General features: G+C 39.1%; 51 protein-coding genes and 1 pseudogene (1 of these 52 running past the window's edge). 9 read left to right on the plus strand and 43 right to left on the minus strand.

All coding sequences use genetic code 11. The features are described 5' to 3' along the window. Positions 1 to 169: 169 nt before the first annotated feature. The 7 genes and pseudogenes from trxB to HMPREF0851_RS08110 form a co-directional block, all read right to left on the minus strand. Positions 170 to 1,081 carry a thioredoxin-disulfide reductase gene (trxB, locus tag HMPREF0851_RS08080; RefSeq protein ID WP_000272295.1) on the minus strand — a complete coding sequence of 304 codons (912 nt, stop codon included), beginning with the start codon at positions 1,079 to 1,081 and terminating at the stop codon, positions 170 to 172. Between the two features lie 65 nt (positions 1,082 to 1,146). Further along, positions 1,147 to 1,371, minus strand: coding sequence for a DUF4059 family protein (locus HMPREF0851_RS08085; protein WP_000926599.1), 225 nt, complete (start codon positions 1,369 to 1,371; stop codon positions 1,147 to 1,149). A gap of 77 nt (positions 1,372 to 1,448) precedes the next feature. Continuing rightward, positions 1,449 to 2,192: an amino acid ABC transporter ATP-binding protein gene (locus HMPREF0851_RS08090; protein WP_000590982.1), complete on the minus strand. Its 744-nt coding sequence runs from the start codon at positions 2,190 to 2,192 to the stop codon at positions 1,449 to 1,451. Then, positions 2,192 to 2,992, minus strand: a complete 801-nt coding sequence (locus tag HMPREF0851_RS08095) for an amino acid ABC transporter permease (protein ID WP_001103451.1) — start codon at positions 2,990 to 2,992, stop codon at positions 2,192 to 2,194. The genes HMPREF0851_RS08090 and HMPREF0851_RS08095 overlap by 1 nt, the downstream gene beginning before the upstream one ends. A 157-nt stretch (positions 2,993 to 3,149) precedes the next feature. Then, positions 3,150 to 3,507: pseudogene (locus tag HMPREF0851_RS08100) on the minus strand (arsenate reductase family protein). 12 nt (positions 3,508 to 3,519) lie between these two features. Further along, the gene (locus tag HMPREF0851_RS08105) at positions 3,520 to 4,029 is read right to left on the minus strand and encodes a methylated-DNA--[protein]-cysteine S-methyltransferase (RefSeq protein WP_001170335.1); all 510 of its coding nucleotides are present in this window, start codon (positions 4,027 to 4,029) and stop codon (positions 3,520 to 3,522) included. Then, entirely contained in the window at positions 4,029 to 4,523 is a 495-nt protein-coding gene (locus HMPREF0851_RS08110; protein WP_000405837.1) for a GNAT family N-acetyltransferase, read from the minus strand. The genes HMPREF0851_RS08105 and HMPREF0851_RS08110 overlap by 1 nt, the downstream gene beginning before the upstream one ends. 134 nt (positions 4,524 to 4,657) lie before the next feature. On the opposite strand from HMPREF0851_RS08110, the gene HMPREF0851_RS08115 reads away from it, so the two are divergent. Further along, positions 4,658 to 5,104 carry a DUF1836 domain-containing protein gene (locus HMPREF0851_RS08115; protein WP_000858724.1) on the plus strand — a complete coding sequence of 149 codons (447 nt, stop codon included), beginning with the start codon at positions 4,658 to 4,660 and terminating at the stop codon, positions 5,102 to 5,104. After that, on the plus strand, positions 5,101 to 5,748 hold the full coding sequence (gene trhA / locus HMPREF0851_RS08120; protein ID WP_001097979.1) for a PAQR family membrane homeostasis protein TrhA: 648 nt from the start codon (positions 5,101 to 5,103) through the stop codon (positions 5,746 to 5,748). Before HMPREF0851_RS08115 ends, trhA begins: the two co-directional genes overlap by 4 nt. Before the next feature lie 352 nt (positions 5,749 to 6,100). On the opposite strand, the gene HMPREF0851_RS08125 is transcribed toward trhA, so the two are convergent. The 5 genes from HMPREF0851_RS08125 to nox all read right to left on the minus strand — a co-directional run bounded on the left by HMPREF0851_RS08125 (position 6,101) and on the right by nox (position 11,854). Next, positions 6,101 to 7,417 (minus strand): hypothetical protein, encoded by a 1,317-nt coding sequence (locus HMPREF0851_RS08125; protein WP_000915991.1) that lies wholly within the window; start codon positions 7,415 to 7,417, stop codon positions 6,101 to 6,103. A 17-nt stretch (positions 7,418 to 7,434) separates the two neighbouring features. Beyond that, positions 7,435 to 8,166 (minus strand): ABC transporter ATP-binding protein, encoded by a 732-nt coding sequence (locus HMPREF0851_RS08130; RefSeq protein ID WP_000247940.1) that lies wholly within the window; start codon positions 8,164 to 8,166, stop codon positions 7,435 to 7,437. A 547-nt stretch (positions 8,167 to 8,713) separates the two neighbouring features. Continuing rightward, positions 8,714 to 9,295 carry a pyridoxal 5'-phosphate synthase glutaminase subunit PdxT gene (pdxT, locus tag HMPREF0851_RS08135; protein WP_000689967.1) on the minus strand — a complete coding sequence of 194 codons (582 nt, stop codon included), beginning with the start codon at positions 9,293 to 9,295 and terminating at the stop codon, positions 8,714 to 8,716. Next, a complete protein-coding gene (gene pdxS, locus HMPREF0851_RS08140) occupies positions 9,296 to 10,171 on the minus strand; it encodes a pyridoxal 5'-phosphate synthase lyase subunit PdxS (protein ID WP_000138517.1) in 876 nt (291 codons plus the stop codon). 303 nt (positions 10,172 to 10,474) lie between these two features. After that, the gene (gene nox, locus HMPREF0851_RS08145; RefSeq protein ID WP_000036781.1) at positions 10,475 to 11,854 is read right to left on the minus strand and encodes a H2O-forming NADH oxidase; all 1,380 of its coding nucleotides are present in this window, start codon (positions 11,852 to 11,854) and stop codon (positions 10,475 to 10,477) included. A 307-nt stretch (positions 11,855 to 12,161) separates the two neighbouring features. Here nox and HMPREF0851_RS08150 point away from each other — a divergent pair, with 307 nt between their 5' ends. From HMPREF0851_RS08150 to HMPREF0851_RS08160, 3 genes are all read left to right on the plus strand, one after another. Then, positions 12,162 to 13,085, plus strand: a complete 924-nt coding sequence (locus HMPREF0851_RS08150) for an FAD:protein FMN transferase (RefSeq protein ID WP_001131401.1) — start codon at positions 12,162 to 12,164, stop codon at positions 13,083 to 13,085. 61 nt (positions 13,086 to 13,146) lie between these two features. Beyond that, positions 13,147 to 13,752, plus strand: coding sequence for an NADPH-dependent FMN reductase (locus HMPREF0851_RS08155; protein WP_000915949.1), 606 nt, complete (start codon positions 13,147 to 13,149; stop codon positions 13,750 to 13,752). An 18-nt stretch (positions 13,753 to 13,770) separates the two neighbouring features. Next, positions 13,771 to 15,015 carry an NAD(P)H-dependent oxidoreductase gene (locus HMPREF0851_RS08160; protein WP_000673660.1) on the plus strand — a complete coding sequence of 415 codons (1,245 nt, stop codon included), beginning with the start codon at positions 13,771 to 13,773 and terminating at the stop codon, positions 15,013 to 15,015. A 218-nt stretch (positions 15,016 to 15,233) separates the two neighbouring features. Here HMPREF0851_RS08160 and HMPREF0851_RS08165 read toward each other — a convergent pair whose 3' ends face one another. The 24 genes from HMPREF0851_RS08165 to HMPREF0851_RS08285 all read right to left on the minus strand — a co-directional run bounded on the left by HMPREF0851_RS08165 (position 15,234) and on the right by HMPREF0851_RS08285 (position 44,211). Continuing rightward, positions 15,234 to 15,491: a DUF896 family protein gene (locus HMPREF0851_RS08165; protein WP_000372163.1), complete on the minus strand. Its 258-nt coding sequence runs from the start codon at positions 15,489 to 15,491 to the stop codon at positions 15,234 to 15,236. Between the two features lie 41 nt (positions 15,492 to 15,532). Next, entirely contained in the window at positions 15,533 to 17,569 is a 2,037-nt protein-coding gene (gene glyS / locus HMPREF0851_RS08170) for a glycine--tRNA ligase subunit beta (protein ID WP_000164796.1), read from the minus strand. Between the two features lie 211 nt (positions 17,570 to 17,780). Beyond that, positions 17,781 to 18,698, minus strand: coding sequence for a glycine--tRNA ligase subunit alpha (glyQ, locus tag HMPREF0851_RS08175; protein WP_000038736.1), 918 nt, complete (start codon positions 18,696 to 18,698; stop codon positions 17,781 to 17,783). A 557-nt stretch (positions 18,699 to 19,255) separates the two neighbouring features. Next, positions 19,256 to 19,627, minus strand: a complete 372-nt coding sequence (locus HMPREF0851_RS08180; RefSeq protein WP_000912011.1) for a GFA family protein — start codon at positions 19,625 to 19,627, stop codon at positions 19,256 to 19,258. Positions 19,628 to 19,910: 283 nt separating this feature from the next. Beyond that, positions 19,911 to 24,650 (minus strand): S8 family serine peptidase, encoded by a 4,740-nt coding sequence (locus tag HMPREF0851_RS08185; protein WP_000502034.1) that lies wholly within the window; start codon positions 24,648 to 24,650, stop codon positions 19,911 to 19,913. 201 nt (positions 24,651 to 24,851) lie between these two features. After that, positions 24,852 to 26,243 (minus strand): peptidoglycan-N-acetylglucosamine deacetylase PgdA, encoded by a 1,392-nt coding sequence (gene pgdA, locus HMPREF0851_RS08190; RefSeq protein WP_009014238.1) that lies wholly within the window; start codon positions 26,241 to 26,243, stop codon positions 24,852 to 24,854. Between the two features lie 95 nt (positions 26,244 to 26,338). Then, a complete protein-coding gene (gene metK / locus HMPREF0851_RS08195; protein ID WP_000003942.1) occupies positions 26,339 to 27,529 on the minus strand; it encodes a methionine adenosyltransferase in 1,191 nt (396 codons plus the stop codon). A gap of 370 nt (positions 27,530 to 27,899) precedes the next feature. Then, positions 27,900 to 29,243: a DEAD/DEAH box helicase gene (locus tag HMPREF0851_RS08200; protein WP_009014239.1), complete on the minus strand. Its 1,344-nt coding sequence runs from the start codon at positions 29,241 to 29,243 to the stop codon at positions 27,900 to 27,902. 291 nt (positions 29,244 to 29,534) lie between these two features. Then, the gene (locus tag HMPREF0851_RS08210; protein ID WP_000670858.1) at positions 29,535 to 30,350 is read right to left on the minus strand and encodes an endonuclease/exonuclease/phosphatase family protein; all 816 of its coding nucleotides are present in this window, start codon (positions 30,348 to 30,350) and stop codon (positions 29,535 to 29,537) included. A gap of 51 nt (positions 30,351 to 30,401) precedes the next feature. Next, a complete protein-coding gene (locus HMPREF0851_RS08215) occupies positions 30,402 to 32,585 on the minus strand; it encodes a PTS transporter subunit IIBC (RefSeq protein WP_000974088.1) in 2,184 nt (727 codons plus the stop codon). A 185-nt stretch (positions 32,586 to 32,770) separates the two neighbouring features. After that, positions 32,771 to 33,697, minus strand: coding sequence for a permease-like cell division protein FtsX (gene ftsX, locus HMPREF0851_RS08220; protein ID WP_000625548.1), 927 nt, complete (start codon positions 33,695 to 33,697; stop codon positions 32,771 to 32,773). Further along, complete coding sequence (ftsE, locus tag HMPREF0851_RS08225) at positions 33,690 to 34,382, minus strand: cell division ATP-binding protein FtsE (protein WP_000022266.1); 693 nt, start codon at positions 34,380 to 34,382, stop codon at positions 33,690 to 33,692. The genes ftsX and ftsE overlap by 8 nt, the downstream gene beginning before the upstream one ends. A 17-nt stretch (positions 34,383 to 34,399) precedes the next feature. Continuing rightward, positions 34,400 to 35,495, minus strand: a protein-coding gene (gene prfB, locus HMPREF0851_RS08230; RefSeq protein ID WP_100198772.1) for a peptide chain release factor 2 whose coding sequence is annotated in 2 segments (ribosomal slippage) — positions 34,400 to 35,422 and positions 35,424 to 35,495 — 1,095 coding nt in all. Because the reading frame shifts where the segments join, the coding sequence is not laid out codon by codon here. A gap of 107 nt (positions 35,496 to 35,602) precedes the next feature. Beyond that, positions 35,603 to 36,259 carry a CBS domain-containing protein gene (locus tag HMPREF0851_RS08235; protein ID WP_000268670.1) on the minus strand — a complete coding sequence of 219 codons (657 nt, stop codon included), beginning with the start codon at positions 36,257 to 36,259 and terminating at the stop codon, positions 35,603 to 35,605. A gap of 413 nt (positions 36,260 to 36,672) precedes the next feature. Further along, positions 36,673 to 37,383, minus strand: a complete 711-nt coding sequence (locus HMPREF0851_RS08240) for an ABC transporter ATP-binding protein (RefSeq protein WP_000062200.1) — start codon at positions 37,381 to 37,383, stop codon at positions 36,673 to 36,675. Then, on the minus strand, positions 37,383 to 38,147 hold the full coding sequence (locus HMPREF0851_RS08245; RefSeq protein ID WP_001185995.1) for an ABC transporter ATP-binding protein: 765 nt from the start codon (positions 38,145 to 38,147) through the stop codon (positions 37,383 to 37,385). Before HMPREF0851_RS08245 ends, HMPREF0851_RS08240 begins: the two co-directional genes overlap by 1 nt. Next, complete coding sequence (locus HMPREF0851_RS08250; protein WP_000662290.1) at positions 38,147 to 39,103, minus strand: branched-chain amino acid ABC transporter permease; 957 nt, start codon at positions 39,101 to 39,103, stop codon at positions 38,147 to 38,149. Before HMPREF0851_RS08250 ends, HMPREF0851_RS08245 begins: the two co-directional genes overlap by 1 nt. Positions 39,104 to 39,106: 3 nt before the next feature. Continuing rightward, positions 39,107 to 39,976: a branched-chain amino acid ABC transporter permease gene (locus HMPREF0851_RS08255; protein ID WP_000941421.1), complete on the minus strand. Its 870-nt coding sequence runs from the start codon at positions 39,974 to 39,976 to the stop codon at positions 39,107 to 39,109. Positions 39,977 to 40,092: 116 nt separating this feature from the next. After that, entirely contained in the window at positions 40,093 to 41,253 is a 1,161-nt protein-coding gene (locus HMPREF0851_RS08260) for an ABC transporter substrate-binding protein (RefSeq protein ID WP_000726112.1), read from the minus strand. Between the two features lie 66 nt (positions 41,254 to 41,319). After that, on the minus strand, positions 41,320 to 41,607 hold the full coding sequence (locus HMPREF0851_RS08265; protein WP_000462123.1) for a YlbG family protein: 288 nt from the start codon (positions 41,605 to 41,607) through the stop codon (positions 41,320 to 41,322). A 78-nt stretch (positions 41,608 to 41,685) separates the two neighbouring features. After that, positions 41,686 to 42,276, minus strand: coding sequence for an ATP-dependent Clp protease proteolytic subunit ClpP (clpP, locus tag HMPREF0851_RS08270; protein ID WP_000613475.1), 591 nt, complete (start codon positions 42,274 to 42,276; stop codon positions 41,686 to 41,688). A gap of 173 nt (positions 42,277 to 42,449) precedes the next feature. After that, positions 42,450 to 43,079 carry a uracil phosphoribosyltransferase gene (gene upp, locus HMPREF0851_RS08275; protein WP_000515974.1) on the minus strand — a complete coding sequence of 210 codons (630 nt, stop codon included), beginning with the start codon at positions 43,077 to 43,079 and terminating at the stop codon, positions 42,450 to 42,452. A gap of 88 nt (positions 43,080 to 43,167) precedes the next feature. Continuing rightward, positions 43,168 to 43,635, minus strand: coding sequence for a deoxycytidylate deaminase (locus HMPREF0851_RS08280; RefSeq protein ID WP_000136977.1), 468 nt, complete (start codon positions 43,633 to 43,635; stop codon positions 43,168 to 43,170). 18 nt (positions 43,636 to 43,653) lie between these two features. Beyond that, positions 43,654 to 44,211, minus strand: a complete 558-nt coding sequence (locus HMPREF0851_RS08285; protein WP_000004129.1) for a TetR/AcrR family transcriptional regulator — start codon at positions 44,209 to 44,211, stop codon at positions 43,654 to 43,656. A 124-nt stretch (positions 44,212 to 44,335) separates the two neighbouring features. Between HMPREF0851_RS08285 and HMPREF0851_RS08290 the strand changes: the two genes are divergently transcribed. Genes HMPREF0851_RS08290 through HMPREF0851_RS08300 form a run of 3 tightly spaced genes read left to right on the plus strand, consistent with a single transcriptional unit; the run spans position 44,336 to position 46,987 of the window. Beyond that, positions 44,336 to 45,181, plus strand: a complete 846-nt coding sequence (locus HMPREF0851_RS08290; RefSeq protein ID WP_000219925.1) for a DegV family protein — start codon at positions 44,336 to 44,338, stop codon at positions 45,179 to 45,181. Positions 45,182 to 45,238: 57 nt separating this feature from the next. After that, the gene (locus HMPREF0851_RS08295) at positions 45,239 to 46,411 is read left to right on the plus strand and encodes an NAD(P)/FAD-dependent oxidoreductase (protein WP_025169855.1); all 1,173 of its coding nucleotides are present in this window, start codon (positions 45,239 to 45,241) and stop codon (positions 46,409 to 46,411) included. Positions 46,412 to 46,465: 54 nt separating this feature from the next. After that, complete coding sequence (locus tag HMPREF0851_RS08300) at positions 46,466 to 46,987, plus strand: DUF1697 domain-containing protein (protein ID WP_009014243.1); 522 nt, start codon at positions 46,466 to 46,468, stop codon at positions 46,985 to 46,987. A gap of 41 nt (positions 46,988 to 47,028) precedes the next feature. Here HMPREF0851_RS08300 and HMPREF0851_RS08305 read toward each other — a convergent pair whose 3' ends face one another. Then, the gene (locus HMPREF0851_RS08305) at positions 47,029 to 47,769 is read right to left on the minus strand and encodes a MerR family transcriptional regulator (protein ID WP_000274761.1); all 741 of its coding nucleotides are present in this window, start codon (positions 47,767 to 47,769) and stop codon (positions 47,029 to 47,031) included. Positions 47,770 to 47,870: 101 nt separating this feature from the next. Between HMPREF0851_RS08305 and HMPREF0851_RS08310 the strand changes: the two genes are divergently transcribed. Next, complete coding sequence (locus HMPREF0851_RS08310; protein ID WP_009014244.1) at positions 47,871 to 49,355, plus strand: sodium-dependent transporter; 1,485 nt, start codon at positions 47,871 to 47,873, stop codon at positions 49,353 to 49,355. Between the two features lie 40 nt (positions 49,356 to 49,395). Here HMPREF0851_RS08310 and manA read toward each other — a convergent pair whose 3' ends face one another. The 6 genes from manA to HMPREF0851_RS08345 all read right to left on the minus strand — a co-directional run. After that, entirely contained in the window at positions 49,396 to 50,340 is a 945-nt protein-coding gene (manA, locus tag HMPREF0851_RS08315; protein ID WP_001294289.1) for a mannose-6-phosphate isomerase, class I, read from the minus strand. A 258-nt stretch (positions 50,341 to 50,598) separates the two neighbouring features. After that, positions 50,599 to 50,859: a SemiSWEET family transporter gene (locus tag HMPREF0851_RS08320; protein ID WP_001291477.1), complete on the minus strand. Its 261-nt coding sequence runs from the start codon at positions 50,857 to 50,859 to the stop codon at positions 50,599 to 50,601. A 251-nt stretch (positions 50,860 to 51,110) separates the two neighbouring features. After that, positions 51,111 to 52,685 carry an ATP-binding cassette domain-containing protein gene (locus HMPREF0851_RS08325; protein WP_001033166.1) on the minus strand — a complete coding sequence of 525 codons (1,575 nt, stop codon included), beginning with the start codon at positions 52,683 to 52,685 and terminating at the stop codon, positions 51,111 to 51,113. Positions 52,686 to 53,211: 526 nt separating this feature from the next. Continuing rightward, positions 53,212 to 53,559: a VOC family protein gene (locus HMPREF0851_RS08335; RefSeq protein WP_001052643.1), complete on the minus strand. Its 348-nt coding sequence runs from the start codon at positions 53,557 to 53,559 to the stop codon at positions 53,212 to 53,214. 254 nt (positions 53,560 to 53,813) lie between these two features. Continuing rightward, the gene (gene spxB / locus HMPREF0851_RS08340) at positions 53,814 to 55,589 is read right to left on the minus strand and encodes a pyruvate oxidase (RefSeq protein WP_000191822.1); all 1,776 of its coding nucleotides are present in this window, start codon (positions 55,587 to 55,589) and stop codon (positions 53,814 to 53,816) included. Between the two features lie 212 nt (positions 55,590 to 55,801). Continuing rightward, on the minus strand, positions 55,802 to 57,671 hold the 3' portion of the coding sequence (locus HMPREF0851_RS08345; RefSeq protein ID WP_000136348.1) for a heavy metal translocating P-type ATPase. The gene runs 374 nt beyond the window's last position; 1,870 of the gene's 2,244 nt are visible here — the last part of the coding sequence; the start codon falls outside the window, past its right edge; its stop codon occupies positions 55,802 to 55,804.

A 57,671-nucleotide genomic window follows, 5' to 3' on the forward strand; every position in this document is an offset into this window, starting at 1 on the left:
TTTTTATGATTATACTCAATGAAAATCAAAGAGCAAACTAGGAAGCTAGCCGTAGACAACTCAAAGCACTGCTTTGAGGTTGTAGATAAGACTGACGAAGTCAGCTCAAAACACTGTTTTGAGGTTGCAGATGGAAGCTGACGTGGTTTGAAGAGATTTTCGAAGTGTATTAACTATGTTCGGTGATAAACTTGTAAGCTTCTTGACCAGCGATAGCGCCATCTCCAACTGCTGTTGTAACTTGGCGAAGGTCTTTCAAGCGAACATCTCCAACCGCAAAGATACCATCAACTGCAGTTTTCATGTGGTTATCTGTCACAATCCAACCAGCCTGATCTTGGATATTCAATTCTTTAACAAAATCGCTAAGAGGATCCAAACCAACATAGATAAAGACACCACCGAAGGCTTGCTCTGTCACTTGACCTGTTTTCACATTTTCAAAGACGACAGATTCTACTCGGTTTTCACCCTTGATTTCCTTGACTACAGAATCCCAGATAAAGCTGATTTTCTCATTCGCAAAGGCGCGGTCTTGTAAAAGCTTTTGAGCACGAAGTTGGTCACGACGGTGAACAATGGTAACAGTCTTGGCAAAGCGAGTCAAGAAGATAGCTTCTTCGACAGCTGAATCTCCACCACCAACTACCAACAAATCTTGGTCACGGAAGAAAGCACCATCACAAACGGCACAATAAGAAACACCTCGACTGTTCAGTTCTTCTTCTCCAGGTACTCCCAAAGGACGATGTTTAGAGCCAGTCGCTACGATAACTGTACGTGTTTCATATGTTTGGTCGTCAGTCATCACTTTCTTAAAATCACCATGGTCTTCGACATTTTCAACATAACCATAAATGTGCTCAACACCAAGATTTTCAAGCGGTTCAAACATCTTTTCTGCCAATTCTGGCCCACTGATATTAGCGTACCCTGGGTAATTTTCGATATCAGATGTATTATTCATCTGACCACCTGGCAGACCACCTTCAATCAAGGCTACTTTCAAATTGCTTCGAGCAGCATACAAGGCCGCAGTCATCCCTGCAGGTCCAGCACCGATAATAATAGTATCGTACATATAGATTCCTTCTTTCTTGTTGTAACTATCTTTATTCTAACTCTTTCTTGTCAATCATGCAAGGATTATGCCTTGAAAACAAGAATTAAACTCATAACCGCAAAGGATAATACTGGAACAACCAAGACACCAATCATAATCATATCATAGAGATGGGCTTGGCGAGCCTTGGCTGTCTTATCAACTCCCGACATGGCTCTTAGTCCAATCCAAATCCCTAAAAAAATCAGGACGAGGATGGTGGTCAAGATCAAACTCTCGAAATATAAAGAAAATAGTTGCAGTAGCATGATTTCTCTCATTTCTATCTTTTTTAAAGAGTAAACTCAGCTAGTCCAGCTAACTGAGTTTTTCTTTATCTATTATATCAAATATAAGTCCGTTTGTAACTAGCGAAGAATTCTTTTGTCCGCTCTTCTTTAGGATGGTGGATAATCTCATCCGGTGTTCCAGACTCAATGATTTTCCCCTTATCTAAGAAGAGAATCTTATCCGCAACTTGAGCTACAAAGGACATGTCATGACTGACCAAAATCATGGTTTGACCTGACTTAGCAGCATCTGCGATAGACTTTTCTACTTCTCCGACCAATTCTGGGTCAAGAGCTGAAGTTGGTTCGTCTAAGAGCAAGACATCTGGTTTCATAGCAAGCGCACGCGCTAGGGCAACCCGTTGCTTCTGTCCACCTGATAAATGTCTAGGATAATGGTTTTCACGATCAGAAAGCCCAACCTTAGCCAACTCTTCCTTGGCAATCTTAGTCGCTTCTTGGTCAGATAATTTCTTGACAACAACCAAGCCTTCTTTCACATTATCAAGTGCTGTGCGGCGTTCAAACAAATTAAACTGTTGGAAAACCATAGACAGCTTACGACGTAGAGCAAGGATTTCTTCTTGAGTGATTTTCGAAAAATCAACTGAGAAATCATCAATCTGAATAGAGCCACTGTCAGGTGTTTCAAGATAATTGAGACTACGAAGGAAGGTTGATTTTCCAGCTCCTGAAGAACCAATCAAGGCTACAACTTCCCCTTTTTGAATATCCAAGTTCAGATGATCCAAGACAGTCTGTCCTGAAAAGGATTTACTTAAATTCGAAATCTTAATCATTAACGAAGGTCTCCTTTCACATCTGTTTGCACTGTATCAGGTGCAGAAATAGCCATTTTTCTCTCGATGAAACGACCGAGGCTTTCAATTCCAATATTGACTACCCAATAAACAAGGGCAACGGAGATAAAGCGTTCAAAATAGCGGTAATCAGCCCCACCTAAAATCTGAGCTTGGGCAAAAACTTCCACAACACCCGCACTAAAGGCTAGAGATGTTCCCTTAGTCAAGCCAATGAGGGAATTGATTAAGGTTGGAGTAGCCACCACCGCTGCATTTGGAATAATCACGCGACGATAAACTTGCGCTCGGGTCATACCCAGACTGCGTGCCGCCTCAATCTCACCAGGATTGACTGAGAGAATGGCTGCACGAATGGTTTCACTAGCATAAGCTGCCTCATTAAAGGCAAAGGCTACAATCGCAAAAACAGCCGCTGGAATAGCATTGATATTGAGACCAGTACCCCATTGCTGATTGAGGGCTTTCAAAGCCAAAGGGATTCCGTAGTAGGTCAACATGAGTTGCACTAAAATCGGTGTCCCTTTTAAGAAACTAACAAAGAAGGCCTGCAAGGGGTATAAAATCTTGACACGATTGATTTTCACAATGGCAAAAAGAAGCGCCAAAACCAAGCCAAAAAGGGCACCACCAATGGTCAACATAATCGTTGTTGGAAGTTGTTGGACAATTCTTGGGATTCCATCAAAGACCGAACGCAGGCTAAACAGCTTGCCATCCGGAATCAATTGCATCAAGTTTTGGTACCAATCTGATGCTAAAATCGTTGTAACATTCATAAAAACATCCTCTCCTGATAATGATTCATTCTACCATACTTCTGCCGTCAATGAAATTATTTGCTACGGTCAGATACAGACTTTGTCTACCTACTAGTTTATCATACTTTGAAACAGGGAGGTTATATATTTTATCTATCAAAGAGATAGATAAAAACTATTTCAATCCCAATTCTTCATAAGCTTTTCGATAACCGATTTGCTTAACAGTTCCATTTTCTACTAAAATGGGTCGTTTTAACAACATACCGTCACTTGCTAGCAACTCAGCTGCTTCTTGGTTTGACAGACTTCCTACCTTATCTTTCAGTCCTAATTCACGGTATTTGATTCCACTGGTGTTGAAAAATTGCTTCAACTCGAAACCTGAGGTCTCTAGCCAGTTTAAAATGACTTCTTGACTAGGTGTTTCTTCCACGATGTGAACAGCTTTGTAGTCCACACCGAGTTGGTTTAATTCTTGTTTTGCTTTTTTTACAAGTTGAACATTTTGGGTATTCGATAAATTCTAACATATATTTTACTTTCTATTTTATATCTTTAAAATCTGCACCTTCATGCTCCAAGAGCCAAGCTTTCTTTTCCACTCCTGCAGCATACCCTGTCAGACGCTTGCCAGCTCCCAGCACACGGTGACAAGGTACTAGGATAGACCAAGGATTGCGTCCCACTGCTCCACCAATTGCTTGAGCAGAAGCCACTTGCAGGTCTTGAGCAATTTGTCCATAGGTCACTGTCTGACCATAAGGAATTCCCTGTAAATAGGACCAAACTTGCTTTTCAAAATCCGTTCCGATTGGCGCCAAGGGCAAGTTGGATAAATCCTGAGGCTTGCCTTTAAAGTAAGCATCTAAGCAAGCAATAACGGGGTCTAAAATAGGATGACTAACAACTTCTTCTATTGTTTCATCTCCTATCCCCCTCTCAAAATGCTTCTGCTCCTGCACCCAAATGCCATACAAATAATGGTCATCAGCTACGAGAGAAAGGGAGCCAATCGGCGAAGAATAGAGCATTTTTGCGTACTTCTTTTGCATTATTTCTTCAATTTTTGATAGGCCAAGCGTTCGCCATCAACTGGAACCTTACCAACATGTTTAAAACCGAGTTTTTCAAAAATATGTTGCATAGCTTTGTTTTCAGCATGCGTATCTGAGCGAAAATCTAGATAATCAAATCCTTCAATCAAGCCCTCTAAGAAGGTTTGAGCAACTCCTTGTCCCTGCACATCTGCTGCCACAGCAATACGGTGAAAGACTATGTATTCTGACTCTCCAGCTTGCCAGTTTCCCTCATAAATGGCTTCATAGGCTGCCTCTGGACTCTTGGTCACAGCTGCATAAGCTAGTAGTTCTCCTTCTTCCAAGGCTACGTAGGCTTGACCCGAGATAATATCTTCAATAACAATATCAGCATTTGGATAGCCATTTTGCCACTGGTCACTACCTGCTTCTGCTAAACATTTCTTAGCATCTTCCATCACCTGCATGATGGCATCTACTTCATTTGGAAAAGCTAAACGAATCTCCATCTTTTCTCCTCATTTCTGACTAGTTTCTCCCATCATAGCATAATTTAAGTCTTTCTACAAGCAGTTAAAACTTGACTTTCTGTTTTTATTATTTTATAATCTAGTTATTAAAACCAGATAAAAAGGAGTTGAAAATGAAAACTACCTTTTCCTACCCAAAATGGGCAGAAATTCCAAACATTGACCTCTATCTGGACCAGGTTTTACTCTATGTCAATCAGGTCTGCGCCCCTATTTCTCCTGATAAAGACAAGGGCCTGACAGCATCTATGGTCAACAATTATGTCAAACATGGTTACCTGACAAAGCCTGACAAGAAAAAATACCAACGCCAACAAATTGCCCGTTTGATTGCTATCACAACCCTCAAGTCTGTATTTTCGATTCAAGAAATAGCACAGACACTTAATACTCTCCAAACTCAAGCAAGTTCAGACCAACTCTACGATGCTTTTGTGGACTACATGAACCAAGGAATTGATCCAGCTAACCCCATTATCCAAACCAGCTGCCAAACCGTTAAACTCTATCATCAAACTCTAGACTTAATCCATCATACTCAAGAGGAGGTAATCCAATGAACACCAGTCTTAAACTCAGCAAACAACTCAGTTTTGGAGAGGAGATTGCTAATAGTGTGACCCATGCTGTGGGTGCAATCATCATGCTCATCTTACTGCCTATTTCATCCACCTATAGTTATGAGGCACACGGATTTTTATCCTCTATCGGCGTTTCCATTTTCGTTATTAGTCTCTTTCTCATGTTTCTATCATCCACCATTTATCACTCTATGGCCTATGGTTCGACCCATAAATATGTCTTGAGAATCATCGACCATTCGATGATTTATGTGGCTATCGCAGGGTCTTATACACCAGTCGTCTTAACCTTAATGAATAACTGGTTTGGCTATCTGATTATTGCCATCCAATGGGGAACGACCATCTTTGGTATTCTCTATAAAATCTTTGCTAAAAAAGTCAATGAGAAATTTAGCCTTGCTCTTTACCTGATTATGGGCTGGTTGGTTCTGACTATCATTCCTGCCATTATCAGTCAAACAACACCCATTTTCTGGAGTCTCATGGTAACTGGCGGACTCTGTTATACAGTTGGAGCTGGATTTTATGCCAAGAAAAAACCTTATTTCCACATGATTTGGCATCTCTTTATCCTAGCAGCATCTGCCCTCCAATACATTGCTATTGTTTATTACATGTAAAACTCTCAGTAGGCAGAGCCTGCTTAGAGTTTTACAAACGAATTTCCCAAAGAGGAAGCAATATGAAAGCAGTCATTGCTTGTGTTCATAAAATTCTCAGAATCATTTACAAACTACTCTCCACCAAGTAGACTTATCAAAAAGAAAAGGCGCTAGGACTGAAGAAACAGTTCTAACGCCCAAATTAAAAAAATTTCAACTACAGTATAGCACAGGAAATGATTTTTTGCGCTTTTTTACTGTTTTTTCAAATAAAAAAAGACAAAGTTTTTATCCTTGCCTTTTAGTTTTAGTATGGCTTTGGTTTCAATGTCAATAAGTGTGTTCTTTTTGGTTCAGTAACTATTCCAATTTATCTATCTTGAAATAAATAAAATCCCTTTGTAATACTATAAAAAATAACTAACAAAGAAATAACTATAAGACTCGGTTGCCAGAAACCTGATATATCTACTAAACTACGGCCTAAAAATTGGCCAATAACGCTAACTAAAATTAAAATAATTAAATTGAAAATTACTGACACTAATAAAATTAACACCGAATGTATTATTGCCTCACCTATACGTATTTTAAAAAGTTGTAATCTTGACACTCCCAGTGTCTTTAACTGTTTAATGTCCTCAATATCTTTATTAGAAGATAAAATTGTAAGAGAAATAGAACTAGTAATAATCAGAATAATTGGTGCAGACATATAAGCAATAAAGGAAGCTCTTGCTTCGTTTACTCCGTTTGCTGTATTCATGAATGAATACATATTTTGGGTGTAAAGAATAAACCCAGAAATGAGAGTTACTCCCATGCTCATTGAAGTTTGTATACTTTTCAAATAGCTAGGATTGGATAGTAGATTCCAAAAGCCTGTATTAATTACATAATTTTCAGTTGGAAATATCCTCATTAAAAATTTTATTAGAAACATTTGAATTGATGGAGACAGTGATTGAATAATAAGAATGTGAATAATTAATAAAAATAATATTATGCTTGACTGTTTTTCAATTATTTCTTTGTTTCTGATAAAACCTGCTGAAACAATAGCACCTATACATAGTAACCATAGGAATAAACGAACAGAGATGTTAACAAATCTAGTTACTGTAACTTTTCTTTTTTTCTTTTTTGGTTTTAATATTGATGATATTTTAAGTATTCGACTTGAATAAAAGTAAGCCCCTATCCCGACAATTGTTGGGACTATAAAAACACTCAATAAAATTGATTGAATGTTAGCTGTAATAACTAAATCAGGTAACTCATCTCTTCCTAATAAATTTTGTAAAAATTTGTAGTAACTATCTGCCATGATAAATGAAAGTATTGTACCAATACTACTAACAATCACTGCCATTAAATAAAACTGTCCAGATACTAATAAAGATAGCTGAGTTCTGCTTGCGCCTAAGATAGCCCATAATTGGTAATCCTTTTTAAAGATATCTATTAGCAGTCTTATATTATTTGAAATAAGGAAAAATAGAGTAGTCCCGCCAAAAATTATTAGCATTTGAAAAAGTTGTGAAGCGTTAATATTAGCAGTCTTTATTGAACTAGCAATACCAAATAAGGATGTTCCAACAATCAGGCTAGATACAAATAGTAATGGTATTGTTCCTAACCATTGTCTTTTTGAGTACTGAAATTGGTAAATGATTAATTTTAGCATAATAAATCCTCCTCAAATTAATCTTTACTACTTTCAAGTGCTTGGTAGAGCTCATCAGCTGAAGGTTTAATAATTTGTCGAGATATTTTTCCGTCTTTTAAAATGAGTGCTCTGTCAGTTTTTGAAGCCAACTCAATATCATGAGTGACCATAAAAACACATTTTCCTTGACTCGCTAAATTACGAAGTGTTTCAAAAATAAGTTTTCTTGAGACGCTGTCCAGAGCTCCTGTTGGCTCATCAGCAAAAATAATTTTACTATCAGCTATTATTGCACGAGTAATAGCCACTTTTTGCTGTTCTCCACCTGATAAGGTAACAACTAATGATGATAGTTCTGCTTTAAAATTCAAACTATCCAACATTTTTTTTACTTTATTGCTATCAACACTCTTTCCTGATAGTCTCAGAGGAAGTGTAACATTTTCTAGTACAGGTAGAGCGGGGACCAGATTATAGTTTTGAAAAATAATTGCAATATCTTGCCTTCTAAATTCAGCAAGCTTCCCTTCTTTTAAGGTATATGGATTTACACCATTGATAACAACTTCGCCACTTGTTGGTTCAGATAAACTTGATAAGCAACTTAGCAAAGTAGACTTTCCAGAACCACTGACACCAAGTATTGATACAAATTCCCCATAATTGACAGATAAAGAAACATCTTTCAAAATAGAAACAGTTTTGTCTTGCCCTAACAAAAATTCTTTTGAAAGGTTTGAGACTTTAACAGCTACATTATTAACCATAATAAATCCTCCTGATTCCAGTGTCATCTTTGATTTAATTATACAATATTGGAATTCTATTAATATTAAGTAAGTAACTTATGAAACGTATTTTTAATGGATAAAATTTCTATTTCCTCTGGATTTCGAATAAAGTTCTTTAGTGAACTAAGAATTTTTTCTATTACCATAATAGTATCATAAACGAGGCTTGATTGAAAGCGTAAACATAGCTTTGTTAAGAGGTACAGCTACTCTATACAAAATTTAAACATAAAACTTAGGTATACTTAATAAATGAGAATTAAAGTTAGCTATAACGAAAATAGTAGCATATGTAAAACTCTAAGCAAGCAGAGCCTGCTTAGAGTTTTACAATTGAATTTCCCAAAGAGGAAACAAGATGAAAGCAGTCATTGCTTGTGCTCATAAGATTCTCAGAATCGTTTACAAACTACTCTCCACCAAGCAGACTTATCAAAAAGAAAAGGCGCTAGGACTGAGGAAACAGTTCTAACGCAAAAACTAAAAAAATTTCAATTACTATAGCACAGGAAGTGATTTTTTACTATCTTTTTTCTTTACACATTTCGATAAAGTACTGGTGCAAGCGCACATCATCAGTCAACTCTGGATGAAAAGATGTCACCAACATATTTTTTTCTTGGGCTGCAACGATTTGATTGTCCACTGTTGCTAGAATTTCTACATTTTCTCCAACACTACTGATAATTGGACCACGGATAAAGGTCATTGGAATCTGACCTACTCCCTTACATTCTGCCTCAGTATAGAAACTTCCTAATTGACGCCCATAGGCATTGCGCTCGACCACCATATCCATAGTTCCTAGATGACTCTCTTCTTGAGAAGCGATTTCCTTAGCCAGCAAAATTAAACCCGCACAGGTTCCAAAGGCTGGTAAGCCAGATAGAATGGCTTCTTGAATGGGAATCAGCATGTTCTGATCTCGTAAGAGCTTGCCCATGGTTGTAGACTCTCCTCCAGGTAAAATCAAACCCGACAAGTCACTCTGTTCTTGCTGAAAATCCTCTAGATTTCTGATTTCAACACTAGCGACTCCTAATTGATCTAGCACTTTTGCATGTTCTACAAAGGCACCTTGCAAGGCCAATATTCCGATTTTCATCTATTTTCCTCGCTCAGCCATGAGAATTTGGATTTCATTTTCATTAATACCAACCATGGCTTCTCCTAAATCTTCAGAGATTTGAGCTAGTATTTGAGGATTACGGAAGTTAGTCACAGCCTTAACAATGGCGCTCGCTCGTTTAACAGGATCTCCTGACTTGAAAATACCTGAACCGACAAAGACACCCTCTGCCCCTAATTGCATCATAAGCGCAGCATCTGCTGGCGTTGCAACGCCTCCGGCCGCAAAGTTTACAACTGGCAATTTTCCATGTTCATGGACATATTGAACCAATTCTACAGGGACTTGCAAATCCTTGGCAGCAACATAAAGTTCGTCCTCACGTAGGTTTTGAATGCGACGAATTTCCTGATTCATCATACGCATATGACGAACAGCTTGGACGATATCTCCTGTACCTGGTTCTCCTTTTGTACGAATCATAGAAGCACCTTCAGCGATACGGCGCAAGGCTTCACCCAAATCCTTAGCTCCACAGACAAAAGGTACTTGAAATTCTTTCTTGTCCACATGGAAACGATCGTCAGCCGGAGATAAAACTTCACTCTCATCGATATAGTCAATTTCAATAGCCTCTAAAATCTGAGCTTCAACAAAATGCCCGATTCTAACCTTGGCCATCACTGGAATACTAACCGCTTCTTGAATTTCCTTAATCATCTTTGGATCACTCATACGGGAAACACCACCAGCTGCACGAATATCAGCTGGAATCCGCTCCAAGGCCATAACAGCTGCCGCACCAGCAGCCTCTGCAATACGGGCCTGTTCAGGATTTTGAACATCCATGATAACACCGCCCTTGAGCATCTGCGCCAAGTTTTTATTTAATTCATAACGATTTTCAGTCATTTCTTTATCCTCATTATTTGTATTGGTAGCTACCATTTCATTTTAAGTCAGATTAGAAGGAATCACAAGATAAAAAAAGGATAATTGTGTGGGTACAGATTGATACTCAATGAAAATCAAACAGCAAACTAGGAAGCTAGCCGCAGGTTGCTCATAGCACTGCTTTGAGGTTGCAGATAGAACTGACGAAGTCAGTACCCATACCTACGGTAAGGCGAAGCTGACGTGGTTTGAAGAGATTTTAGAAGAGTATAACTAAAAAACTATCTGACCTTAACCTAAGGCCAGATAGTTCATCAAATTTTATTTTTCAGCTGTAAGGGCAGCCATTGTGATGTAGTTGTATGGTTTGTTGAAGTGTGGCAAGAAGAAGAGGTCTGTCAATGCCAATTTATCAATTGTCACATGCTCTTGGATAGCAAGTGAGAACATGTGGATTCCCATGCTAATTGCAATATCATGTGAAACCATTTGGGCACCAAGAATTTCACGACTATCTTTGTCAAAGACAATCTTGATGGCTACTTCATGGTTATCATGTTTCATGAATTCTGGTTTTTGAAGATCGTTAAAGCCTGTTTCAGTCGCATTGTAACCTGCAGCTTTTGCTTTTTCAAGAGTCAAACCAGTTGAAACCATGTGAAGACCATAGATTGAGATACCGTTTGAACCTTGAACACCGATTCCTTCCAATTCATGGCCACAAGCATTGTAGGCACCAACGATACCAGTACGAACAGCATTGGAAGCAAGGGCGATGTAGCTTGTATCTTTACGAGCGTTGTCATAGACAGTTGCACAGTCACCAACAGCAAATACACCTGGGAGTGATGTTTCTTGTTTCTTGTCTACAAGGAAGGCACCGTTGCGGAAGAGTTCAATCTTACCATCAGCAAGGGCTGTGTTTGGACGGAAACCAACCGCAAGGATAACCATGTCCACATCGAAAGTTTCTTTATCAGTAATCAAGCGTTCAACTTTACCGTCACCTTCGATTGCTTTAACAGTTTGACCAAGAGCCAAGCGGATGTTGTGGTCTTCCAAGTTCTTCGCCATCATTTGTGTGAAGTCTTTGTCATAGTAACCGTTCAAGACAGTATCAACGATATCAACAAGAACAACTTCTTTTCCAAGACGTTCAAAGGCTTCAGCAAGTTCAACACCGATGTAACCACCACCTACAACGGCGATACGGTCAAGGTGCTGACTCTTATCAGCAAGCTTATTGATAACTTCTTCAGCATTTTGGTACAATTTCACGAATTGTACGTTTTCAAGAGTTGCCTTAAATTCGCGGTTTCCTTTAACAATTTCAACACCTTCGATTGGTGGCAAGATTGGTGTAGAGCCTGTAGCGAAAATCAATTTTTCGTATGATTCTTTGTGCTCTTTTCCTTCAACTTCTGCTGTAACAACTTTGTTGTCGTAGTCGATTGAAAGAACTGGTGAGTTCATGTAGACCTTAGCACCTTTAGCTTCCAATTTTTCTTTATCAGAATAGAACAAGCCCTCAGCACCGTCGATTTGTTCACCAATCCACAGGGCCATTCCACATCCTAGGAAAGAGATGTTAGAGTTTTGGTCAAATACAACGATTTCGTTCTCATTGCCAAAATTATCCAACATAGTATTAATACATGCTGTACCAGCGTGGTTAGCACCAACTACAACGATTTTACTCATAGAAAAATTCCTACCTTCAATTTTAAATTTACTCTTCTAGTATAACATTTACTGTTAGCGTTTACAAGAGTTTTGCTGACTTTCCCGATTTTTTTGTAAAAAAATGTAAATAATCTGTATTTTATCAGCCTTTCTTACAATTACTCTTTATTTCTGAGCATATTTCTTGACAAGTTTACAAATTTTATTTGTGAAAACGCTGACTTTATGGTATGCTAGTATTATGGAAAGAAAATGTAAGGGATTAAATTTAGTATAAATTTACAATATTTCAATCTTCTTTTCATAAGAGAAAGGAGTTGATAGATTGCCTCTTAGTTCACATTCCGAACGGCTAATGGGGACTACTATCACTATTTCATTAGTGGATGAGCGAGCCGATAGCTTGCTTCAAAAATCCTTTGATTTACTCAAAGAGCTCGAATACCGCTTCAATGCCAATAGTACGGAATCTGAGTTGATGGAAATCAATCATCAAGCTGGAATAGCTCCAGTCAAGGTTCATCCCGACCTGTTTGAACTAATTTCACTTGGCTTAGAGCATAGCCTAGCTCCCTCTAGCCATCTCAATATCAGCATTGGCCCCTTAATTCAAACCTGGCGCATCGGTTTTTCAGATGCTAAAGTTGCCCAACCTCAAGAAATTGAATCAGTGCTACCTTTAATCAATCCTCATTCTATCGAGTTAGATTCTTCTGTTTCCACTGTGTTCTTGAAACATAAAGGAATGAAGATCGATCTTGGTTGTTTAGCCAAGGGTTATAGTGCGGATAAGGTTGCCCAATTTCTTAGAGAAGAGGGAGTGACATCTGCCTTGATCAATCTAGGAGGGAATATCCTGACCATTGGAAAAAATCAGTCAAGAGATAATCAACCTTGGCAAATCGGAATCCAAGATCCAGCTAATCCTCGGGGAAATCACTTAATGACAATCCCCGTTGTCAATCAATCTGTCGTGACTTCAGGCATTTATGAACGTCACCTGACAGTTGATGGAAAAGACTACCATCATATTTTTGACAGCCAAACAGGATATCCTGTTGAAACGGAACTAGCTAGTTTGACAATCATCTCTGATAAATCAGTCGATGGTGAAATCTGGACAACTCGTCTATTTGGAGAAAGACCTGCTTCTATCCTCTGGCAAGTCGAAAGTTTGGAGGGCATCGAAGCTATCCTCATCGATAAGGAAGGTCACCTAAGCTGTTCTTCAGGAATTCCTACTCTATAGAAACACAACTGTTTCAATGGAGTTTTAAAATCGTATTATGTAAAAAGAGAAAGGAAATCTCATGTTAAAACTTATTGCTATTGTTGGAACAAATTCAAAACGTTCTACAAACCGCCAATTGCTTCAATACATGCAAAAACACTTTGCTGAAAAAGCTGAAATTGAACTTGTTGAAATTAAAGACATTCCTGTCTTCAACAAACCAGCAGACAAGAACGTACCTGCTGAAATTCTAGAAATAGCTGCTAAAATTGAAGAGGCAGATGGCGTTATTATCGGTACTCCTGAGTATGACCACTCTATCCCAGCTGTTTTGATGAGCGCTCTTGCTTGGTTGTCTTATGGTATCTACCCACTTTTGAATAAACCAATCATGATTACAGGTGCTTCATATGGTACGCTTGGTTCATCACGTGCCCAATTACAACTTCGCCAAATCTTGAATGCTCCAGAAATTAAAGCAAGTGTCCTTCCAGATGAATTCTTGCTTTCACATTCTCTTCAAGCCTTCACCCCAAGTGGAGACCTAGTAGATCTTGATGTTATCAAAAAACTGGATGCTACTTTTGACGACTTCCGTATCTTTGTAAAAATCACAGAAAAATTGCGTAACGCACAAGAACTACTTCGCAAAGATGCTGAAGACTTTGACTGGGAAAATTTGTAAGATAGGAGACCAAAAAGAATGAAATTTGTTGGACTTGTAGGATCAAACTACGATCAATCATATAACCGTAAACTCTTGGAATTCATCCGCCGTCACTTCAAACTCAAATTTGAATTAGAAGTTCTTGAAATTGACGAAGTTCCAATGTTTAACCAAGACGAAAAATGGGACGAAAGTTTCCAATTACGTTATTTATATAACAAAATTACTCGTGCTGATGGTGTTATCATCGCTACTCCTGAGCACAACCACACAATCTCAGCTTCCCTAAAATCTGTTCTTGAATGGCTTTCATACGAAGTTCATCCATTTGAAAATAAACCAGTCATGATTGTGGGTGCTTCTTACTACGACCAAGGTACTTCTCGTGCCCAAGTTCACCTTCGTAAGATTCTTGACGCTCCAGGTGTCAATGCCTATACTCTTCCAGGAAATGAATTCCTTCTCGGTAAAGCTAAAGAAGCCTTTGATGTTAATGGGAATATCACAAATGAAGGAACTATTAATTTCCTTGAAACATGTTTAGACAACTTTGTGAAATATGTGGGAGTCGTTTCAAAATTGAAAAAACCAAAACCAATCGCACCAGAAGATTTATATTGTACAAATCCAATCGCAACTACCATTCAAGGAGTTGACCCTGATGATCCTGAATGGGTAGAAAAAGCTGCTGAGCTTGTTGGAGCTGTTTCTGGAGATACTTACGTTAAATTAGACCACGGTATCTTGACAGTTAACCAAATTGATATGTTCTTGAAAGCAATGCCATTTGAATTGACATTTGCAGATGATAACAATCAATTCTTGTACTTTAATAATGCACACCAAGACCCAGATACAATGTTTGGTAAACGTGTACGTGCTCAATCAGGAAATAGATTAGGAACAGTACACGGTACATTGCCAGATTCTAGAATGAAAAACGTTGAATGGGTTGTCGGCGTATTGCGTAACGGAGATCAAGAATATGTCCGTACAATTGTGCCGGGAACACCTGAAGGTGTTATTAATACCCATAATTACCAAGCAATGTACTACCCAGATGGTTCATATGCTGGAATTAATGAGATTATCTTTAATTTCCAACCATGGCTTGACTGGTACCTCAATACAACTGGTCAACGTCTAGTCGGTGGAAATGCTGCAGCTCCTGCTGGTGGACACGGTCACGGCGATGCAGATGCTACATCTGGAGCTTCTGATGCAGGTGATGCTGGAGGCCACGGTGGTGGCGCAGACGCTACATCTGGTGCAAGTAACTAATAACTTTAGGAACCATCTTGGTTCCTTTTTTCGTGACAAAAGACTAGCAGACACAAACTGCTAGTCTTTTGATTATTATTTCACCTATCTTTGTTAAAAGAAAGAATACTTATACTCAATGAAAATCAAAGAGCAAACTAGGAAGCTAGCCGCAGGCTGTACTTAAGTACGGCAAGGTGAAGCTGATGTGGTTTGAATTTGATTTTCGAAGAGTATTATTATGAATTTGGGTCATCGAGACTACGACCATGTAAACCTTTTTCACGTTGGACTTGGCGTAGTTTTTCTGGTGTAACATCGTTTCCTTCTTCATCCACAATTTTGATTCCCTCAATGTGGTGACGAACAGAGCGACGATAACCTTCGATGTACTCCTCACGTAGTTTAGCTTGTTCCACTTTTTCTTCTGGTGTCAAGCCTTCTGCTTTTTTCTTTTTAGCAAGCTCGTTGATACGATCAATTTTTTTCTGATCCATTTCTTCTCCTTTGTGATAAGATAAAGTCCGTTTAACAGATTTTATTTGGTATTGATTTGGTTAAAACGTGCAAGTTTAGCTGCTTTTTGAGTTAAATGAGACAAGATAGCCAAACGATTTTGACGGACAGCCTGATCTTCTGCCATTACCATGGTATTCTCAAAGAATGCATCAATGACTGGGCTAAGAGCAAAGAGTTGTTTCAATTGCTGACTGGCAGTACCTGATAAAACAAGTGTATCTACTGCTTCAGCCAAGGATTTTTCATGGTCATTTTCAAAGAGAGCTGAATCAACTGTAGCCACTCCTTCTGCCTTCTCAGCCAAATTAAAGGCACGAGAAAGTGATTCAACTGATGGTTTGAAGTTTTCTTCCTTGCTTGCTTCTACGAGGGCACTTGCTGCTTCCAACATATCTGCCACAACAAAGTTTGATCCTACAAGAACGGCTTCCTTAATATCTTTTGGAGTTGAACCCATCATTTTATCAACACGAGCCTTGATAAAGTCCATCACTTCTGCCTTATTTTCATAAGTCAAGCTGTTGAATTTCAAAGCATAAAGACTATCAATCAGCTCATCCATAGCAATGTGCCAACCAAAGGCATCCAAGATACGAACCACACCTTGAGTCGCGCGACGAAGGGCATAAGGGTCATTTGAACCTGATGGAATCAAACCTACTGAGAAGAAACTCAAAATCGTATCCAATTTGTCTGCAATAGCAAGAATGGCTCCAACCTTGCTCTCTGGAAGTTCCCCTTCAGCTGATGTCGGCATGTAGTGTTCACGAATAGCAGCTGCCACCGCTGGAGTTTCCCCAGCAAGAAGGGCATATTTCTCACCCATAATTCCTTGGAGCTCGTCAAATTCACCAACCATACCTGTCAACAAGTCAAACTTGTAAATGGCTGCTGCACGGGCTAGGTCAATCGTTTCATCCGCTGACAAGCCTGCTTTTTCTGCCAAGAGAATAGCAATCTGACCAGTACGAATCATGTGTTCACGAAGGGAACCAATTTTCTCATGGAAGGTGACATTGTTTAATTTTTCAACAAGATCTGAAATCACCAATTTTTGGTCTTCACGCCAGAAGAATTCACCGTCTTCCAAACGAGCTACCAAAACTTTTTCATTTCCTTTGATGACATTTTTCAAATGCTCTGCATTTCCGTTACGGACAGAAATAAAGTTTGGCAAGAGTTTGCCATCTTGATCACGGACGACAAAGTAACGTTGGTGTTCCTTCATTGAAGTCACCAAGACTTCTTCTGGAACTTCAAGATATTTGGCATCAAAACTTCCCATAAAGGCAGTTGGGTATTCAACCAAGTTCAAGACTTCATTCAGCAAATCCGCATCAATTTCGATACGTACACCATGTTTTGCCTCAATTTCCTTGATTTGGTCAACAATCATTTGCTCACGTTCACGTGGATCTGCTATTACAAATTGTGCACGAAGATCTTCTTCATAGCTCAATGCTGACTGAATTTTGGTTTCTTTCCCCAAGAAACGATGACCACGGCTCACACGACCTCCCTTGATATCAAGGAAATCCAAGTCAAACTCTTCTTCATCTAAAAGAACAGTCAAAGTGTGAACAGGGCGAATGTACTCAAAGCTATTTCCAGCCCAGTGCATGCTGACAGGGAAAGTCAGTGACTTCAAGACATCCACAACACCAGGAACAATGGCTTCAACTGCTTGACCAACTTCTTCCTTAGTGACATAGACATATTCTTCACCCTTGATTTCACGGAATTCGATATCTTCAACCGTCAAGCCTTTTCCACGGACAAATCCTTGAGCTGCTTTGGTGAAGTTTCCATCACTATCCAAGGCAATTTTCTTTGCTGGACCCTTGAAATCTTCTGTCAAATCAGACTGTTTGTCTGCTAAATCAGTCACACGAACAGCCAAACGACGTGGTGTTGAGAAGGTTTGAATAGCTTCAAAAGACAGGCGGTTTTCCTTGAGGAAGGCTGTCATTTTTTCGCCTAGTTGTTTTTCACTTGGTGTGACAACATAGGCTGGTAATTCTTCAAGACCGAGTTCTACTAATAAGTTTTTTGTCATGTTTTTTCTCCGAAAAGTATCTTTTTATTTTCCAGTTTGCCTTATGTGATTGGCACGCAAGCAACCAACTTCGTTGTTTCATTGCTAAAATTGGAGCCAAAAGTCTCCAATTTTGCCTAGTATCCTTAGCTTCACTAAGGATACCTTCATCACTGCGGCAACTGGCTCAGGGCTCACTCTGTTCGCCCATTTTCGTAATTTGTCACTCTCTTTATTCTGCGTCTTCTGCTAAGAGTTTAGCTCTTGTTTCTTCATCTAAAAGTGGGTAGCCTAGTCGTTTGCGTTCTGCGACAAAGGTTTTGGCTACGACACGGGCTAGGTTACGAATACGAGCGATATAGCCTGCGCGCTCTGTTACAGATACGGCACCACGCGCATCAAGCAGGTTAAAGGTATGTGAACATTTGAGAACATAGTCATAGGCAGGGTGCACCAATCCTTCTTCCAAGGCACGACCAGCTTCTTTTTCAAACTTATCAAAGTTTTCAAGCAACATTTCTTGATCAGAAATTTCAAATGAATATTTTGAATGCTCGTACTCAGGCTGGATGAAGATTTCTCCGTATTTTACACCATCAGCCCACTCAATATCGTAAACAGAGTCAACCTCTTGGATGTAAGAAGCCAAGCGTTCCAAACCATAGGTAACTTCCGCAGTCACAGGGCCAGTTGCCAATCCACCTACTTGTTGGAAATATGTGAACTGAGTAATTTCCATACCATCAAGCCAAACTTCCCAACCAAGACCAGCTGAACCAGTTGATGGGTTTTCCCAGTTGTCCTCAACGAAACGAATATCGTGTTCCAAAGGATTGATTCCCAATTTTTCCAAAGACTCAAGGTAAAGTTCTTGGATATTTGATGGAGATGGCTTCATGACAACCTGGAATTGGTGGTGTTGGTAAAGACGGTTAGGATTTTCTCCGTAACGACCGTCAGCAGGACGACGTGATGGCTCTACATAAGCTGCATTCCATGGCTCAGGTCCGATAGCACGAAGGAAAGTGTAAGGACTCATGGTTCCCGCACCTTTTTCATTGTCATAAGCCTGCATAAGCATACAACCTTGGTCATTCCAAAATTGTTGCAAAGTCAAAATAATTTCTTGAAATGTTAATTTCTTAGACATTGTTTACTCCTTTTTCTATAAATTACTTGCGACACGAGTCTGCCTCGTCGATCATACGAGGCAAGACGAGTTAGTACTGCGTCTAGCTCAGGCACTCTAGTGCTGAGAGTGGGGCAGCCCGACTGTAAGGAGGTCTCTGCCACTGACGCAGTGAAATGTTAATTTCTTAGACATTGAATACTCCTTAATAAAAAATGATTTTTTGCGACACGAGTCTGCCTCGTCGATTATACGAGGCAAGACGAGTTAGTACTGCTTCTAGTTCAGCACCATGGTACTGAGCGTGGGGCAGTCCGACTGTAAGGAGGTTTCTGCCACTGACGCAGTGGAAAGTCAATTTTTTAGACATTATTTTCTCCTTTTTTATAAATTACTTGCGACACGAGTCTGCCTCGTCGATCATACGAGGCAAGACGAGTTAGTACTGCGTCTAGCTCAGGCACTCTAGTGCTGAGCGTAGGGCAGCCCGACTGTAAGGAGGTTTCTGCCACTGACGCAGTGGAAAGTCAATTTTTTAGACATTATTTTCTCCTTTAATTTATATTATCTTTTTAGCTTTATTTATCAAGCAACCAAGAAAAAGCTGAGTCCTGAAAAATATGACGTTTGGGAACAGTTTGTAAATTCTGATCGCATTCATCTATTGTACCTAATTTCAAAGCACAGACTTCTGGTATATTTTCTTGAGTAGTGAAAATTTGACTATGACAGTTCTGGCAGTAATAACGCTGTTTTCCTGGAGAAGAACTATAGGAAACAAGTTTTTCTTTCCCATGCAATACTAGCTTTTCACTGCTAACTTTAGCATTAACTGTATAGGCAGACGCAGTTGCTTTCCGACAAAATGAGCAATGACAAAAAACTAATTCCGATAATTCCTCATCTAGAGTGTAAGTCACTGCTTTACATAAACAAGATCCTTTAAGCATTATGCTCCTTTCTACTTAGGCATTAGACGAATTCAAAAAGAACCGAATTTCAACACCCGAGCCTTGCGACTAGGGGCGTCAGAAACGCGGTTCCACCCTAATTTATTACTTCATTGTTTTTGAAAATACGACAGAAAGCGCCAGCACTTTATTTTGCCCTACTTGGCTCCCACTATCCCAAGCTCGCTTGAAGAACGCTATAAGACTTTCTTTCCTGCTGACTATTATATCAGAATTGTAACATACTGTAAATCAAAAACTATTGAAAGATGTATAGTATTCTCTACTCACTTTTTGAAAAAGCTGCAAGTCCAATAACTGACAATAAAAGAGAAATTCCAGAAATACTTAGAATAATAGAAATCATGTTATTCTCACCAGTGGCTGGTAATTGTTTTCCTTCTTTGTTGACTGTAGCTAAAAGCACTTGTTGACCACTTCCAGCTAGTGTTTTATTCTCATGATTAGCTTCTATAATTGATGGAGTTTTCTCAATTTTATCATTGCTAATTGAAGGCTTAATAGTTGAGACTTGTCTATTGTGACTTACTAATTTAACAGGTTGCACTTGAGAAACTGGCTTAATCGATGCAACTTGTTTAGCTGGATTAACTGCCTTAACTGGTACAACTGGTTTAGTTGGAATCTCTACTTTATTAGCCTTCAGTTTTACAGCCGTCTCTTTTAGAGCATTAATTACAGCATTAATTTCTTCTTGACTAGCTTCTGTATTTTCCAAAAGTAACTTAGCTTTGTTGAAAATAAGATTATATGCATCCTTCTCCTCTTTGCTAGCTGTCAAAAATCTTGGATCTTTGTCTTGGAACTTCACTTCATCCACGATAACATTTTTTAGGCTCATGAAATCTGTTTCTTTCCCATTCAGCTGGTCTTGTGCTTTCAAGAAAGCGGTCAATAGACGGTCGATTTCATCTTGAGTTATCAAATCTTTTGTAATTAATAATGCCAAGAGTTTGAATTCACGATCATATTGACCTTTGCGTTCTTGATCAGAATTTATATATTTACCTTTTTTAACTGTCTCAGCATATGCTTTAATGGCATTCTTCAATGATGTGATATCAGATTCCTTACCATCCAATGTTTGCATAGCAGACTCTAAAGCCTTAACAATTTGGTCAATTTTATCTTGGTTAAGTTTACTTCCCAATGCTAGTTGCGCATCTTTGACACTTTGATCAAAAATCTCTTTTAACTTCTGTTTTGTATTATAATATCTCGGAGTTTTAACTACTTCCATTTGTTTATTTAAAGCTGCAATCAGAGCTAACTTAGAAACAACTGAAAGTGACAAAACATTATTTTTACCAAACAGAACTTTAAATGGTTGAAGATTATCAAGTAATTCATAACCGTTTGATAGATTTACAAGAACTTTATACTCACCAGTAACTACTTTCTTACCATAAGAATGTTTACCATATGTTTCAGCTGGCAAGACTTGACTCTGACCATCTTCACCTACTAAAGTAATCGTTGTAGTTCCAGGAACAGCTTGATTAAATCCAACCGTTACTGGGGCATATTTCATTTTGTTAGCCAAGAAGGTAATAGTTTGAAAACTATTTTCTTTCGTTAAATCAAATTCCTTAGATAGGGCACTCACAAATTTCAACTCTGTACGGTCATAGCTAAAAATTTCTGCAACATAATGCCCAAATTTCAAGAAATTAATATCTTTTGACTTATCAACAGTTACATATTGACCTTCGCTATTTTTAATGCGATAAACATAAGTTGTATCAATCTCATCATTGGTTTTATTGTTTAGTATAGCAATTTTTACACGACCACTATTTTCTTCACCTACAAGATCTTTGAGAGATATAAAATCTACATTTCCCGCAAAGTCTTCTACATAATAGAAGATTTTCGATTTATCAACGTTCTTAGGAAGTGTATAACTACCATCTTCATTTTGTTTGATAATTTGATACTGTTCGATTTCTGAATCTGTCGCCTCTCTATTTTCAGAAGGACGAATATAAAAGACTTTTTCTAGAAGAATTCCGCCATTTCCTACATCCTGAGGTTTGCGAGCTATAAATTGTTCTTGATCTTTTTGAGAACGAATATATCCCGAAGTAATCAGAGGTTTTTGTGTATCGATTTGAATTTTAAATGTTGTGTATTGTTCTTCAGATCCAGGGACATCTGGCTTATAACTAATAACATAGTCATAAATTCCATCAGAGACTCGATTTCCATTAGAATCCTGTCCTCCCCAAGCTGTTTTATCTACAATGTAACTTCTTGGATTTCTAGTATCGCCATCAAAATAATTTTTTACAAGGTCTGTTGGACGACTTTGCCAAATAGGCTGACTGTGTGTTGTATCCGAAGAATCATAAACAGTCGCACGAAGATTTACCAAGTTTCTATAGACAAGAGTTTTAAATTGAACAGAATCTTTATTACCATCATCGTTCGGCGAGATAGCAAGGCGAACATTACCCTTTTCATCTAACTGAAGATGGTATTTCCCTTCGGCATCTTGTTTCATTCCAAGTACAGTCACTCGATTTCCTTGACGCTCTGCTTTTAAAACATTTACATCATTTTCAGAACTTGTTAAATAAGTTGCATCGTCTGAAGGTGAAATTCCTGGATTATCTTTATCAATTTCAGAGTAAAATCCACTGTTTCCTTCCTTAATCAATTGATAAATTGGTTTTTCAATTGCAGGTAGATTTTGGAATTCTCCCTTAAATCCCATAAATGGCAACCCAATAACAGGGCTATCATCTGCAGGATTGACAAATCTAACAAATCCTTCTAGAAAATAACCATTTGGCATTATTTTGCTAAGTTCTTCAGTAAACTTACTTGTATCTACACTAACTGTTACTGTCTTCGTACTATGAGCTTTCACAGTTACTTCAGGCCAAACTGTTTCAGTTAGTTTTCGTGGACGGAGAGTGAATTTCCCTTCTTCAACTTCGTCCGTATTTGTATTTACAATCATCTTCAATGTTTGGTCTTTATCCGAAATATTATGAATTGTAACTTCAAAGGTAAATTTATCACCAACATTGCCAAGAGTAACACTTGGATAGTTATTTGCACCTGTTACAAATAAATCTGTGCTTGTTGCCGCCATCGTGTCAACTACACCAGCACCTTGCTGACGTGGAGAAGTATAGGCTCCAGTTTGTTTATTAAAATGTGGTTTTGCAGTAGACATAATTAAAGCTTTTACAATCTCTGAAATTTGACTAGCTGATAATTCAGGATGTTTCTTTGCTAAATATTCTTTGACTAATACTGCGACACCAGCTACATGAGGGGCCGCCATACTTGTTCCACTGATACTTCCATAGCTATTGTCGTTAAATGATGAATAGATATTTCCACCAGGTGCAGTAACATCTGGTTTCAATTGTCCATCTGTTGTAACTCCCCAACTTGAAAAATCTGACAATTGGTCTGCAACGTCTGATTTACGATTATCCATCTTGTGATTAAAGACAATTTTATACTGACCAGACTTAAGAATTTCACCATAATGTTTTGAAATAAAGACAGATGGGATTTTCTTAGCATCACCTGTAACAGACATACTAACATTTGCACCTTCAACATTGTTATAAATTAAAACTCCAGCTGCACCGTGTTGAAGAGCATTTTTAATCTTATCAGAGAAATGGATTTTACCACGTTGAATCAGTGCTAACTTGCCTCTTACATCAATATTAGCAAAATCTTCTTCACGACCAATACCCGCTGCTACATATTCGTATTCTTTCCCTTTTTCAAAATCTTTTTCTGTTTCAGGTCTATTAAAATCAAACTTACCATAATCAAGGGTAGCGTCATTTTCTAAACCTTTTACTTCAAAGACTTCAGTAGTTAGAATTTTATTATTAATCGAAGCAACAGAAATTGAATCTTCCACTGTAGAGGGATTTCCGACGAGACCATAATCAGGATTTGCTGCCAATGGTTGTGAAAAACCTCTACCGAAAGTATTACTATTACCAGCAGCAATAACAACAGATACTCCTTTAGCGCGTGCTCTTTTTACTGCAGCAATGATATCTGAACCTGCATCTATCGTTGAACCCGCACCTGCACCCAAACTCATATTGATCACATCTGCACCTAACGCAACTGCATCATCAATAGCTTTTACATAGAGGGCAGAGGCTGTAGTTTTATCTCTGTCTGAAAAAACTCTCATAAACATTATTTGAGCTTCTGGTGCAACTCCATATACCTTCTCAGAATTTGGAGCTTTATTAACTGGATTTCCAGCTACAATACCAGTAACGTGCATTCCATGAGACTCTTTTTCAGCCTCTTTTATATTATCTGTTCCATCAAAGTAATCATAAGCATATACTACCTTATCACTATACCATTTCCCATAGTCAATACCAGCAGCCTTTTTAGCTTTTTCGATATCATTCTGATTTTTAAATTTCGCCTTTGACGGATCAGAAATACGCAGAACTTCATGATTCAAATCAAGGCCTGAATCTATAACAGCGACTACAGTTCCTTGCCCTTTGTGTCCTGCTTCCCAGGTTTTAGGGACAGTAATCATTTCATTACTAGAGATACTATTTGGCTTTTCTTTATGCCCACTTTGAGATAAGGACTGTGATTGTGAACTTTCGGAAGAAGAACTGCTTTTTACTGCTGATTCTTCCTTCTTCTCTTCACTTTTTATAGCAGTCTTTTCTTTCTGTGTGATTACATTCTTGTCTGACTTATTATCTCTATATTCTATAGAATCATCTTGTTTTAATGACTCTGTCACTTCTGTTTTTTCCTTTGAAGAAGAATCTAGAGCATTCTTGTCAGCCGTGACTGACGGTGCGAGCTTATTTGAATCATCTAATTTATTTGTTATTACCGCATGTGTAACTTGATTGGATGCTTCAAATTTTCCCTCATCGGCACTAACCTGTGCGAAAGCAAATCCGAATGCAAAGACCGTTAGCAGAAAAATCGTTGCTACTTGGTACTTTTTATGACAAAAATCTTTGCAATCTCCCATAAAATCACTCCTTTTTATTTAAATTAAAAGTATTATATCCTAAATTATCAGAAAATTCTATCAAAAACATATTTTGTAACAAGATTGTAATATTAATCATATCATACGATTTAAACATAAAAAATTAGCCTTGAGTGATACAAGACTAAATTTCTTTATTGAAAAATTACTTACTATTGAATTGGTCTTTCAGCAACCTTCTTACTGATTACGGTCATAGAATAATTCGTGTGATTTTAATCGTGAATTAAGCATTTCTGGAACTGTGACAAAGTCATAACCTTGCTCTTTCAAATAGTCAATAACCTTCGGTAAAGCATGTACCGTTTCAGCATGGATATCATGCATTAAGATAATCGAACCATTCTTAACTTGACGCTGAACCTCTGTCAGGATAGCTGTTTCATTTTTACTCTTCCAGTCCAGACTATCCACATCCCACATAATAAAGCTCAAATTGAGACTATTGCGAATGTCGTCTGTAATGGCCCCATAAGGTGGACGCATAAGTTTAGAACTAGAGCCCAACACTTTAGCTAGTGCATCCTCAGTATCAGTAATTTGTTTTTTAGCTTCATCAAGAGAAAGTTTTGAAAGAACTGGATGGCTCCAACTATGGTTTCCAATGACATGGCCATCTGCTTTCATGCGTTTCAAAATCTCTTCATTGCCAGAAACATTCTTACCTAAAACAAAGAAAGTAGCCTTAATTCCATACTTAGAAAGAGTATCTAATGCTTGATTTGTTGTTGCAGGATTTGGTCCATCATCAAAAGTCAAGGCTACTACTTTACGATTTTTCTTCTCCAAATAAGCTTTATAAAGTTCCGCATCCTTATCTAGCAAATATGAGGACTGAATAAGCTCAAAGAAACTAGATACTGGCAAGGCAATCTCATTTAGATTTTCAACTGCCTGACTTGGATAAAGGATAATCTGACTATCCTTGTAATCAAAGTTCCATGCAGACAAGTCTTGGTCAGAGAAACCTTTAACAATCTGATCAAACTTTTCTTGCTCCAATTTCTTATCCTGTAAGAAAGTGGTGATTTCTTTTAACAACTGCTCTTTGGCTTTACTAGCATCTGAAAATAATTGATCAAGTGTAAAAGGTTTACCATCTTCTGTCAAATGTACTTTTGCCAGACTAGTTTTTTCAGTCTCTTCAACTTTTGACCAAGTTAAATCATAGACTTGTTTCATCACACTTCGGTTGACAATTCCTTTTAAAGTCGAATCCTGTTTCTCCGTATAATAAAAAACCAGATTTTCCTTGTCTTCCAGATTTTCCTTAATATCCTGTGTCATGATTTCCTTTACGGATGAAATCACTTGCTCCCCTTGGAGAGGATAGTAGGCAATCACTTCAGCTTGTCCCTTACGAAAATGATCCTTCTGATTTCCCTCACTCAATTGATCATCTTTCTCTTTTTTGAGCGATTCAATCTTTTGTTCAAAACTTTGTTTTGTATAGACTTTGTAACCAATCATCGATCCAAGAACACAAATACTTACTGAAAAGATAGCTACTAGGGCTATTAAACTCATTCTTATCTTATCGTGCTCAACACGATTTGCTCTACTTTTATCCATAAGACCATCATATCAAATTCAAGCTATAATTTCAATGATTAACGGAGATTATAATATATCGAAAAAAGAGGGACTTCCCTCTTTCTTCAATTCATTTATTTGACTGCTTCTTTCAAAGCATCTACCTTATCCAAACGTTCCCATGGAAGGTCAATATCTGTACGTCCCATGTGTCCATAAGCCGCTGTTTGACGGTAGATTGGACGTTTAAGGTCAAGCATTTGGATAATTCCTGCAGGACGAAGATCAAAGATTTGACGAGCTGCTTTTTCAAGCTTGCTTTCAGCTACTGTTCCTGTACCAAAGGTATCAATACGGACAGAAACAGGCTGGGCAACACCGATAGCATAGGCCAACTGTACTTCTGCTTTCTTAGCAAGACCTGCTGCAACGATATTCTTTGCAATGTAACGAGCCGCATAAGAAGCGGAACGGTCAACCTTTGTCGCATCTTTACCAGAGAAGGCACCGCCACCATGACGAGAGTAGCCACCATAGGTATCCACGATAATCTTACGACCAGTCAAACCTGAGTCCCCTTGAGGTCCACCGATTACAAATCGACCAGTTGGATTGATGAAGAATTTTGTTTGCTCATCCAAGTAAGAAGCTGGAATAACCTCTTTGATAACCTTGTTAATGACATCATTGTGAATTTGTTCGTTGCTGACTTCTGGATCGTGCTGAGTAGAAATAACAACTGTGTCCACACGTACTGGACGATCATTTTCGTCATACTCAACAGTAACTTGTGATTTAGCATCTGGGCGAAGATAGCTAATTTCCCCAGACTTACGAAGTTCTGCCAGACGACGAACCAACTTATGACTGAGTGAAATTGGCAACGGCATGAGCTCTTCTGTTTCATCCACTGCAAATCCAAACATGAGTCCTTGGTCTCCAGCCCCAATCAAGTCCAATGGATCTTGGTCTGCATTTCCACGAACCTCCAAGGCTTCATTAACACCTTGGGCAATATCTGGTGACTGCTCAACAAGTGACGGATGGACTCCCACCGTCTCAGCAGAAAAACCATACTCTGTATTGGTGTAGCCAATTTCTGCAATGGTATCACGAACCACACGGTTAATATCCACATAGGCATTTGTAGAAATTTCACCAAAAACGTGGACGGAACCAGTATAGACAGCTGTCTCAGCAGCAACGTGCGCCTCTGGATCCTTAGCTAAAATAGCATCCAAAATCGCATCTGAAATTTGGTCTGCAATCTTATCTGGATGCCCCTCAGATACAGACTCAGACGTGAATAATTTACGTTCTGACATAAAAATGTCCCCCCTTAAAAATAGTGTTATAGAGTTACAAAGTACTGATAGAAATCCTTATAATCTGCGAGTTGCGACTCGAAAGAAATAAAAACGATACTTTTTTATTTCTGAAGCTAGTAAGGCGCATAGGGTGGTCGCCCTATAGCGGCAACCGTAGAATGACGAGCGACTACTTTAGAGCCGTCATTCTTTGCGAGTTACGACTCGAAACAAAAAAATAGAAATTTCTACCACCTTATCGGGACTATATAACTTTATCATTATACCATTTTTAAGCGCAATTTGCAGTCTTTAATGTAGTGTTTAACTTTATATATTTCGTTCTCATAAATAAAAAAGTTGGAGTTCACTACTCCAACGATTACTATTAAAATGTTTGGCGTTTTGCTTTGCGCTCTGCACGACCACGGGCACGATTTTCAGCGCGCTTGGTCTTGCGGCGTTTTTCATCCACTGCCCATTGAATTTTTTTCTTATAACCTGGTTTGACTTTTTTCTTTTTCTTTTTAACCAAACCAATCATTTCAATATCAAGTTTATCTTGTTTTTTCTCACGGTTGGCACGACGGTCACGGTCATAAGTATCTTGAAATTCCCCGTCTTTGACCATCTTAGGAGTAAACTTGATTCCCAATTTCTCCAACTCACGGATATCCGAGTCATCACTTGGCTGATAAAGAGTAATAGCTGTACCTGGTAGGCCATTTCTTCCAGTTCGACCAACACGATGAACAAAGAAGGACAAATCTTGCGGAATGGCATCATTGATGACATGGCTGACACCTTCAATATCAATTCCACGCGCTGCCAAATCTGTTGCGACAATGTACTCAAAATCCAGATTTTTCACCTGATTCATGATACGCTTGCGCTCACGAGGGGCAATATCTCCATGAATCTTGGCAACTTTCAAACCTTGAGCAGTCAAGTATGAATGCAATTCATCAGCACGCGTTTTAGTGTTAACAAAAATCATTGCCAAATAAGGTTGCATCAACTGAGTCAACTGATAAATTTGAGCATTCTTGTCACGTCCCTTAGTAGAAATCAACCAATTATCAATAGTGTCAGAAATGACTGTTTTGGTCTTGATTTTCTCCATAACAGGATTTGACAAGTATTTTTTCAAGAATGGTTGCAACTTTTGTGGGATAGTCGCTGAGAAGACCATGAATTGCAGGTCTTTTGGAAGGCTTCCAGCAATCTTATCAACAGTTTCTAAGAATCCCATATCCAAGGTCATGTCTGCCTCATCGACCACAAAGGTCTTAGCCTTGTGAATAGCTAGGTCACCAGACTTAACTAAGTCATAAATACGACCTGGCGTTCCGATAACAATATGAGGCTGGTTACTTGCCAATTTGTCAATCTGGCGAGCCTTATCTGTCCCTCCCACATAATTAACCACACGAACTTCCACTTCTGAGTGGGCTGCAATCTGACGCGCTGCTTGGTAAATCTGAGTAGCCAACTCACGGCTCGGTGCAGTAATCACTGCCTGTACACTATCACTAGTTTCATCTAATTGCTGGAAAATCGGCAACAAGAAAGTATGAGTCTTACCTGAACCTGTTTTTGATTCACCGACTAGGTCACGACCTGCCAAAACAATCGGAATCAACTTGTCTTGCACCTCTGTTGGAGTTGTAAATTTCAACTCCTCCAAGGCTTCACTAATATATTTTTTAAATTGAAATTTCGTAAATGACATAATATCCTCGATTCTATCTATCTTATCAATTATACCATATTTTATTCCATTTCAGTAGTCTCTCTCATAGAGCTTCCTTTCAGTAGTTCATCTAATCAGAAAAAGGCTGGAACTTCGTGATTCCAACCTCTTTTCATACTCAATGAAAATCAAAGAGCAAACTAGGAAACTAGCCGCAGGCTGCTCAAAACACTGTTTTGAGGTTGCAGATAGAACTGACGAAGTCAGTAACATCTATACGGCAAGGCGACGTTGACGTGGTTTGAAGAAATTTTCGAAGAGTATCAGTTATTATTTCCAGTTTAAAATAGCATTCAAGCCATAGTGATCACTGACTTGCGGACTCTTGTTACCATCAAATACGACATGTAATTTTTCCACAGCTAACTCTTTGGTAGTAAAAATATAGTCGATTCGAAGGGGTTCAGTGTTCCCTTTCCAGCCATCAATTTCTGGTGGAACAGTATAACTACCGCTTTTCTCTTGAGCAACTTCAAAAGCGTCTTGTAAGCCTAATGGACTAGCTAAAATAGCTTGGTAACCTTCCTGTCCAGCCGGATTGTTGAAATCTCCAGCTAGCAAAAGTGGCTTGTTCAATTCTTTCAAGACAGCCTCAAATCGTGCCCATTCTTCTTGGAAACCTTTATCCCACCAAGAAAGGTGGACACTAGCAACTGCTAGCTCCTTACCATCGACTACAGTCTCAGCCAGGGCAATACGACGAGTATGATAGTCTGTTGGATCATCCACATCTGAAACCAAAATTTCTCTGGCTTCAATAGGTGTTTTAGACAAAATAGCCACACCTTCATGATAGCGGTCATAACCGATATGATTATAAGCCCAAGTCCAATAGTAATTTTTTCCTTGCTCTGACAACTTTTCAACCAAGAGTCTAACATAGTGGTCTTGATGAATCGGCTCAGCTGCTGGCAAAGCTTGATAGAGATCATTAACTTCTACCTCTGACGAAGTGATCTCCTGATTGATTTCTTGGAAACAAATCAAATCATAATCTTTATCAAGAACGTCTTCAAGTAAGAGCTGGAATTTTTCTTCAGCTTCTTTTTCCATCCAGCTATGAGTATTGAGTGTTAAAAATTTCATGCTTTTCTCCTAAAACAAGAGGTTGGAAAACAGCTTCCAACCTCAAGTATATTACAATTCTACTTTAGCAACTGCTGTTTTAGCTGCAAGAGAACCTGTTTGTTCTAATTTAACTGATTTAATAGCTTCAGCATTTGTGAAGACAACCACTGTAGAAGTTTCACGACCTGCTGCACGGATAGCATCCAAGTCAGCTGTGACAAGAAGATCACCTGCTACAACTTTTTGTCCTTCAGCAACATGAACTGTAAATGGTTTTCCTTCAAGACTTACTGTGTCCAAACCAATGTGAACAAGTACTTCAAGACCTGCTTCAGTCACAAGACCAAGAGCATGTTTTGTAGGGAAGATGCTTGATACAGTACCTGAAACTGGAGATACAATGTTTCCATTTGCAGGTTCTACTGCAAATCCATCACCCATCATTTTTTGAGCAAATACTGGATCTTTTACTTGTTCCAAAGCAACAACTTGACCATCTGCCACTGAGTAAACTTCCTCAGTAAGACCTTTGAATTGAACAGTGTTTTGTTGCGCTTCTGTCATTTGACTTGGAAGAGTTTCAGGAATGATTTCACCTGAGTCAAGAATATCTTGGATATCAGATTTCAATACGTCTGCTTTTGGACCGTAGATAGCTTGAACTCCTTGTCCTTTCATGACAAGACCCATAGCTCCTTCTGCTTTCCATTGTTCTGCATCACCGACTTTGTCAGCATCTTTTACAGTTACACGAAGACGAGTCATACATGCATCAACATCAACGATGTTTGCACGTCCACCAAGAAGGTTGATAATGTTTACAACTTGAGAACCTGCTGCAACTTTCACTTCACTGCTAGCTCCTTCTGAAGCTCCTTCAGCAGTTTCATAGTTTCCGTTACGTCCTGGAGTTGCATAGTTGAATTTTTGAATCATGAAGTTTGCGATAAAGTACATGATTACAGCAAAGAGAACAGTTACCCAGATAAAGTTAACGATATCCATACCAATACCAGCATTAATTGCTAGTGGTGTACGAGTCAAGAATTCAATTGAACCGAATGAGTGGACACGTAGGTTTACTACGTCAGCCATAGCGAAGGCGGCACCTTGAACAAGTGAGTAAACAAGATACATAGGTGTTGCTACAAACATGAACATGTATTCGATTGGTTCAGTAACCCCTGTCAAGAATGTTGCAAGAGCTGTTGCAATCATCATACCTTTGTATTTATGTTTCTTGTCAGCATCAACATTACGGTAGATAGCAACAATGACACCCATCAAGATACCGAATGAACCGATCATTTGTCCAACTTTGAAACGAGCTGGGTGAACAGTATCTAACAAGTGTTGGTATTGAGTAGCATCAGTACCTTTAAGGTTTACAAGGTCTGTTACCCATGCAAGCCAAAGTGGATCTTGACCAAATACTTGACTACCTTTAGCTGCACCAGTTAAGACATCATAAGTACCACCAAGAGCTGTGTAGTTCATTGGGATAGTCAACATGTGGTGAAGACCAAATGGTAAGAGCAAACGTTCCAATGTACCATACAAGAATGGTGCAAGGATTGGAGCAGTTTCTTGTGAGTTAGCAATCCAGATACCAAAGCTATTGATACCAGTTTGCACAAGTGGCCAGAAAGCTGAAAGTACAATTGCAGCAATTATTGAACGAAGAATAACTACAAATGGTACAAAACGTTTTCCGTTAAAGAATGAAAGTGCATCAGGAAGCTTACGGAAGTTGTAGTATTTGTTGTAAGCAGTTGCTCCAATAAAACCAGAAATAATCCCTACGAAGACACCCATGTTAAGTGCTGGGGCTTCCATTACACTAATGAAGTAATCAGCAACTTTGATTGATCCACCAAAGAGTGTTGTTACCATAGCTTCTGGATTTTTCAACATATCTCCTGATACGCCAAAGATTGTACCAGTGATACGATTGATTAGGATAAAGGCAAGACCTGCCGCAAACGCACCACCAGCACGTTCTTTAGCCCAGCTTCCTCCAATAGCGAGGGCGAACAAGATATGAAGGTTAACGATGACTCCCCAACCGATTTGCTCTAGTACACCACCAGTAATAACGAGTGGAGCAAAGTTAGGGTTAATCATCACAAGCGACTTACCGATTGAAATCATCAAACCAGCAGCCGGCATAACCGCGATAACCACCATCAAAGCCTTACCGAATTTTTGCCAAAACTCGAAAGACAAGACATTTTTGAATGTATCTTTCATCATTCAAATCTCCTTTATTTTTATTTAGGCAAACGTTTTACGAAAACGTTTGCACTTAACTATGTATTCATTATACCACTTTAAATTTTTTTGTAAAGGCTTTTATAAAAAAAAGTATACTTTTTTCTAAAATTTTTCTAACAAAAAAGGAGATATTAAAATCTCCTCAAATATACTTATCTTCTGTTTTAGATTTTCAAGAAACGTCTCATTGAAATTCCTGATCCCAGTGAACCGATGAAAATACCAATCATAAATAATAGGGCAATCATCAGTGGACTGAATACCTCTGGTGAAATCATTGAAAGGTTTTGACCGACTAATGACTTATTGACCGATTGGTAAACCATTTGATAAACAACAAATACCAGAACTGACGGAAGGGTTGCTCCAAGCAAACCAATGAAGGCTCCTTCAAGCAAGAAAGGTCCACGGATATAACCGTTCTTAGCCCCTACTAAACGCATGATTTGAATTTCACGACTTCGTGAAATAATGGTGATACGTATCGTATTAGAAATCAAGAAGACTGCAATGAAAATCAATAATCCAGCAATAACAAGTCCCCAGACGCGAATAAATGAAGCTAACTTGAACAAGCGTTCTGTATTGGCACCACCATCTTGGACTTCTGATACACCTTCAATTTTCTTAGCCTCCTCGGCTACAGTTTTTACATCACTTGGTGTATTTGTATCAACGATATAGGCATCATATAGAGGATTGGCGTCACCATCAAAGATTTTCCAGTTGTCCCCCATTGTCTCAGTTAATTTTTCATATTGTTCTTCTTTACTTGAAAAAGTAACACGCTTAACTGTAGACATCCCCTTCAAAGCATTATATACCTTGTGGTAGTCATTATTTGTAACAGTTTGACCTTCTTTTTCAATAGTCTCGCTATTATCAGCTACATCCTTACGAATGTAAACCATCACTCGGACATTATTTTCAATATCTGTAGCTAGTTTCGCTGTATTGAAAATAACAGAAGCAAATATTGCCACCAAGGTCAACGTAATCATGACTGAGCTGACAGCAGCCACTGTCATCCAGCCATTTCGTTTCAAGCTTTTTAACGATTCAAATAAATGGCGAAAAAATCTACTAATCATCGTATCCATATTCTCCTTTAGCTTCGTCACGAACGACACGGCCATTTTCAATGGCAATGACACGGTGGCGCAAGGTATTTACAATCTGACTGTTGTGGGTCGCCATCAAGACAGTTGTTCCTTGGAGATTGATGCGTTCCAGCAAATTCATAATTTCCCATGAATTATCTGGATCCAAGTTTCCTGTTGGTTCGTCCGCAATCAATACTTTTGGATTATTTACAATAGCACGCGCAATCGCAATCCGCTGTTGTTCTCCCCCCGAAAGTTCATTTGGGAAAGAACGAACCTTATGCTTCAATCCAACGAGGTCTAAGACTTCCATAACACGTTTTTTGATATTACGGCGATTTTCCCCGATTACTTCCATAGCGTAAGCAATATTTTCATAGACAGTTTTCTTTGGCAACAATTTATAATCCTGAAAGACAACCCCAACACTTCGACGTAGAAGCGGAACATCTTTCTTTTTAATCTTAACCAAATTAAAGCCAGCAACTGATAGGCTTCCTTTATCGATTTTTACTTCACGATATAGAGAACGAATAAAGGTTGACTTCCCTGCTCCTGAAGGTCCTACGATGTAAGCAAATTCCCCTGGTTGAACACTGACCGAAACACCGCGTAGGGCAGTCGTCCCGTTGTCATACTTTTTAACAACATCTCTCATTTCAATAATTGACATGTGAGTTCCTTTCTATCTTAGCTGATTCGCCACTTGAGATAGGCATCGATAAAACCATCTAGGTCTCCATCCATAACCTTATCTACTTGTGCAACCTCAAAGCTAGTTCGGTGATCTTTTACCATAGTATATGGCGTGAAAACATAAGAACGGATTTGGCTTCCCCATGTGATTTCCTTTTTCTCACCCTTGAGGGAATCAACCTCCGCGGCTTTCTTTTCTTGCTCCATTTGATAGAGCTTAGCCTGTAACATCTTCATAGCACGATCTCTATTTCCATATTGGGTACGATCGACCGTTGACTGGACGACAGTTCCCGTAGGAATGTGTGTCAAACGCACACCTGTTGAAACTTTATTGACGTTCTGACCACCAGCACCACCTGAACGGAAGGTGTCCATCTTGATGTCATCTTCACGGATTTCCACTTCAATGGTATCATCCAGCTCAGGCATCACTTCTACAGATGTGAAAGAGGTATGGCGACGTTTGGCAGAGTCAAATGGTGAAATACGAACCAAACGGTGAACACCCATTTCTGACTTGAGAAGACCATAGGCATTAGGTCCTTCAAATGATAAGGTTACTGACTTGATACCAGCTTCATCTCCTGCTTGGTAATCCAAAACTTCTACTTTAAAGCCTTTAGCATTTCCATAGCGAGTGTACATACGAAGCAACATATCACCCCAGTCTTGAGCTTCTGTACCACCGGATCCTGGATGGATTTCCAAAATCGCATTATTATGGTCATAAGGTTCTGACAAGAGAAGGGTCATCTCATAGCTGGTCATCATCTTATCAAGTTCTGACAACTGCGTTACCAGTTCTTCTTGAACCGACTCGTCTTCTGCTAAAAAGTCCAATAAAATTTCGACTTCATCCTGCAACTCTTCCATTTTGTGGAAAGTGTTATAGGTGTTTTTTAATTCATTTAATTCTTGCGACGTTTTTTGGGCCGCGATATTATCGTTCCAAAAATCAGGTTCTGTCATCTTGTTTTCCAAGATGGCAATCTCTTCCTCTAGACCCTCTAAGTCAAAGAGACCCCCTGAAAGAAGCTAATTTTTCACGATTTGCGTCAATTTTCTGACGAATTTCTGAAATGTCCATAAATACTCCTTTTTTGTATCGTTTTATTATACCATATTCTCTCATTTCTTTCCATCTTTTGCTCTACTCCCCTTTTTATGAAAAAAGAAGCCTTTCGGCTCCCCTCCTTATAAAACTTTTGCAGAAGTACGACTAATCTCCTCTACTTGAATATTCTCGGATTCAAATTTTTGCTTTAAGGCTGCCAAATCAACTGAACCATCAATTTGAACTTCTATAATCACCTTACCATCTTTACGCGGAATATTAACTGTATGGGAGATATTTAAATTTTCTTCAACGATTAGAGAAACAATCTTACCAAGAACGCCGACTTCATTTTCCGTAACAAAGCGCACACGAATTCCTTCTTCTCCATAGCCAGCAATTTCAAGAAAGGCTTGGAAAACATCACGGTCAGTAATAACCCCATAGACTTGATGGTTATCTACGACAGGAAGAATACCAATCTTGTTTTTCAACATCAGATAAGTTGCATCCTCTAGACTCGCATAGCCTGAAACAGTGACAACATCGCGAATCATGACATCTTTTACTTTTGTCTTATTCAGAAGATAGTTCATCTCATAGATAGAAAGACTTGTTGCTTTGGATGGACTTGCTTGGGCAATGGTTCCCTCAGTTACCAAACCAACCAATTGATCATTTTCGATAACAGGCAAGCGGTGCAACCCTTGCTCTCTCATCAAATCTGCTGCATGAGATACTGTTGTATCTGGACTAATATAAACTACCTTGCGGGTCATAAAATCTTTAACTGCCATGAGACTTCTCCTTTTCTATTCTTATCCCTATTATACAATCTTTTTGTAAATCTATCAAACGCTTACATTTCTTTTTCAAAATTCAGAAAAGTATGAATAAGCTAGCAAAAAGAGCTCTGAAATCGAGCTCTATGAATGAGGGTAAGATACCTTTCATTCGATTTATTCAATTATTAGAAATTAACCTTTTAATGTAGATGAAGATTGCTTTGCAATCTATATCTGCCAAGTAAAACAATCCACTGGATTTGATGATTGTTTCGCAATCTCCATCTGCCGACTAAAAAGGTCCCCCGGACTATAATGATGATTGCTTCGCAATCTTTATCCGCCGACTAAAAAGGTCCCCCGGACTATAATGATGATTACTTCGTAATCCTCATCCACGGACTAAAACAATCCACTGGATTGTTTTAGCCACCTAGGTATGCTTTTCTGACTTCTTCTGATGAGGCGAGTTCTTTTCCTGTTCCTGATAGAACGATTTTTCCTGTTTCCAGTACATAGCCTCGGTCAGAGATTGCGAGTGCCTTATTAGCGTTCTGTTCAATCAAGAGGACGGTTGTTCCTTGTTTCTGAATATCTTGAATGATATCAAAAATCTCTTGGATAAAGATTGGTGCAAGTCCCATTGATGGTTCATCTAAAAGGAGAAGTTTTGGTGTTGACATAAGAGCGCGTCCCATGGCAAGCATTTGTTGTTCTCCTCCTGAAAGAGTGGCTGCATCCTGGTTCTTCCGTTCTTCAAGACGTGGGAAACGTGAGAAAACCTTCTTCAAGTTAGCTTGATTTTCTTCACGGTTTTTCTTTAAGAAAGCTCCCATTTCTAAATTTTCCATAACAGTCAAGCCAGGGAAGACGTGGCGTCCTTCTGGAACTTGTGAAAGACCACCTGCCACGATTTTCTGAGCCGGCATTTTTTGGATTTCTTGACCTAAAAATTCAATCTTTCCAGAACTTGGTCTAACCAAACCAGACAAGGTACGGAGAATGGTTGTCTTACCTGCACCATTAGCACCGATAAGGGAAACAACTTCTCCTTCATTCACTTCAAAGCTTACATCACGGACTGCTTGGATCATGCCGTAATGCACAGAAAGATTATCAACTTTTAACATAGACATTAGGCTTCACCTCCTAGATAAGCTTCGATAACGCGTTTATTGGTCTTAATTTCGTCTGGAGTTCCTTGTGCAATCAAACGGCCATACTCAAGTACGTAGATACGTTCTGTTACTTCCATGACCAAATTCATATCGTGTTCAATCAGCATGATCGTAATCTTAAATTCATCTTTGATACGACGAATTAACTCAGTCAATTCCGCTGTTTCCTGTGGGTTCATACCTGCTGCTGGTTCATCTAAAAAGAGAATTTTAGGTTCCGTAGCGAGGGCACGAACAATTTCCAAACGACGTTGCTGTCCGTAGGCAAGGTTTTTAGCAAGCGTCTCTGCATCACCATCTAAATCAAAGATTTTCAGCAATTCCAAAGCTTTAGCCTTTAATTCTTTTTCACTCTTGTAAAAAGCTGGCAAGCGTAAGAAACTAGCAAAAACATGTTGTTTGTGATGGTTACCAAAAGCAATCAAAACATTGTCCAAAACTGTTAAATCTTTAAAGAGACGAATATTTTGGAAAGTACGTCCAAGTCCCAAAGAAGCAATCTTATAAGGTGCCTTTCCATTCAAAAGGTGACCATCAAGGGTAACTGTTCCCTCACTTGGTTCATAAACACCCGTCAAAAGGTTGAAAAGGGTGGTTTTTCCAGCTCCATTTGGACCGATTAGTCCAACCAGTTCCCCTTCGTTCAATTCAAGAGTCACATCTCCAACAGCTGTTAGACCGCCAAAATGTTTGGTTAACTGTTTTACTTCAAGTAATGCCATTAGTTTTGTTCCTCCTTCTTAGATTTTTTAAAGAAACGTGATAGGCTCAATTCCCATGTTCCAAGGAGTCCACCTGGTCTGAAAATCATGACCAATACCAAGGCCAAAGCGTAAATAATCATACGCACACTAGCAACATCTTGGAGAAGCATATTCAAAATTCCCAGAACAATAGCTGAAACAATGGCACCTGTAATGGAACCAAGTCCACCAAATACAACAATGATCAAAACGTTGATTGAGTTGATAAAGGTGTAATCTTTCGGTACGACAGATCCAATAAATCCTGCCTGAAGTGACCCTGCAATACTTGCAGTAATAGCACCAAAGACAAAGGCGATGATTTTAATTTTAGTCGTATTAACCCCAACTGACTCAGCAGCGATTTCATCCTCACGAACAGAGAGGGTTGAACGACCAATCGGGCTACGCAAGAAGTTCAAGGTTGCAATGGTTGTAATAACGACAAAGAAGTATACCATTTGCCAAGTTGTAAAGTTAGGAATTCCCAAGATACCTGCCGCACCATTTGTAAGGCTTCCGCCATTGATGATAAAGATACGGATAATTTCAGATACACCGAGAGTCGCCACCGCAAGGTAATCCCCCTTCAAGCGTAAGGTTGGAATTCCGACAAGCAAGGCAACTGCCCCTGAAAGCAAAGCACCTACCAGCATAGCTCCAAAGAAGGCACCGTAGGTTGGTGATTTAGAACCAATAATAGCTGCTGCATAGGCACCAATCGCCATGAAACCAGCATGCCCAAGTGAAAATTGGCCTGAAAAACCAACGATTAAGTTGAGACCAACAGCCAGAATAATATTAATTCCAATTTGTTGTAAAATCTGTACATAGAATAGATTGAGTACTCCGACTGAAACCAGTACACTAATCAAGCCATAGCCAGCTAACAAAAGGAGTAACCATAGAATATTAACTTTTAAATTTTCTTTCATCGCTTACACCTTCTCTTTCACATTTTTACCAAGGATACCAGCTGGGCGGACAATCAAGATCAACAACAAAATTCCATAAACAATGGCATCACGGAAGTCTGACATTCCAAAGGCTGTCGCAAAGGTTTCTAATAGACCGATTACAAAACCACCGAGAGCTGCACCAGGAATGATTCCGATACCACCAAGTACCGCGGCAACGAAAGACTTAAGACCTGGAGTAACCCCCATCAAAGGCTCAAGAGAGTTATAATAAAGTGCAATCAGAACACCAGCTGCACCCGCAAGAGCTGAACCCAAAGCAAAGGTAAAGCTGATAGTTCGGTTTACATTGATCCCCATCAATTGCGCCGCATCGCTATCTACGGATACTGCACGCATGGCTTTCCCCATCTTAGTCTTTTGAACAATGACTTGTAACAAAATCATCAAAATCAAGGAAATGGCCAAAATCATTAACTGCACATTTGTTAGGCTAATTGGTCCCAAATCATAGCGAACTGTTTGAATTGCTTGAGGGAAGGCACGGGTATTGGCACCAACCAGATAGACCATGCCATACTCCAATAGGAAAGAAACCCCAATAGCTGTAATCAAAACAGCAATACGAGTAGAGTGGCGCAAAGGTCGATAAGCAAGGAACTCAATCACGACACCAAGAATGGCTGTCGCTAGCATCGCTACAATAAGCGCTACAAAGAAATTCATTTGGAAAGAATTAATCAAGAAATAACCGATAAAGGCTCCCATCATATAAATATCACCGTGGGCGAAGTTGATGAGCTTGATAATTCCGTAAACCATGGTATATCCTAGGGCTAACAACGCGTATACACTACCTAGAATCAAACCATTTACTAGTTGTTGGAGCATAAGATTCACTCTTTCTATTTATAATTTTGAGGGTTTTCCCTCATTTTTTGATAGGTTCTTAAACATCGAAACAGGGAGTGAGTCCGAGGCTCATTCCCTATTTCAACATTTTTCTATTATGGTTTTACAACTTCTGCTGCTTCAACCTTACCATTGTTCATGGTCATCATGTAAGCAGTTTTAACTGTGTTGTGGTCCGCATCGAAGCTTGTTTGACCAGTTACACCTTCAAAGTCTTTTGTTTTAGCAAGATTATTCTTGATTTCACCTGAGTTTTTAGCACCTTTTGCTGCGTTTGCTACAAGATGAACTGAATCATAAGCCAAGGCTGCAAATGTTGAAGGCTCTTCATTGTACTTAGCACGGTAAGCGTCAAGGAAGGCTTTAGCTTTAGCTGAAACTTCTACAGTAGTTGAGAAGCCTGAGATAAAGTAGATATTTGATGCTTTTTCAGGAGTTGCTTGTTGCACAAACTCTTCACCGTTGAATCCATCACCACCAACGATTGGCTTGTCAATTCCCATACCACGCGCTTGGTTTACAATTTTACCAGCTTCAGTGTAGTAACCAGGAACAATGATAGCATCAAAGTCTTTCCCTTTCATTTTTGTAAGGGCTGCTTGGAAGTCTGTGTCGCCTGCTACGAAAGTTTCATCTGCAACGATTTCACCTTTGTAAGCTTCACGGAAAGCTTTGGCAATACCTTTAGCGTAGTCGCTGGCATTGTCAGTGTAAAGAACAACTTTCTTAGCTTGCAATTTGTCAGAAACATAGTTTGCGATAATTTTTCCTTGGAAGCTATCTTGGAATGTTCCGATAAAGAGGTAATCTTGACCTTTAGTCAATCCATCTTGAGTCGCACTTGGCGAAATCAATGGAACACCTGCTTTTGTAGCGTTAGCTACCGCAGCTGCAGTTGCACCAGATGTAGCAGGTCCTACGATTGCTGATACTTTAGATTGAGTTACAAGGTTAGTTGTTACTGAAGCAGCTTCTGCTGTTTCAGACTTGTTATCTTTATCGACTACTTCGATTTGTTTTCCATCGATACCACCTGCGGCATTGATTTCATCAACGGCAAGTTGAGCACCTTTTTGTTCAGATGTTCCGTAGGCTGCTACGGCACCAGTTTCTTCAAAGTTAAATCCGATTTTGATTGTCTTTTCATCTACTGAGTTACCAGCAGCGTTTGACGCTCCAGACTTCACTTCTCCACAGGCTGCAAGAAGTGCTACACTTGCAAGCGCCACAAACGATAGGGCAAATTTTTTCTTCATCTTTTTTATCTCCTTATTTCTTAAATAAATAGCATGTTAAGAATATACCGAATTATCAGAAAATTGTCAACACTTTTCTTGAACTTTTTCGATGATAACGTTTTCCTCTCGATAAAGATTGCCCACAAAGGGTGTTTCCAGCTCTTGAATATGACAAGCTCTAACTTTTTTTATAAACTTTTCCTTGCTCAAGCGCCCGACTAATTGCTCCACTTCTTGAGTTGGAACATAAAGTTGCAAGTAACGATGCTTCTTGGAATGATAGGTAATATCTCCATAATCCTGCAGTTTTTTTGCATCACGATTATAGTAAAGATAGATAATCAAGCCAGATCGATTGACTTTTTCAAACATGGTAAATCCTCTTTCTAAGAAATCTCTCCCTATTATACCAAAAAAAGCAAACCCAGTCGAGTTTGCTTTCTATCATCATTAGTTCAATGAATTGTTGGCCATGATTTCATCAATAAAGCCATATTCAAGTGTTTCTTGGGCACTCATCCAGTTATCGCGTTCTGCATCTGCATGGACTTTTTCGATTGACTGACCTGAATTTTCAGCCAAGATTTTTTCCAAGGTATTACGAGTTTTAAGCAAGTGTTCTGCAGCGATCGCCATATCGGTTTGTTGAGTACCACCACCTGTACCACCCATTGGTTGGTGGATCATGTACTCAGCATTTGGAAGCATGAAACGTTTGCCTTTTGCTCCACTTGATGCGATGACCGTCCCCATGGATGCAGCCATTCCCATAACGATGGTTTGGACATCTGCCTTGATAAAATTCATAGTATCAACGATTGCCAAACCAGCTGAAACTGAACCACCAGGTGTGTTTACATAAAGGTAAATATCTTTTGTACTATCTTGGGCATCCAAGAAAAGCAACTGGGCAATAACAGAGTTAGCCATATTGTCTTCAACTGGACCTGTCAGCATAATGATGCGGTCTTTGAGAAGACGTGAGTAAATATCGTAGGAACGTTCTCCTCGGCTTGTTTGTTCAATAACTACAGGAATCATTTATTTCTCCTTTTGAGTTTTAATTTTGTTTGTCAAATGACTGAAGATAAGACTATTATAATATCTAGGTCAAAAAAGGTCAAATTTTTGCTCTGTTTTCATTAGACAGAAACAAAAATTCAACCTCCTTTCGTGATTGGAACTTATTTTCCAAGTCAATCTTCTTTTCGATCTTATTTCGTACCGAACAAGCGGTCCCCAGCATCTCCAAGACCTGGAACGATATAACCGTGTTCGTTCAAGCGTTCATCCAAGGCTGCTGTAAAGATTTCTACATCTGGATGAGCTTCTTGAAGGGCTTTTACACCTTCTGGAGCAGATACAAGGCAGACAAATTTGATATTTGATGCGCCACGTTTTTTAAGAGAATCAACAGCCAAGATTGCTGAGCCACCTGTTGCCAACATCGGGTCTACCACAAAAATTTGACGTTGGTCAATATCTTCAGGCAATTTCACCAAGTACTCAACTGGTTGAAGTGTTTCTTCATCACGGTACATACCGATGTGACCAACCTTAGCAGCTGGAACCAAGCTCAAGAGACCATCAACCATCCCGATACCTGCACGCAAGATTGGAACGATGGCCAATTTCTTACCTGCCAATTGTTTTTGAACTGTTTTTGTAATTGGTGTTTCGATTTCCACATCTTCTAGTGGAAGATCACGAAGTACTTCATACCCCATCAACATTGCAATCTCATCTACTAGCTCACGGAAAGCTTTTGTAGAAGTATCTGTACGACGCAAGATTGACAATTTGTGTTGAATCAGTGGATGATTAATGACTTCAATTTTTCCCATTTTTGGAGTTCCTTCTTTCAATTTATTCTTCTTATTATACCAAAAAACGGTTTAAAAATCTTTCTAAACCATTTATTTTTGATAATTTTTACATTAAATCTGCTTCTTTAAGAGCTACCTGTACGGTCTCAAGTGGTAAATGGGTCAATTCTGTCCCTTTTTCTTGATAAAGGTATTGGGCATAGTCGTCCATTCGGTACTGGTTGATATAAACCACGCGCTTGCAACCAACCTGCAATAATTGTTTGGTACAGTTGAGACAAGGAAAATGCGTTACATAGGCTGTAAATCCTTTTGGAACACCACGCTCTGCACCTTGAAGGATAGCATTGACCTCAGCGTGAAGGGTGCGAACACAGTGGCCTTCGATGACCAGACATTCGTGATCAATACAATGCTCGGTTCCTGACACCGAACCATTGTAACCAGTGGAAATAACCTTATTATCTTTTACCAGAATCGCGCCCACTTTGGCACGTTTACAAGTGGAACGATTGGCAATTAGTAAGGCTTGGGCTGCAAAATACTCATCCCATGCTAGTCTTTTTTCAGTCATATCTCTTCTCCTTTTTCTCTATTTTTTAAAAAATGGTAACCGTAAATCCGCTATCTTTTCAGCAGGTACCTTCATGCCATCCTTGATCCATTTTAAAAGGACTGAGACGATGGCTGAACTCCAGAAGGAATGAAGATAAGAGCTGACACCTTTTGATTTCCCATGGTATTTTTCTAGAAATTCCTGCATAGCTTGGACAAAGATTTTTTCCAGGTGGTAATCTAAAGCCAGTTGAATCACTCTGGCTTCTTTTCTGGCTTCTCGGAAAAGGTGAACCCATACCAGATAAAGGTCTGTCTTTAGATCGTAATGATGTAATTGTTCCATAATATTGTGGACAGTTCGTTTAAAGACTCTTTCTAAAATCTCCTCTTTAGAATCATAATTGCGATAAAAGGCTGCACGCGAAACGCCTGCACGTTTGACTAATTCAGAAATACTAATCTTGGTCAAGTCCTTTTTTTCCAAGAGTTGCAAGAGAGCTGTTTCGATCGCTTCTCTAGTTAATAAATTGGATTCTTGGTTTGATTTTCTGAGATTTTCAAGAGATTTTTCAGAGATTCTACGTTCAGACATAACATTTTCTTTCTACTTGTCACAACAGATGGATGAGGCTTTTGTTTCAAGGGCTTTCATGATATAATTGTAAAAAAAGACAGAACCTTTGTCAATGTATAAATGGCAAAGATGGAGAATTTCTATGACTTGGAAGATTATCGCTGACTCTGGTTGTGATTATCGTCAGCTGGAGACACCAGCTATTGATACAACCTTTGTAAGTGTCCCCTTAACCATTCAAGTAGCTGATCAGGTCTTTGTTGATGATGCCAGTCTTGACATTGACCAAATGATGGAAACCATGTATGCAACTGCAGAAGCTTCAAAATCAGCTTGTCCAAGCCCAGATGACTATTTGCGAGCATTTGAAGGAGCCAAAAACATTTTCCTAGTAACCATCACAGGTACTCTTTCTGGTAGTCACAATAGTGCTCAACTGGCTAAGAATATTTATCTGGAAGACCATCCTGACACTAAGATTCATGTGATTGATAGTTTGTCTGCTGGTGGTGAGGTTGATTTAATCGTAGAAAAATTAAATGACTTGATTGACCAGGGCTTATCTTTTGAAGAAGTAGTTAAAGCTATCACTGCCTATCAAGAAAAAACCAAGTTGCTCTTTGTCCTAGCCAAAGTCGATAACTTGGTGAAAAACGGCCGTTTGAGCAAACTTATCGGTACGGTCGTTGGCCTTCTAAATATCCGTATGGTTGGGGAAGCTAGTGAAACTGGAACCCTTGAATTGCTACAAAAAGCACGAGGACCAAAGAAATCAGTTCAGGCAGCCTATGAAGAGTTGATAAAAGCTGGATATGCTGGTGGCCGTATTGTCATGGCTCAACGCAATAACGAGAAATGTTGCCAACAGCTTTCAGAGCGAATCCGTGAAAATTTCCCACAGGCGGATATTAAAATTCTCCCAACATCTGGTCTCTGCAGTTTTTATGCAGAAGATGGTGGTTTGCTGATGGGATATGAAATTGATTAATTGCATTCTTGACAAGAGGTGACTTCATCTCTTGTTTTTTTGTGGTACAATAGAGCTATGAAACATTTTGATACTATTGTCATCGGTGGAGGTCCTGCTGGCATGATGGCTACAATTTCCAGTAGCTTTTATGGGCAGAAAACCCTCCTCATCGAAAAAAATCGGAAACTTGGAAAAAAATTAGCCGGGACTGGTGGGGGACGTTGCAATGTGACCAACAATGGTAGCTTGGACGACCTGCTAGCTGGCATCCCTGGAAACGGACGCTTTCTTTACAGTGTCTTCTCCCAATTTGATAACCATGATATCATCAACTTTTTTACGGAAAATGGTGTTAAACTAAAGGTTGAAGACCACGGCCGTGTCTTTCCTGCTAGTGACAAGTCTCGTACCATTATCGAAGCTTTAGAAAAGAAAATCACTGAGCTAGGTGGTCAAGTTGCTACTCAAACAGAGATCGTTTCGGTTAAAAAGGTGGATGACCAATTTGTCCTTAAATCAACTAATCAAACCTTCACTTGCGATAAACTCATTGTCACAACTGGTGGTAAATCCTATCCTTCTACTGGTTCGACTGGTTTTGGTCATGAGATTGCCCGTCATTTTAAACATACCATTACCGAACTTGAGGCTGCTGAAAGTCCATTATTGACGGATTTTCCACATAAGGCCTTACAGGGGATTTCTCTGGACGATGTAACCCTAAGCTATAGTAAGCATGTCATTACTCACGATCTGCTCTTTACCCACTTTGGTTTGTCTGGCCCTGCTGCCCTACGTATGTCTAGTTTTGTCAAGGGTGGTGAAATCCTTTCACTGGATGTCTTGCCTCATCTTTCTGAAAATGATTTGACTACATTTCTAGAAGAAAATCGGGAAAAATCCTTGAAAAATGCCTTAAAAACTTTGCTTCCAGAACGCTTAGCAGAATTTCTTGTGCAAGGCTATCCTGACAAAGTCAAACAACTAACTGAAAAGGAACGCGAACAACTTCTCCAGTCTATCAAGGCTCTCAAAATCTCTGTGACTGGCAAAATGTCCCTTGCCAAGTCCTTTGTCACCAAAGGAGGCGTCAGTCTTAAAGAAATAAATCCTAAAACTCTGGAAAGTAAACTGGTCACTGGCCTCCACTTTGCAGGCGAGGTCATGGATATTAACGCCCACACAGGTGGCTTTAACATCACTTCTGCCCTCTGTACCGGCTGGGTGGCAGGATCAAATCCAATCTAAATCTAAATCTAAATTATTCAATGGCTAAATCAGCCCCAAAAGAAAGGAACTGCTTTGGAACATATTATCTTGTTAAGGGGAGTTACTCCTAATGGAAAAAATGCTATCCCGAAAATGTCTTATTTGGTAGATATTTTAACAGAAGCTGGTTTTCAACACGTTCGAACTTATATTCAAAGTGGAAATATTATTCTTGAAAGTAACTTAGCTCTCGAAGAAATACGAGAACAGGTTCATACTCTAATAAAGGAAAAGATTGGAGCCGATCTCAAAATAATCATTAAGAATAAGGATATTTTTAAAAACATTGTCCAAGAAAACCCGTTTGGAGAACACTATCTTTATGACCGTATACACGTGATTTTTTATCAAGAATCTATTCAAAATCTCCCCTTAGAAAAATTGAAAATTGATTACGGTGAAGAAGAAATTTGTATCGGTAACCATTGTCTTTACCTCTATCTCCCTAGAACTGCAAAACAAAAGAAACTCCATACCAACTATCTTGAAAAGCTTTTCAATGTAGATTTGACCATGCGAAAACTAAATGTAGTAGAAAAATTATTAAGCAAGTAGTGCTTGAATTTAGCAAAAATCGGAAGAATACTCCTCCGATTTTATTTTTTCTGAGTTTGGACATAGTAGGCAATCACATCTGATGTGTACTGGGATGTTCCAATTCCAAATTTGTCAATGTTTTCCTTAAACTCTGGGTTATAGACGTAGCCTTTTCCAATATGGCCGAAGACTTCAATAGAGCAGTCAAATCCATAAGTACGGATGGCTTGCAAGAGTTTGCCTGCTTCTTCTTGATTTTCAGACGCTGTTGTCGGTAGACCAGCTTGAAGATTTTGTGCCAATGCTTGAAATACTTGATTGAAGGCAGCCGTAGCTTCGTTTTCGTGACCTTTTTGGCGCTCGAGCGCTTGATCCATGACTTCTTGTCCATATTGTTCTACCGCCTCTTGGTGGTATTTTTGATGATCTTGATAGTTAAATCCTGCGAATTTCTCTTGAATACTCATTTCTCTTTCTCCTTTATGTTCTTGAATGGTTTTTTGCAAGGTGGAAATCAAGCTATCCAGACGTTGCCTTTCTCGAGTCAAATAGTCCAACTGCCTGGTCAAATGAGGTAATAAATCTGATCTATCTTCCTTTAATAGCTCTGCTATTTTTTCTAAAGAAAAGCCTAGATATTTGTAGTAAAGAATGACCTGAAGGCGTTCCAAATCCTCTTGACTGTAGGTTCGATATCCGTTTTTCGACTTTAAGGGGACCAAGATTCCTATCTTGTCGTAGTGGTGTAGGGTCTTGACAGATACGCCCGAAAGCTGGGCAGCTTCTTTTATATGGTACATGATTTCCTCCTTACATATATAGTATAACCCCTCCCCTTAGGTCAGAGTCAAGCTTTTTTGTAAGATTTTTAAACTTTTTGAGAAAGATGTAAAGCTTGAAAATGGTTTTCTTGACAGACCTTAGAAAACATGATAGGATAGTCAAGTCTATCAATCAAAAGAAAAGCTCATTTTTAGTACTTATGAGGCTATTTGCCAAGGGCAGTAGCTTTTTCTTTTGTAACACTAATTTTAGGAGTTTAACTATGTCTGAAAAATCGCAATGGGGTTCTAAACTGGGCTTTATCCTAGCATCTGCTGGTTCAGCCATCGGACTTGGTGCTGTTTGGAAATTCCCCTATATGACTGCTGCTAACGGTGGAGGAGGCTTTTTACTGGTCTTTCTCGTTTCTACCATTTTAATCGGTTTCCCTCTTTTGCTAGCTGAATTTGCCCTCGGCCGAAGCGCTGGTGTCTCTGGGATTAAAACATTTGGAAAACTTGGTAAGAATAATAAGTACAACTTCATCGGTTGGATTGGTGCCTTTGCCCTCTTTATCCTCTTATCGTTTTACAGTGTTATCGGAGGATGGATTTTAGTCTATCTAGGCATTGAGTTTGGAAAATTGTTCCAACTTAGTGGAACAGGTGATTATGCTCAGTTATTTACTTCAATCATTTCAAATCCAGCCATTGCCCTAGGAGCTCAAGCAGCCTTTATCCTGTTGAATATCTTTATTGTATCACGTGGTGTTCAAAAAGGAATTGAAAGAGCATCTAAGGTTATGATGCCTCTGCTCTTTATCATCTTTGTCGTCATCATCGGGCGTTCTCTCAGTTTGCCAAATGCCATGGAAGGCGTTCTCTACTTCCTCAAACCAGATTTTTCAAAACTGACTAGTGCTGGTCTCCTCTATGCTCTGGGACAATCTTTCTTTGCCCTCTCACTAGGGGTTACAGCCATGCTGACCTATGCTTCTTACTTGGATAAGAAAACCAATCTGGTCCAGTCAGGAATTTCTATTGTAGCCATGAATATCTCGGTATCCATCATGGCAGGTCTAGCCATTTTCCCAGCCATGTCAGCCTTCAATATCCAGTCTGAAGGGGGACCAAGCCTTCTCTTTATCGTCTTGCCTCAACTCTTTGACAAGATGCCTTTTGGAACTATTTTCTACATCCTCTTCCTCTTGCTCTTCCTCTTTGCGACGGTCACTTCTTCCGTCGTTATGCTGGAAATCAATGTGGGCAATATCACCAACCAGGACAACAGCAAGCGTGCTAAGTGGAGTGTTATTTTAGGAATTTTGACCTTTGTCTTTGGAATCCCTTCAGCCCTTTCTTACGGTGTTATGGCAGATGTTCACATTTTTGGGAAGACCTTCTTTGACGCTATGGACTTCTTGGTTTCCAATCTCCTCATGCCATTTGGAGCTCTCTGCCTTTCACTCTTTACAGGCTACATCTTTAAAAAGGCTCTTGCAATGGAGGAACTCCATCTCGATGAAAGAGCATGGAAACAGGGACTGTTCCAAGTCTGGCTCTTCCTTCTTCGTTTCATCATTCCAATCATCATCATTGTAGTCTTTATCGCCCAATTTATGTAATCAAAAAGGACTTGAGTAATGAACTCAGGCCCTTTCTTTTTTATGGATGGCTAACAATCAATTCCAAACCTTGCCCTTCCAAGATCCACGCTTCAACATCACTTGGTAGGATAAAGTGGTTGCCTTTTTGGATTGGATAGTTTTTTCCGTCAACAGTCAGTTGACCTTGACCAGCTAAGACACTCAACAAGCTGTAGTCAGCTGTCTTTTCGAAGTCAACTTTTCCAGTGATTTCCCACTTGTAAACTGCAAAGAAATCATTGGATACAAGGAGAGTGGAACGCAAATCATCTGCTTTGACAGTTACAGGACGGCTATTTGCTGGCTCACCAATGTTTAATACATCAATAGATTTTTCAAGGTGAAGTTCACGCAAGTTACCATTATCATCCTTACGGTCAAAGTCATAGACACGGTAGGTGGTGTCGCTAGACTGTTGGGTTTCAAGAATTAAGATGCCCGCACCAATAGCATGCATAGTCCCGCTTGGTACGTAGAAGAAATCTCCAGATTTAACTGGTACTTTTGTTAATAGACCATCCCAGTCTTTCGCTTCGATTTGCTGGCGGAGTTCTTCTTTTGACTTGGAATTGTGACCATAGATAATTTCTGAACCTTCATCCGCAGCGATGATGTACCAGCATTCTGTTTTTCCGAGTTCGCCTTCATGCTCTAGTCCATAAGCATCATCTGGGTGAACTTGGACGCTGAGCCAGTCATTGGCATCGAGAATCTTGGTCAAAAGTGGAAATACGGGTTCTGGACGATTGCCAAACAACTCACGGTGTTCTGCATACAAAGTAGCAAGGTCTGTTCCCTCGTAGCGACCATTTGCGACCTTTGAAACACCATTTGGGTGAGCTGAAATGGCCCAGTATTCCCCGATTTTTTCACTTGGGATGTCGTAGCCAAACTCATCATGTAACTTGGTACCACCCCAGATTTTTTCTTGCATAACTGATTGTAAAAATAATGGTTCTGACATGTCGATCTCCTGTCTGATTTTTCTCCCCTCATTATAGCAAAAAAAGAGTTCGAATTGAACTCTTTTTAACATCTTATAAAGTAGGGAGAAGATTTTATAAAAATAGTAACGATATACTTTTTTCTTTGATAGAGACGAACATAAAAAACTCTCGTAAAGCTAGCTGTAACTGGACTTTTTCCCTCAACTCTCATTCAAAAATTACTTTAATGAAGCATCTATTTTCATAAACGAACAAAACTGAAACCAGTCTTCTTTTTAAATCAAAGCTGTAATAGCCGTCACAAGGCCAAAAACGATACCTGGAGCATTGGCAGCAGCAAGGGGAATATCTCTTTCTTTCTTGAAAAGACCGTAGTAAACCCAGAGACTACAGTTGATGGCAGCAACCAAGGGCTGGATGAAATTTCCTTTTTGACCAGCCAGATTGTTCATAATTTGTGGGAAGTAAGACACATACATCATAACGGACATGAAGGTCGTTACCCAACCCAAAACGTTCATTTGTTTTTCGGACATTTTCAAAACATCTTTTATTCTTTTATGCTTTTTATTTTATAATATGATGCAAAAACAAGTAAGAGTTTGAGAGTTTTGCTATAAAAATGTAAACTATTACAATCTTGTGATAAGAAAGAAGAGTGAAGTTAGGAAAAGTATATATAATCAGAAAAACGCATATTGTTATATATTGAAAAATCTTGATACTGGGTGTTTTAATGCTGAAATATTTACTTTATTTTCTGATAAAACTAACTTTTAAGCCAGAATCAATATTTTCCTAAATCTACAACTTGTTGATATCTACTTTCATCATCAATATGATGGGCAATTTCTAACATCATAACAGGAAGAGAAAATAGTAGTTCATGTACCATGAAGGCGTTTTCTTTGTCTAGGGTTGCGGTCACTTCATCAGCCAATAACAGATTTTTTCTACGAAGAAGAAAACGTGCCAATTCAATCCTTACTCTTTGTCCCCCAGAAATATTCTCCCCATTATTTTTGATAATAAAATCCAACCCACCCGTCAATTCAAAATCTAGTTTGACTTGTTTCAAAACAGCAAGCAACTCTTCCTCAGAAAATTCTTGTCCTAATGTCAAATTATAACGCACTGTATCGTTAAAGAGAAATGGGTGTTGGCTAATAATTCCTATACTGGATACAAAACTTGATGTACATTCATTAACAGTTGTCACACCGATAATTTCTCCCTCATCTGCTATTTCTTCTCCAGTAATGAGTCGAAACAAGGTTGACTTACCACAACCACTCGGTCCTTTGATTAAAACTTTCTGACCTGCTTGAACATCCAAATTTAGATGAGTAAAAAGTTGTCTGTCACCATAGGATTTACTTATATTTTTAATGTGCAGAGCATTCAATTCTTGCGCATCTTTTTTATCTATCTGTTTTACATCTCCAATTTCTAATACTCCAAAAATCTTATCTGCTGTCGTTTTTGCCCCTTGTATATCTACAGCATCATACATAATAGTCTGAATAGGGCTCACTAGCTGACCTGCTGCGATGTACATGGCAACAAGACTTGCCACTGACACTTTCTGCCCAGCCATAGCAAAGTAAAAACCTAAAACAAGTGGTAAAACTTGGCTTAAAAAGACCATGAAACCGTTACAAAAGAAAATTATATTATGGGTAAAACAAAATTTTTGAATGGCTAGTTGATAATTTCGATTAATCTTCCAAAATCTGTTCTGATTTTCAGAAATTGCTTGGTTCATGAGTAGAGTATGTGCTCCTCGGATACTATCAGATACTTGATTATGCACTTCTACTCTGCCTTGAGCCATATCATCACCAGTATGTTTGAGTCTTTTATTCATCAAGAATTGAGGAATAGGGCGTAAAATAGTGAAAAAGACAAAAATACTACCTAGTAACAAATTTTGCGAAATAATATAAATCGCTGTTAGTAATGCTACAAAGCTCCAGCAAATGATATTGACGTATTTTTCTAAGTAATTATCCCCCAAATACTCCATATCTTGTGTGAGCATGGTGATTTTTTCATCTTCGCTAAAATCTTTTTTTATAATCAGCTTATCAAATAAATCTGCCCTCATATTCATTTGAATTTCACGTCGAAAAACATTATGTGTATGATTACAAAAGAGCATTAAGCTATACAAGACGAAGTATACTGTAAAGCCAAAAATAGCAAACTGTATGATTTTAGAATAAGTCAGTTCTCCTTGATTTAAAGACAAGGCTTGTGATACGACTAAGGGTTGAGCAAGAGCCAAACCTCCATTTGCCAGTGCACCGATGATAGTATAAAACTTCGTTTTCTTATCTAGATAGTGAAATATTTTATTCATAATGCCCTCCTAGAAAAATAGAGAGACTAGCCACCCTCTCCATTTTTATATAAACTTAACAAATATTACAATTATTGCTTACAACTTCAGGTTTTTTACAACCTTTTTGATTTTCTTGATAGACATTTTTGCTTCCCCCTCTCTAGTCCACATCTAAAATATCTTCATAGCAACCAAAAATAGCATAAACTGCTAGATTTTTACGAATTTTCTCTTGCATATTCTTACAAATCACAGAAGAGCTTAATTTCGTAATATGCTTGGTCATTGGACAAAAGCCTAATTTACAAATCAAAACAAAGGGACATGTTTTACAGTCTTCTCTAACAAACAGAAAGCATCCTTTCATATGAATCTCATTTTATACTGTTATGTTTTTATTATAAGATTTTAGAAAAACGCTGTCAATTGTTTATATGCAATTGCTTTATATTAAAAAGACCGGATTGCTCCGATCTTTCAATAGTTCATATTCTCACATTCTGTTTTAAGAATAGTTAAGGTTATCTTCAAATGACTACGCGACCTATTTCATACGATAAAAATCAAGCACTAGACCAGCAGGACCTTTAACTAATAAGGACTCTGTTCCCCAATTCGTTTCACAAATACCGTGTAAAATCTCGACACCGATCTCTTTTAAACGTTGGTAATTCTGATTTAGATCCTCAACCTCGATATGAAGAATGATTCCTGACTGAAAATCTTCCAAAGGAATCAAATGATTTTGGGATAACATCAGACAGTGACTGCCAATCGTAAACTGAGCAAAACTGTCATCAACATAATCGGACTTTTTATCTAAAATACGCTCCAAGTCAGCACAGACTTGAGGAACATCTGAAACGATAATATCTAATTGATTTAAATTCATTTACTATCCTCCATAAAAAGACCGGATTGCTCCGATCTTTTCAAGTTTCTCTCTATGAAAATCAAAGAATAAACAAGGTGAAACCAAGTTTGATGGCAAATCTTTGCTCATCAAACTACGAAAAATCCTTTGGGACTTTTTCTAGGCTCCACACTAGATTCCATCATTGAAATTTATGGTTTCAATGATGGAATCGTCGGCAGTAATCTAATAAAGAAGTCTATAAATTTATCTTTGATTTTCGACGAGAAGAATTATTTAATTGCGCGTGATTGCAACCCTTCTTCTTCCAAGAAGAGGCGGAATGGTACGAGTTCTTCTGCTTCGTATTTTTCCTTGAAGGCTTTGATTGCTTCTTCTGAGTGAAGTTTTGGATCCAATTCAAGTACTTCTACTGGAAGTGGACGGTGTGGAGTGATGCGAGCATCGATAACAACAGTTTTACCTTCTTTGTTCAATTTAACAGCTTCTGCAACCACTGCATCGATATCTTCGATACGGTTTACTGTAAATCCAACAGCTCCTTGAGCTTCAGCAATTTTAGCGTAGTCAGCGTTTGTGAAGTCACAACCAAACAAGTGTTTGTTTGTGTCTTCGTATTTGTCCTTGATGAAGGCATATTTATCATTTGAGAAGACAACGTTGATAACTGGAAGGTCGTATTGAACGTTTGTGATAACGTCTGGGTAGCACATGTTAAATGCTCCATCACCCATGATGTTCCATATTTGGCGATCTGGATTGTCTTTCTTAGCAGCGATACCACCAGGAAGGGCAATACCCATTGTCGCAAAGAGTGGAGATGTACGCCACATGTTCTTAGGTGTCATGTGAAGGTGACGAGTAGATGTTTGAGTAGTGTCACCTACGTCGATTGAATAGATAGCGTCTTGATCAGCATGTTTGTTGATTGCATTGTAAACTTGGTACAATTGCAATTCACCCTCAGTTTTACCTTCGAGTTTGTTCATGTAATCACGCCAGTTTTGGTTGTTCTTAACGTTTGCACGCCACCATGGAGTTGATTCAACTGGGTTTACTTTGTCAAGGATAGCTTTAGCTGCTTGACCTGCGTCACCAAGGATTGAAGCGTCAAGGGCATGACGTTTGCCAAGTTTGTAAGGATCGATATCCACTTGGATGAATTTTTCAGTGTTCTTGAATGCTTCGTAAACTTCAGCAAATGGGAAGTTTGAACCAAGGAAAAGAACTGTGTCTGCTTCAAAGACCACTTCGTTGGCTGGTTTCCAACCAACACGGTAAGCAGAACCTGTCAAACCTTCATAGTTCCATTCAAAGGCTTCAAAGTTTTTACCAGTTGTGATGATTGGTGCTTTGATTTTACGTGACAATTCAGTAATCACTTCACCAGCTTTCACACCACCGTAACCAGCGTAAATAACTGGACGTTCAGCATTGTTCAAGATTTCAACAGCTTTGTTGATTTCAACTTCGTTCAAAGCAGGAGCGATGAATGAACGTTCGTATGAACCTGAACCGTAGTATGAGTTTTCGTCGATTTCTTGGAAACCGAAGTTTACTGGGATTTCAACAACAGCTGGACCTTTTTTAGAAACTGCAGCACGGCAAGCTTCGTCAATAACTTTTGGCAATTGCTCAGCGTAAGCTACACGTTTGTTATATACAGCGATACCGTTGTACATTGGGTTTTGATTCAATTCTTGGAAAGCATCCATGTTCAATTCGTTAACTGGACGTGATCCAAGGATTGCTAGGAATGGAGTGTTATCCATAGCTGCATCGTAAACACCGTTAATCAAGTGAGTCGCACCTGGACCACCTGAACCAACTGCAACCCCGATTGAGCCGCCGAATTTAGCTTGCATAACCGCTGCAAGAGCACCTGTTTCTTCGTGGCGAACTTGCAAGAAACGGATATCTTTGTCTTCAGCCAAAGCGTCCATCAATGAGCTGAGTGTTCCTGATGGGATACCGTAGATTGTATCTACGCCCCATGTTTTCAATACATTAAGCATTGCTGCAGATGCAGTAATTTTCCCTTGAGTCATAATGATAACTCTCCTTCAAATATTTTTAAATCTACTAAAAAAGGTTTCATATAATTTTTGAAAACGTTTCAGTAAATTTTTACACTACTAATTTATCACATTTATTTTTAGTTTACTAAGAATCTGCTCAGAAGTTTTTATTCTCTATTACAGTACAGTTTGAAAACGTTTTTTAATTTCTGTTTTATAATAAAAAGCGAGCAAGCCCGCTTTTAATCTATTTTACTAAAGTTTAGTAAGAGTGAACTAGTCAGAACAGATACAGAACTAAAGGCCATAGCTAGACCTGCCAGTTCTGGATTGAGGGCCAGTCCAACACCTGAAAAGACTCCTGCTGCAATCGGAATTCCGGCGACATTGTAGATAAAGGCCCAGAAAAGATTGAGCAGAATTCGATTAAAGGTTTTCTTACTCATGTCAAAGGCACGAACCACTCCTAGGAGGTTATTAGTTGTCAACACCAAATCTGCTGACTCGATGGCAATATCTGTTCCAGCTCCCATAGCAATCCCCACATCTGCTACACTGAGGGCAGGAGCGTCATTGATACCATCACCAACAAAGGCTACTTTTCCAGTCGCTTGTAGTTTATGGATTTCATGGGCTTTTTCTTCTGGTAAGACACCTGCAATGACCTCTTCGATTCCGATCTGATCGGCAATAGCACGCGCCACACCTGCATTGTCTCCTGTCAGCATGACTGTTTTAAGACCTCGTTTTTTCAACTGACTGATGGCAAGCTTAGCATTTTCCTTAGGAATATCTTGCAGAGCAAGCAAGCCTTTGATTTCATTGTCAACAGCCAAGAAAACAACTGTCTTAGCTTCTTTTTCCAGTTCTTCTAGTTTTTCCTGATAAATGCTAGAAATATCCATGCCATCCAGCATTTTAGCATTTCCAAGCAAAACTTGTTTTCCATTGATTTGTCCTGAGACACCTTTTCCGTGCAAGGCTTGAAAATTTTCAACAGTGTGAAATTCAAGTCCAGCTTCACTCGCTCGTTTCACAACGGCTTCAGCCAGTGGGTGTTGAGAAGCTTCTTCCAAGGAAGCTGCCAATCCAAGCACTTCTACTTCGTCGCCGATGATATCTGTGACCACAGGTTTCCCTTCCGTCAAAGTTCCTGTCTTATCAAAGACGATAGTTTGAACTTTCTGGATTTCCTGTAGAACCGTTCCATTTTTGAGGAGAACTCCCATCTTGGCACTACGACCTGTCCCCACCATAAGGGCTGTCGGTGTTGCAAGTCCCAATGCACAAGGGCAGGCAATAATCAGAACTGCTACTCCATAGAGAAGCGAAGACACAAAGCTCGCTCCAAGCACAACTACACTATCCCTGAGTAAGACGAACCAAACCCAAAAGGTCACAATCCCTAAAATGACAACTGCTGGGACAAAAATCCCTGAAATTTTATCCGTCAAGTCCTGAATCGGCGCACGACTTGTCTGAGCTTTCTTCACAAAATCCACAATCTGAGCCAAAACAGTCTCTGAACCAACTTTTTCTGCCCTAAAAACAAGTGTTCCACTATTATTGATGGTTGAGCCAATCACGGTATCTCCAACTGTCTTGTCCACAGGCAGACTCTCACCTGTCACCATAGACTCATCAATACTAGAGATACCTTCTACTACGACACCATCAACCGCAATCTTTTCACCGGGACGCACTCGAATCAGGTCGCCTACCTTGACTTGTTCCAAGGGAACTTGAACATAGCGTTCATCACGCAAGACTTCTGCTGTTTTAGCCTGTAAATCCAGTAATTTCTCCACAGCTTGGGAAGTATTTTTTCGCATTTTCTCCTCAAAAACGGCTCCCAGAAGAACGAAGAAGAAGATAAATCCCGCACTTTCGAAGTAAACAGGGAGCCCAGCAAAGAGGGCAACTAGGCTATAGAAATAAGCCACTAGGGTTCCCAACGCAACCAAGGTATCCATGTTGGCATTGTGCTTTTTAAAACTAGCCCAAGCACTTTGGATATAAGGACCACCTGCTACTAGCATAATCGGTGTTGTGGCTAAAAAGGTGCCCCAACGCATGACTTGGTGACTGATTCCTCCTGTCGACATCCCAATC

This window comes from Streptococcus sp. M334 (assembly GCF_000187745.1).
GTDB lineage: Bacteria > Bacillota > Bacilli > Lactobacillales > Streptococcaceae > Streptococcus.

Bases quoted from the DNA above. Each gene is read 5' to 3' on its own strand.
- trxB (WP_000272295.1), bottom strand. From the start codon at position 1,081: ATGTACGATACTATTATTATCGGTGCTGGACCTGCAGGGATGACTGCG.
- HMPREF0851_RS08085 (WP_000926599.1), bottom strand. From the start codon at position 1,371: ATGCTACTGCAACTATTTTCTTTATATTTCGAGAGTTTGATCTTGACC.
- HMPREF0851_RS08090 (WP_000590982.1), bottom strand. From the start codon at position 2,192: ATGATTAAGATTTCGAATTTAAGTAAATCCTTTTCAGGACAGACTGTC.
- HMPREF0851_RS08095 (WP_001103451.1), bottom strand. From the start codon at position 2,992: ATGAATGTTACAACGATTTTAGCATCAGATTGGTACCAAAACTTGATG.
- HMPREF0851_RS08105 (WP_001170335.1), bottom strand. From the start codon at position 4,029: ATGCAAAAGAAGTACGCAAAAATGCTCTATTCTTCGCCGATTGGCTCC.
- HMPREF0851_RS08110 (WP_000405837.1), bottom strand. From the start codon at position 4,523: ATGGAGATTCGTTTAGCTTTTCCAAATGAAGTAGATGCCATCATGCAG.
- HMPREF0851_RS08115 (WP_000858724.1), top strand. From the start codon at position 4,658: ATGAAAACTACCTTTTCCTACCCAAAATGGGCAGAAATTCCAAACATT.
- trhA (WP_001097979.1), top strand. From the start codon at position 5,101: ATGAACACCAGTCTTAAACTCAGCAAACAACTCAGTTTTGGAGAGGAG.
- HMPREF0851_RS08125 (WP_000915991.1), bottom strand. From the start codon at position 7,417: ATGCTAAAATTAATCATTTACCAATTTCAGTACTCAAAAAGACAATGG.
- HMPREF0851_RS08130 (WP_000247940.1), bottom strand. From the start codon at position 8,166: ATGGTTAATAATGTAGCTGTTAAAGTCTCAAACCTTTCAAAAGAATTT.
- pdxT (WP_000689967.1), bottom strand. From the start codon at position 9,295: ATGAAAATCGGAATATTGGCCTTGCAAGGTGCCTTTGTAGAACATGCA.
- pdxS (WP_000138517.1), bottom strand. From the start codon at position 10,171: ATGACTGAAAATCGTTATGAATTAAATAAAAACTTGGCGCAGATGCTC.
- nox (WP_000036781.1), bottom strand. From the start codon at position 11,854: ATGAGTAAAATCGTTGTAGTTGGTGCTAACCACGCTGGTACAGCATGT.
- HMPREF0851_RS08155 (WP_000915949.1), top strand. From the start codon at position 13,147: ATGTTAAAACTTATTGCTATTGTTGGAACAAATTCAAAACGTTCTACA.
- HMPREF0851_RS08160 (WP_000673660.1), top strand. From the start codon at position 13,771: ATGAAATTTGTTGGACTTGTAGGATCAAACTACGATCAATCATATAAC.
- HMPREF0851_RS08165 (WP_000372163.1), bottom strand. From the start codon at position 15,491: ATGGATCAGAAAAAAATTGATCGTATCAACGAGCTTGCTAAAAAGAAA.
- glyS (WP_000164796.1), bottom strand. From the start codon at position 17,569: ATGACAAAAAACTTATTAGTAGAACTCGGTCTTGAAGAATTACCAGCC.
- glyQ (WP_000038736.1), bottom strand. From the start codon at position 18,698: ATGTCTAAGAAATTAACATTTCAAGAAATTATTTTGACTTTGCAACAA.
- HMPREF0851_RS08180 (WP_000912011.1), bottom strand. From the start codon at position 19,627: ATGCTTAAAGGATCTTGTTTATGTAAAGCAGTGACTTACACTCTAGAT.
- HMPREF0851_RS08185 (WP_000502034.1), bottom strand. From the start codon at position 24,650: ATGGGAGATTGCAAAGATTTTTGTCATAAAAAGTACCAAGTAGCAACG.
- pgdA (WP_009014238.1), bottom strand. From the start codon at position 26,243: ATGGATAAAAGTAGAGCAAATCGTGTTGAGCACGATAAGATAAGAATG.
- metK (WP_000003942.1), bottom strand. From the start codon at position 27,529: ATGTCAGAACGTAAATTATTCACGTCTGAGTCTGTATCTGAGGGGCAT.
- HMPREF0851_RS08200 (WP_009014239.1), bottom strand. From the start codon at position 29,243: ATGTCATTTACGAAATTTCAATTTAAAAAATATATTAGTGAAGCCTTG.
- HMPREF0851_RS08210 (WP_000670858.1), bottom strand. From the start codon at position 30,350: ATGAAATTTTTAACACTCAATACTCATAGCTGGATGGAAAAAGAAGCT.
- HMPREF0851_RS08215 (WP_000974088.1), bottom strand. From the start codon at position 32,585: ATGATGAAAGATACATTCAAAAATGTCTTGTCTTTCGAGTTTTGGCAA.
- ftsX (WP_000625548.1), bottom strand. From the start codon at position 33,697: ATGATTAGTAGATTTTTTCGCCATTTATTTGAATCGTTAAAAAGCTTG.
- ftsE (WP_000022266.1), bottom strand. From the start codon at position 34,382: ATGTCAATTATTGAAATGAGAGATGTTGTTAAAAAGTATGACAACGGG.
- HMPREF0851_RS08235 (WP_000268670.1), bottom strand. From the start codon at position 36,259: ATGGCAGTTAAAGATTTTATGACCCGCAAGGTAGTTTATATTAGTCCA.
- HMPREF0851_RS08240 (WP_000062200.1), bottom strand. From the start codon at position 37,383: ATGTCTATGTTAAAAGTTGATAATCTTTCTGTGCATTACGGCATGATC.
- HMPREF0851_RS08245 (WP_001185995.1), bottom strand. From the start codon at position 38,147: ATGGCATTACTTGAAGTAAAACAGTTAACCAAACATTTTGGCGGTCTA.
- HMPREF0851_RS08250 (WP_000662290.1), bottom strand. From the start codon at position 39,103: ATGAAAGAAAATTTAAAAGTTAATATTCTATGGTTACTCCTTTTGTTA.
- HMPREF0851_RS08255 (WP_000941421.1), bottom strand. From the start codon at position 39,976: ATGCTCCAACAACTAGTAAATGGTTTGATTCTAGGTAGTGTATACGCG.
- HMPREF0851_RS08260 (WP_000726112.1), bottom strand. From the start codon at position 41,253: ATGAAGAAAAAATTTGCCCTATCGTTTGTGGCGCTTGCAAGTGTAGCA.
- HMPREF0851_RS08265 (WP_000462123.1), bottom strand. From the start codon at position 41,607: ATGTTTGAAAAAGTCAATCGATCTGGCTTGATTATCTATCTTTACTAT.
- clpP (WP_000613475.1), bottom strand. From the start codon at position 42,276: ATGATTCCTGTAGTTATTGAACAAACAAGCCGAGGAGAACGTTCCTAC.
- upp (WP_000515974.1), bottom strand. From the start codon at position 43,079: ATGGGAAAAATTGAAGTCATTAATCATCCACTGATTCAACACAAATTG.
- HMPREF0851_RS08280 (WP_000136977.1), bottom strand. From the start codon at position 43,635: ATGACTGAAAAAAGACTAGCATGGGATGAGTATTTTGCAGCCCAAGCC.
- HMPREF0851_RS08285 (WP_000004129.1), bottom strand. From the start codon at position 44,211: ATGTCTGAACGTAGAATCTCTGAAAAATCTCTTGAAAATCTCAGAAAA.
- HMPREF0851_RS08290 (WP_000219925.1), top strand. From the start codon at position 44,336: ATGACTTGGAAGATTATCGCTGACTCTGGTTGTGATTATCGTCAGCTG.
- HMPREF0851_RS08295 (WP_025169855.1), top strand. From the start codon at position 45,239: ATGAAACATTTTGATACTATTGTCATCGGTGGAGGTCCTGCTGGCATG.
- HMPREF0851_RS08305 (WP_000274761.1), bottom strand. From the start codon at position 47,769: ATGTACCATATAAAAGAAGCTGCCCAGCTTTCGGGCGTATCTGTCAAG.
- HMPREF0851_RS08310 (WP_009014244.1), top strand. From the start codon at position 47,871: ATGGTTTTCTTGACAGACCTTAGAAAACATGATAGGATAGTCAAGTCT.
- manA (WP_001294289.1), bottom strand. From the start codon at position 50,340: ATGTCAGAACCATTATTTTTACAATCAGTTATGCAAGAAAAAATCTGG.
- HMPREF0851_RS08320 (WP_001291477.1), bottom strand. From the start codon at position 50,859: ATGTCCGAAAAACAAATGAACGTTTTGGGTTGGGTAACGACCTTCATG.
- HMPREF0851_RS08325 (WP_001033166.1), bottom strand. From the start codon at position 52,685: ATGAATAAAATATTTCACTATCTAGATAAGAAAACGAAGTTTTATACT.
- HMPREF0851_RS08335 (WP_001052643.1), bottom strand. From the start codon at position 53,559: ATGAATTTAAATCAATTAGATATTATCGTTTCAGATGTTCCTCAAGTC.
- spxB (WP_000191822.1), bottom strand. From the start codon at position 55,589: ATGACTCAAGGGAAAATTACTGCATCTGCAGCAATGCTTAATGTATTG.